The sequence below is a fragment of the Streptomyces sp. NPDC048734 genome, from assembly GCF_043198675.1.
Classification (GTDB): domain Bacteria; phylum Actinomycetota; class Actinomycetes; order Streptomycetales; family Streptomycetaceae; genus Streptomyces.
In genome coordinates, this window is the sequence record NZ_JBICUZ010000003.1 from 341,139 (window position 1) to 397,708 (window position 56,570).

Consider the following 56,570-nt stretch of genomic DNA (forward strand, 5'->3'; position numbering starts at 1 on the left):
CGGCCGGCCCGCCCCGACAGCGCCCCGCCCCGCCCCCGGTGGCGCGGCACGGACCGCCACGCCCTCGCCCTCCTCCCCGACCCGGACCGGCGGGTCCGGTGACCGGTCCGCGCCCGTCGCCGGGCAGGCCACCGGTGCCGGTCCCACGCCTGCGTCCGGTCCCACGCCTGCGTCGGGCACCGGGCTCGCGTCGGACGCCGGGACCACGAGTGGCGCGCAGAGCCCCGTCGTCGCACAACGCGTCACCGGCGGGCCCGCCCCGACAGCGCCCCGCCCCCTCCCCGGTGACGCCACGAGGGCGGCCGCCCCCTCGCCCTCCTCGCCGGGCCCGGTCGGCACGCCCGCCGCCGAACCGGCCCCCGGCGCCGCCTCCGCTGCCACGCCCGCCCCCGTCGTCAGGCCCGTGTCCGGGGCCCGCGCCGCGAGCGGCGGGGACGGCGGCGGCAAGGACGTGCAGCGCTCCGCCCTCGACGTGCCGTCGCCGCCCGCTCTCCTCGCCCCGGCGGTCAGCCCGCCCGGCCCGTCGCCCGCCGCCCGGACGTCGACCGGTACGCCGGTCGGAGCGGGGTCGGCCCCGGCCGCCGTACCGGCGGCGGGGACCCCGGCACCGTCCGCCGCCACGGGTCCCCCCGCCGTGCAGCGCTTCGCCGTGCAGCGCCCGGCCGTGCCCGGCGGTGCCGCACCGGCGGCGCCGGGCCGCGCTCCCGGCGCCTCCGGTGTTCCGTCTCCCGCGCCCCACAAGGCGGTTGCGGCCGGGCAGCCGACCGATCCGGCCGGTGCCCGGCGGGCGGGTACGGGCAGCCGCACCGCACCGGCGACCCCCTCGTCGCCCGCCCCCAGCGAGCCCCCCGACGCCACCCCGGACGGCCGGCCCGTGCCGACGCACCCGACGGCACCGACGGCCCCCTCCGCCGCCCGGCCGCCGGCGGCACCCCCTGTCCAGCGGAGCACTCGTCGTGCCGGTCTGGGCACCCCCGCGCGCGGGAACCCGGACGGCACCGAACCGGTCCCGACCCCCGTACCGCCGCTGTCGCCGGTGCCGCCGTCGCCCGCCGGCACCGCGTTCGTGCCGCCCACCGGCCCCGCCGTACCGGCGGCGCCTTCCCGGCCGGAACCCCCACGGCCCTCCGTGCAGCGCACGCCGAGGGCTGCCGTCCCCGTCGGCCGCCCTCGTCCCGCCCTCGGCGCCCCGCTCACCGGCCGCCCCTCGGACGCGGTGTCCCTCGACGCGCCCAAAACCCCGCCCGTCGTGCAGCGCGCCACCGCGCCACGCGCCTCCGTCGGCCGTCCGGCGACGCCGCCCACCCCGCTCCCCGGCATGTCCCTGCCCGGCGCCCCCGCGTCCCCGGGGCCCGCACCGGCCCCGGCCCCGGTGCCGAACCCGTCGGCCCCGCCGACCCCGTCGACGACCGGCGCGGCCACCTCTGCCACCCCTACCACCCCGGCAGCACCGGCAGCCCCGGCCCGCCCGGTGCCCGGCCGCCAGGCCGACCGGCACCCGGCCGGCCCCGCCGTCCCGCTCGTGCGGCCCGCCGTACAGCGCACGACACCGCACGCGACACCGCACGCGAGCGGATCCACGACCGTCCCCGCCCGGACAAGGCCCATGAAGACCACACCCCCCGCCGGCCCGGCTCCCGTCGCGGTACCGCTGCGCCGTACCGCACCCGGTGCCGGCCCCCGGCCCGTCGTCCAGCCCCGCCGGACGTCGCCCCCGGCGGAGCGCCCCGCCCCGGCCGCGGCACCGGCAGCCGACCGGACGCCGCCGCCCCCTCTCCCGCCCGTCACGGTGACCCCCGCGACGCCGCCCGCCCCGTCGGTCCAGCGCACCCCGTCGGTCCAGCGCACCCCGCCCGCCCACACGCCGTCCCCCGCCGCGCACACCGGCGCCCCGCCCCCGTACTCCGACGGCCCACCGCCGTACACGGACGATCCGCCCCCCTACGACCAGGGCGACCCGCCGCCCGGCTACTCGGAGGTCCCGGAGGGCGGCTTCGACCCCCGCGCGCTCACCGACTTCCAGCTGGACGAGCTCACCCACCGCCTGACGGGCCGCATCACCCGTCTCCTGCGCACCGAACTCCGCATGGACCGCGAACGCGTCGGCCGTCTCCGCGACCCCCGTCACTGACCGCCTCCGCCCCCGACCCCTCTTCCCGTTCTTCCTGCTGAACCAGAAAGGCCCTCTCGATGTCCCGCGATCTCGACCCGGGCTCCACCATCTTCTTCACCCTGACCATCGACGGGGAGAGCCTCGGTTACTTCAACGGGTGCGAGGGCCTGTCCTCCAAGGTGGAGATCGAGCACCGGCAGGAGGGCGGCAACAACGGGTTCGTCTGGCAGCTCCCGTCCCGCGTCACCTTCTCCACGATCCGGCTGACCCGGCCCCTCACCCCGGACACCACCAAGGTCGCCAAGTGGATCTCGTCGGTCACCACCGGCGTGACCCGGCCGACGGCCCAGATCGCGGCGCTGCGCGCGGACGGCTCCGAGGTGGCTCGGTGGGGCCTGATCGACGTACTGCCGGTCAGCTGGCAGGGCCCGTCGCTGGACCCGGCGAACCCGGGCGTCGCGACGGAGGTCCTGGAGATCACCCACCACGGCTTCACCGACTGAGCCGACCGAACCGGCAGAGCCGACAGAGCCGACCCGACCGGCAGGAACCACAGAGCCGGCAGAAACCACCAGAACCACAGAGACGACAGAGCCGACCGAGGCGGCAGAGAGGAGCAACACCATGGCCAGGGGAAGCAAGGGCGGCGCGGGCAAGAGCCTCGTGCGGGCCACGCTCGCCATCCACGAGCCGCCCGTCGGCTCCAGCACCACACCGGGCGGGCTCATCAGGTCGTTCGGGTTCGACTTCAACCCGTCGCAGCTCCAGCTGGGCCGCCGCGCCCAGTGGAAGGTGACGCCGACGGCAGCCGTCCGCGACGGCTCCGTACCGGAGTTCATGGGCCCGGAGCCGCGCGAGATGACGGTCGAGGTCTTCCTGGACTCGTCCGACAAGCCGGGCAGCAACACGGTCCTGAAGAAGGTCGAGTCGCTCCTGGAGTGCTGCGAGGTGACCACCAAGAGCATCGCCGCCAAGCAGCCGTCGCCGCCGTGGGTGGTGTTCCAGTGGGGTTCGTTCTCGACGGCCCGCTTCACGGCGTACGTCAGCAGCGTCGAGGTGAGCTACTCGCTGTTCGGGACGACGGGCGTGCCCGTCCGGGCGACCTGTCAGGTGCGGCTGCACGAGATCCCCAGCAAGACCAAGGGCCAGAACCCGACCTCGGGTGCGCTGACCGCGCAGCGCGTGCACCGGGTCGTCGCGGGCGACTCCCTGCAGTCGCTGGCCTGGCGGGAGTACGGCGACACGGCGGCCTGGCGGGCCATCGCCGAGGCGAACGGCATCGACGACCCGAACCGGCTGGCCACCGGCACCCAACTGGTGCTGCCCGCCGCCGAGGAGGTGCGTTCCTGATGGTGCAGTCGGCGTACTCGAGCGTCATCCAGGTCACCCTCGGCGGCAGCCCGCTGCCCCCCGACTTCGCGCCGCTCCTCGTCGAGGGCTGGGTGGACCAGGGCCTCGGCGTGCCGGCGGCGTTCCGGCTCACCTTCCGCGACCCGTACCACCAGGTGCTGGGCAAACTGGGCGTGAAGTTCGGCACGCCGGTCGTCCTGGCACCCGTCGCCGACGGCCAGGGCGCCGCGAACCCGCTGTTCACCGGGGAGGTGTGCGGACTGGAGGCCGACTACGACGGCACCGGCTCCTTCACCGTCGTGCGCGGCTACGACCACGGCCACCGGCTGATGCGGCAGCGCCGCGTCGCCGCCTACCGCAACCAGAGCGCCTCGGACATCGCCCGCAAGCTGGCCGCGCAGGACGGCGTGCCGATCGGGCGGATCGAGTCCACCAAGACGGTCTACGAGTTCATCAGCCAGGCCAACACCACCGACTGGGACTTCCTCGCCCGGCTCGCCGACGAGAACGAGATGGTCATGTCGGTCGACGCGAAGGGCACGTTCCAGTTCGTGCGCCCGGACCCCGCCTCCGGGGCTCCGCCCACCTCCACCCCCGGCGAGAAGAGCCCGTTCGTCCTGGAGGCCGGCACGGACATCCTGCGGCTGCGGGCCGCGGTGACCTCCGCCGAGCAGGTCGCCACGGTCGAGGCGCGCGGCTGGGACGTCACGACGAAGAAGAAGCTCACCGCGACCGCCCCGGCCACGAGCAACCCCGGCATCAGCATCGGCACGACGCCCGGCGAGGCGGCCGCCAAGTTCAAGGCGGCGAAACTGGTCGACGCGCAGGCGCCGTACGACCGGCAGTCCGAGGTGAAGTTCGCCGCCGAGGCCCTCGCCGACGAGGTGACCGGCTCGTTCGCCGAACTGGAGGTCGTCGCGCGCGGTACGCCGAAGCTGCGCCCCGGCCTGCCCGTCACGCTCGCCGACGTCGGCGCCCCCTTCGAGGGCAAGTACACGGCCACGTCCGTGCGGCACGTCTTCGGCGACGGCCGGCACTACGAGGCGTGGGTCACCGTCAGCGGCCGGCAGTGGCGGTCCCTGTACGGGCTCGCGTCCGGCGGCGGCTCCCCGCAGGGCAACGGCCTGCGTCTGCCCGGCACCGCGAACGCCCTGGTCACGGACGTCCGGGACCCGCTGAACCAGGGGCGCGTCAAGCTCCAGTTCCCCTGGCTCGACGACGCCTACGTCAGCGACTGGACGCGCGTGGTGCAGTGGGGCGGCAAGCGCGGCGGCTCGATCTTCCCCCTCGACGTCGGCGACGAGGTGCTGGTCGCCTTCGACCGGGGCGCCCTCGACCACCCGTACGTCATCGGCGGCCTCTACAACGGCAAGGACAAGCCGACGCCCGTCAAGGACGTCCCCCTGCACGACGGGGCCCGCCAGCGCGCCTCCCGGCACACCCTGTCCGACCGCGAGGGCAACCGCGTGGACCTGCTCAGCCAGCGCGTCGGCGGCAAGCAGGGCGTGCGGGTGGCCAGCGGCGACGACAAGCTCGTCATCAACCTCGACCGGACGCAGACCGAGATCACCGTGGACAGCAAGGGCGCCGTCAGCATCACGGGCAGCCGCTCGGTGTCCGTCAAGGCGGGCACCGACCTCACCCTCACCGCGGGCCGCAACATCGCCATCAGGAGCGGCGGCTCCCTCACCCTCCGGGGCAGCCTGGTCAACATCAGGTCCATGACGGGCATGGTGTCGATGGACGCGGCGGGCCTGCTGAACCTCAAGGCGGGCGCCGCCGCCACCTTGAGCGCGGGGGCCGCCGTCCAGATCAACTCCACCGCCAACGTGGGCATCCGGGCCGCGACCCTCGTGCTCCAGGGCATGGTCATGGTCAATGCCAAGCCGTACCCGCTGCCGTGACGCGCGGACCGTACGCCGTGAGAACCAGGAAAAGGCAGGTGGCCCTCTGATGGCCGAGCAATTCGTCGGATCGGGCTGGGCGTTCCCGCTCCGCATCGGCCCCACCGGGGGCATCGCCCTGGTCAGCGGTGAACGCGAGATCGAGGAGGCGATCCGGCTGGTCCTGGCGACCGCGCCGGGCGAGCGCCCGATGCGGCCGGAGTTCGGCTGCGCCATCCACGACCTCGTGTTCGCCCCGGTCAACGAGGCCACCGCGGGCCGCATCCAGCACGAGGTGTACGCCAGCCTCGACCGCTGGGAGCCGCGCATCGAGGTCACCGACGTCGAGGTCACCGCGGGCGCCGAGCAGGGCGTGCTGTTCATCGACGTCCGCTACGCGATCCGCGGCACCAACAACCCGCGCAGCCTCGTCTTCCCCTTCTACGTCATTCCGTCCCACGACGAGCCGGACGCCCCGGCCTCCTCGGGTACGGCTCCCGAAAGCGACCGCTGATGGCACTGCCCTCCCCCAACCTGGACGACCGCCGCTTCCAGCAGTTCGTCGACGACGCCAAGCGCTACATCCAGCAGCGTGCCCCGGAGTGGACCGACCACAACGTCTCCGACCCCGGCGTCACCCTCGTCGAGACGGTCGCGCACATGGCCGACCAGATCGTCTACCGCCTCAACCGGGTCCCGGAGAAGAACCACCTCGCCTTCCTGGACCTGGTCGGCATCCACCTGTTCCCGCCGTCCGCGGCCCGCGCCGACGTCACCTTCTGGCTGTCGGCTCCGCAGGAGGAGACCGTGCTGCTGCCGGTGGGCACCGAGGTGGCGACCGTGCGCACGGAGAGCGAGGAGGCGGTGGTCTTCGCGACGGAACGCGAACTGTCCCTCATCCCCTGCGAGTTGCGTCACCTCGTGGTCCAGCACCAGGGCGAGCCGGTGACCGACCGGACCACCGACCTCGTCGAGGGCAAGGACCTGCTGTGCTTCTCGGAGGCCCCGCAGCCCGGCGACTGCGTGCTGCTCGGCCTGAGCGCGGCCGTCCCGCACTGCGCGGTCGCCCTCGAACTCGACAGCCGCGTGGACGGCGTCGGCGTCGACCCGCGCCAGCCCCCGCTGGTGTGGGAGGCGTGGACGGAGGACGGCTGGCAGTCCTGCGAGGTCGACCGCGACGGCACCGGCGGCCTCAACCGGCCCGGCGAGGTCGTCCTGCACGTCCCCGCCGGCCACGTCCTGTCCCGCTCGGGCGGCCAGGAGGCCGGCTGGCTGCGCTGCCGCGTCACCGAGCCGCTGCCCGGCCAGCCCTTCTACACCACCTCGCCCACCGTGCGCTCCGCCGAGGCCTTCACGGTCGGCGGCACCGCCCCCACGGTCCACGCCGAGACGGTGTACGACGAGGCGCTCGGCGAGTCGAGCGGCCTGCCCGGCCAGCGGCTGCGCCTGGCCCGCGCCCCGGTCGTCGGCGACGACCCGCCGCTGCTGCTCCAGACCGCCGAGCACGAGGGCTGGACCGACTGGCGGGTCGTCCCGCACTTCGCCGCGTCCGGCCCCGGCGACCGCCACGTCACGCTCGACGCGACGACCGGCGAGATCGCCTTCGGCCCGTCCGTGCGCGAACCCGACGGCACGCTCCGCCAGTACGGGGCCGTCGCCCCCAAGGGCTCGGTCATCCGGGCCCGCCGCTACCGCACCGGCGGCGGCCGGGCGGGCAACGTGGCCCGCGGCACCGTACGGGTGCTGCGCACCTCCGTGCCGTACGTCTCCGAGGTCGTCAACCGGGAGGCCGCGCGCGGCGGTGTCGACGGCGAGACGGTCGACGAGGCGAAGGTGCGCGCCCCCATCACCCTGCGCGCCCAGGAGCGTGCCGTGACCCTGCGCGACTACGAGGAACTCGCCCGCCGCGCCGCCCCCGAGACCGCCCGCATCACCTGCCTCGAAGGCGAACCCGACGAGCACGGCGCCTACGCCGTGCGGGTGCTGGTCGTCCCGCAGGCCGTCCCCGACCCGGGCGGACGGCTCCGCTTCGAGCAACTCGTCCCCGGCGACGCCCTGCTGGACCGCATCACCCGGCACCTCGACGAACGGCGCCTGATCGGAACCCGGTTGGCCGTCGGGCCGCCGTACTACCAGGGCGTCACCGTCGTCGCCACGGTGCACGCCTTCCGCGGCGTCGACACCGACCGGGTGCGCCGCCGGGCCCACGACGCCCTCTACCGGCACCTCGACCCGCTGACCGGCGGCACCGACGGCCGCGGCTGGCCCTTCGGGCGGCCCGTCCAGTCCGGCGAGGTCTTCGCCGTCCTGCAACGCGTCCCCGGCGTCGAACTCGTCGACCAGGTCACCCTGCACCCCGCCGACCCGCTCACCGGCAAACGCGGCGAGGCCACCGACCGCATCGACCTGTCCGCGCCCGCCCTGGTCTTCTCCTACGACCACCGCGTCCGGGTGATCGGAGACGGCTCATGAGCCCGGCCCCCGCACGTCCGGCCACCGCACGTCCGGCCCTCGCACGTCCGGCCCTCGCACGTCCGGCCACCGCACGTCCGGCCACCGCACACCCGGCCCCCGCACGTCCGGAAGGGGTGGCCGGATGAGGGGCTCGGTCGACGGGCTCGGCTCGTCCGCGCCGATCGGCGTCATGCTGCCCGCCGTGTTCGCCGACGACGACCTCGCCCAGCGGTTCGTCGCCGGACTCGACGAGGTGATCGCCCCGATCCTCAACGTCCTCGACTGCCTGCCCGCCTACTTCGACCCGGCCCTGGCCCCCGTCGACTTCACCCGCTGGCTGGCCGGCTGGGTCGGCGCCGAGACCGACGGCACGGAACCCGAGGAACGGCTCCGCGCGGCGGTCGCGGCGGCCGCCTACCTGCACCGGGTGCGCGGCACCCGGCGCGGCCTCGAGGAGACGGTCCGGCTGGTCTTCGGCGTGCGGCCGGAGATCTCCGAGAGCGGCGGCGCCTCCTGGAGCGCCCGCCCGCTCGGCCCGGTCCCCGGCCAAGCCCGCCCCCACCTGCACGTCACGCTCCGCCTGCCCGATCCGGGCCCGGCGGACGAACACCGCCTCGACGCCCTCGTGGCGGCCGCCCGCCCCGCCCACATGCCGTACACGGTCAAGGTGACCGTCGCCGAAAGGACCCCGGAGAGATGACCACCCTGAACTGCGCCGAATGCGGCACCCGGGCGGAGCCGGGCCAGTCCTTCTGCGACGCCTGCGGTGCCGTCCTGAGCTGGACGGACCGCTCCCCCGCCCGCGCGACGGCACCCGCCGGCACGGCGCGGAGCGGGCCGCGGGCCACCGGTTCCCCCGCCACGGCCGGCTCCACGACCGGCTCCACGGCTTCGGAGAGGGCCGGTGCCGGTGCGGCAGCCGCCGCTCCGGCTCCCGGCTCCGCGGCCCCGGCGGCCGGCTCCTCCCCGGCGGCCGGTTCCGACAGCGAGGACACGGCGGAGAACGCCCTCCCGCCCGTGCCCGCGTCCGCGTCCGACGACACGGCGGCCACCGAGCCCGTACCGACCGCCACCGCCGCCACGGTGCCGACCCCCGCGGCCACGCCCACCGGCGCCCCCGCCCGTTCCGACGCCGACGCCGACGCCGACGCGCTGAACGCCCGGGCCCGTTCCCTCCTGGTCCCCGTCACCGACCCCGAGGCCCGTCCCACGCCGCCCCCGTCGGTCGTGCCGGTGCTGCCGGGACGGCCGGTGGCGGACCGGCCCCAGGTGCGGGCGCCGGGTCCGCAGCAGGGCGACGAGAACGGGGTGGCGTGCCCCTGGTGCTCGACCCCGAACCGTCCCGACCGGCACTACTGCACGCGCTGCGCGATGCCGATGACCAGGGAGGACCACTCGGTCCAACACCGCCCGTGGTGGCGCCGGGTGCTGGACTTCCGCAACCGCGAGACCCCGTGGGCGGGCGACCGGCCCCGGCTGCGGCGCACCTTCGACCGCATCCTGACCTGGGTGGTGGCCGCCGCCGTCCTCAGCCTGCTGATCTGGGTCGGGGTGAGCCTGCCGGGCTGGATCCAGGCCACCCGCGACCACTTCGCCAAGCGGGCCCAGGTCGTCCCCGACCAGATCGTGGCGTCCCGCTCCTACCCGGGGCACAAGCCCGACCTGCTCCTCGACAAGGTGAACAACACCTGGTGGGGGCCGGGTGTCTCGCAGTCGGGCGAGGGCGAGTGGGTCGAGGCCCGGTTCGCCGAGCCGACCCGGCTGCTCGACCTGATCATCACGCCGGGCACCTCGGCCCGCCCCGACCAGCTGTCCCAGTCCGCCCTGCCCCACCGCGTCAAGGCGACGATCACGACGAAGGACGGGAAGACGACGACCCGGGACCTCGTCCTCGACCAGGGCGCGGGCGGCCAGCGACGGTCGTTCCGCGTCGGTGAGGTGACGAAGGTCCGCTTCACCCTGGAGTCGGCGTACGGCGCCTCGGCGGCCAAGCAGGTCGCCATCGCGGAGATCGAGTTCTTCGGCCGGTCCAGCGCGAACACGTCCTGACGGCGACGGGGGCGGCCACCGCACCGGGCGGCCGCCCCCGCACCCACCGCACGACGTCGGAAAGCCGGCGGAACAGGACCGGGGAAGGTCGGCGGAACAGAAAGAGTCCCACCCCGTTCGACACGGGATGGGACTCTTTCACCGGAGCGCCGGGCAGGCCTTGCACCTGCATCTCCCCACAGGAAGTGGGGCGTCTTTCCTTGGACCACCAACGCAGAACCGATTCGCCGCTGTTGTGGCGACCAGCTCATGATCAATGTTACACGGCTCCCCGCGCCTCGCCAACCCGGGCCGCGCAGGGCTCCGTCAGGTCATCTCACCGAGGTCCAGGTCCGGCCCGACGACCAGCGTGACGACCCCCGCCTGCGCGTCCGCCGCCGCGGCCGACCGCGCCTTCGGCAGCCGCGAGGACAGCACCGCGGCCTGCTTCTCCAGCCCGGCCGGGAAGCTGACGGACGTACGGTCCACCGACTCGGGGGCGTTGCCCGTGCCGCTCACGGTGAAGCCCATCGCGCGGAGCTTCTCGGCGACGGCCGCGGCGCGCCCGGACCGTCCGGTGCCGTTGAGGACCCGGACGCTGACCTGGGAGGCGTACACGAGGTCCTTCGCCGCGGCCTGCAACCGGGCCTTGGTCATCTCCTTGTCCCTGGCCAGGGAGGTGAACAGGTCGGCCGCCTGCGGGTACTGCCAGACGACGTTGGCCCTGTCCGTCGGGACGTCCGCCTCACGGGGGTAGTTGGGCACGGTGAGAAAGGCCAGCCGGTCGCTGGGGATGCCCTTGAGTTCGTCGGCCAGCCCGTAGATCTGCTTGATGCCGGCCAGGTCCGGGTCCGTGGTCAGCGACTTGGTGGCGGACTGGAGGAAGCCGTAGAGGGCGTCGGGGCTGGTCAGCTTCGACTGGGCCTTCTCCGCGAGGGCGTTCATGAACTCCTGCTGGCGGCCGATGCGGCCGATGTCGGAGCCGTCGCCGACGCCGTAGCGGACCCGGACGTAGCCGAGGGCCTTCTCGCCGTCGACCGTCTGGCAGCCGGCGTCCATCTCCAGCCTGGCCTTGTCGGACTTGATGGGCTCCTTCGGGCAGACCTCGATGCCGTCGAGCGCGTCGACCATGCCCTTGAAGCCGGAGAAGTCGACCGACATGAAGTGGTCGATGCGCAGGCCGGTGTGGGCCTCGACGGTCTTGATGCTGCACGCGGCGGCCTCGGCGACCTCGCCGCTGCTGCCGCCGATCGCGAACGCCTCGTTGATCTTGGCCTTGTGCGGGGTGGAGGTCTTGCCGTTCCCCATCTCGCAGGAGGGTATGTCCACCCAGGAGTCGCGCGGGAAGGACACCACCGCGGCCCATTCCCGGTTCGCCGGGATGTGCAGCACCATGAGCGTGTCCGACTGCATGGTGCTCAGGTCCTTGCCGTACTTGGCGTTCGCGCCGTCCCGGCTGTCGGAGCCGACGACCATGATGTTCTTGGAGCCTGGACTGAGGTTCTCGGGACGGTCGCCGCCCAGTTTGTCGTCCACGGCGGCGGAGTCGATGTTGTTGTTGAGGTCGTTGTAGGCCCACGCGCCGACGCCACCGACACCGAGGACGACGACGGCGGTCACCCCGGCGCCCCAGGCCACGAGCCGCCCGCGCCGGGTCAGCCGCGTCCCGCCGGGTCCGCCCCGGTCACCGCCCCGCCTCGTCCTGCTGCCGTGGCCGGCCGCCTCCGCCCGGATGTGTCCACGCCTTCTCGTCCCGCTCACCGGCACTCGCCTCCGCCTCGGCCGTTCTTCACCCCGTACACCGTGCTCGGATCGTCCGGTGCTGGATCTTCGTGGACGACGAAACCCTACATGCGGGTATACATACGTCCCCGATACCCCTGACGTCTCACCAGACTCCCGCGACGGCACGATGGTTGCCTCCTCCCGTCAGGCCGGGCAGGCGTGCCCGTCCCCCGGCAGGCCCAGCGAGTGCAGCCGCGGGCGGCCGTCCCCGGGCACGACGGACCCGGGCACGACGAAGACGAACAGGGCGGAGGTCGCGGGCACCCGCAGACCGCGCTGGTCGCCGAAGGTGTGCGCGAGGTCGGCCTCCCAGGGACAGCCGGCCCGGTCCAGCGCGGCGATCACCTCCGCCTCGGTGGGCTCGCCGGGGAACGTGTCGGCGCAGGTGGGCAGTTCGACGGTCCCGCCCCCCGCCCGCACGGTCACGAGCAGCACCCGCCCGCACCGGCAGACGAGGACCTCCAGGTCGCCGTAGCCGTACAGCCGGGGCCACCGCCTGTTCCGGAGCACCTCGCGGGGCTCGCCGAGCAGTGCCGTGACGTCCGCCCAGGACGCCCCGACGCGGACCGGCCCCAGCCGGGCGGTGAGCGCCGTACGGGCGAGGAGGTCGGGAAGGGTCAGCGGCACGCGGGGAGCGTGGCAGCGGCCCGGGGGCCCTGTCCAGCGGGTTCCGCCGGATCCGCCCGGTCCCTGGGCCCGCCCCGCGTGCCGCGTGCCGCCTACGGGGTGTTGATCAGCTCGTACGGCGGGACCGAGACCGTGCGGGCGCCCGGGGTACCGCCGAGGACGACCTCGCGCAGGGAGACGTTGTTCTTCAGGTTCGTCTCCTGGAGGCGGTTGGCCGGGTTGGCGAGGACCTCGATGTGGTACGTGCCGTTCGGCAGGTCGGTGATGTCGAAGGACTGGCCGGGACGGTACTGGGTGTACGTGTCACCGGAGCCGACGTCGAGCACCTCCCGCACGGAGATGGAGTTCTGCTGGCCGCACGCGGTCGACAGATCGGTGTTGTAGGGGTGCCAGTTGGCGTTCTTCACCGTGTAGTCGACGGCGTCGGTGTTGGCGAGGCAGAACGCCTCCTTGCCGCTGCGGACCTCCTTGGACTTGTCCTCGCTGAGCAGCCGGTAGCTGGCGAAGTCGGTGAAGTGCCAGTGCTCGTGGCCGATGCGCGGGTCCCACTCCATGGTGCCGGTGGGGGTGTAGCCGACCTGCTTGCCGCTCGCGTCGTAGAAGTACTGGTAGGCGTCCATGAGGTCCTCGCCGGGGCTGCGGAAACCGTCGACGACGAGCGGGGCGGGGCCGGCGTTCCACACGTTCGCGCTGAAGGCGAGGTAGTCCTTGCCCGGTACGTCACCGTCCTCGCCGTCGGTGACGGCGATGTCCCAGGCCGGCAGGGACCGCAGGTCGGGCTTGGGCACGTTCGCCGGGACGCCCGCGCGGCCGGTGGGCGCCTTGGCCGCGGCCTTCAGCCCGGGTGCGACACGGGAGCCGTCGGTGTGCCCGGGGCCGTCGCCGAGGTGGTGGGCGAGGCCACGGTCCGCCAGGGCGTGGGAGAGGGCGGGCGGGGTGGGGGCGTCGGCGCCGCGGGGCCCGTAGTGGTGCCCGCCGGAGGCGTGCGCCGCGTGCTCCCCGTGCTCTCCGTGTGCGGAGGAGGACCGCAGCCCCGCGCCGCCCCGCTCCCCCTCGGACTGCTGCCGGACCGTCACCTTGACGGTCGGCCGCTCGTCGGCCATGCCGAACAGGTCGCGGTACTTCTTCGCCACCCCGACGCTGGCGGTGTACTCGCCCGCCGGGAGGTCGACGGGCTGGTCGTAGTCGACGGTGCTGGAGTTGGCCGCCCAGCCCTTCTCGACGCCCCACACCGAGCCCAGGGTGAAGGGGTTGGTGGGGCAGCTCTCCGGGTAGTGCGAGGTGGCCGGGGCGTCCGGGCGGATGCGGCCGGAGGCGTTGTTGGGGCAGAAGTCGCCCTTGGTGGAGACCACCTCCTTCCCCTCGGCGTCCGTGACGGACACCTCCAGGAAGCCGGGCAGCCCGCTGAAGTCCTGCACGAGCCCGGCGGGCAGCGTCTTCTTCTTCACCTTCGTCCCGTCGCGCAGGACCTGCTGGGCGACGACGGGGGTCTTGTACGACTTGCGCGTCACCTGGAACTCCAGCGGCGCGTTCTCGACCTGGACGTAGGTGCCCAGGTCCAGGAAGACCCCGGCGGGCTCCCCGTCCCAGTCCCACCGGTCGAGCGTCACGGACTTCGACGCGGCGATCAGCTTGAGCTGCGGCACCCCGGGCTCGGCCTGCGGTGCCGCGCCGGCGCCGGGAGCGGCCCCGGCGACGGCGACGACGGCGAGCGCGGCCCCCGCGGCGAACGCCGCACGCTTGAGGTTCTTACGGTCTGGCTGACTGGTCATCGGTTCCTCGTCTGCGAGTGCCGTGGTCAGCGGCATCGGACTGGACAGCCCTCGGCCCACCCACCGTACGAACGCGCCCCACGCGTCCCGGGAGAGCCTGTGAGCACCCTGTGAGAGGGGTAAATCCCTTGCACGGGTTGCCTGTTGACCCCGACTTCCTCCGAACGGCGACCGTGCCGGAGCGGGCGGGCGCCGTCGGCGTGCTCCTGGTGCGGGAACCGGTCGTGGTCCGGGGGTGACGCCCGAACTGCTCTGCGGGTCCGACTCCGTCCGGGTGCCGCGGGGCCGGTCGCGCCTGCCGGTGCGCGGGCGGCCGTCATCCTGAACCGGTGCCCCAGCTCCTTCGTGTCGTCGTCGGGGCGGTCCTCGCCGCCGTCGCCCTGGTCGCCTGGCCCGCCTGCGTGCCGCCCGGGGGCGGGCCGCCGGTGCCCGCGGGGGCGTTCGGGGCGTACGTCGGGTACGACGGCGCCGGGGTGCGGCGGATCGCGGGACTGGACGGGTGGGTGGGGGCCGCGACACCCCGGGTCGGGCGGGCGTACCTGCCCGGGGACCGGTGGAGCAACATCGAGGGGGCACCCGGCTACCTGGAGCACTGGGCGCGGTGGCGGACGGCCCGCGCGGACCGGATGTTCGTGCTGAACGTGCCGATGCTGGAGCGCACCGAGGAGCAACTGCCCGACACCGTCGTCCGGGCGGAGCTGCGGGCGGGGGCGCGCGGTGCGTACGACGGTCACTTCCGCGCCCTCGCCCGGCGGCTGGTCGGACTCGGGGTGCCGGACAGCGTGCTCGTCGTCGGCTGGGAGATGAACGGGATCACCTACACCCACCGCTGCGGGCCGGATCCCGTCGCCTGGAAGGCGTACTGGGCGCGGATCGTGGCGGCGATGCGGTCGGTGCCGGGGCAGCGGTTCCGGTTCGAGTTCACGCCGAGCCGGGGGCGGGACGCCGTCCCGTGGACGGACTGCTACCCCGGCGACGCCCACGTCGACGTCGTCGGCATGGACGCCTACGACCAGCCCGCGGGCATGTCCTTCGCGGAGCAGGTCGCCGAGCCGTACGGGCTGGCGGCGCACGTGCGGTTCGCGGCGGAGCACGGCAAGCCGGTGTCGTACCCGGAGTGGGGGCTGTTCCGGAACGGGGACAACGCCGCCTATGTGCGGGGCATGCTCGGCTGGTTCGCGCGGCAGCGGCCGCTGTACCAGACCGTCACCGACTACTGCCCGCACGGGGTGTGGCGGTGCCGGGACAATCCGCGGGCGTCGGCCGCCTACCGGGCGGGTGTCCCGGGCACGCGCTGACGGCGGGTCCGTTCGGCTGAACGCCGGGCGTGCCGTCCCGCCCGCCACGACCACCGGTCCGATGATCCCAGGATGCGACGAGAACACCACGCGCGCCTTCCGCGGACGTGCCTCGCCCCCGCGCGCAAGCACCTGGCCGCCCGCCCGTCCACCCTGGCGGCCGTGCTGGTCGCGGGTGTGCTGGTGGCGCTCACCGCGGTGCCCGCCGGGGCGGCGAACCACGCGGTCCCTGCCGCCGCACCGCCCGCAGCACCGCCCGCCGGGGCGGCAAGCCGTGCGGTCCCCTCCGGGGCGGGGAGCACGGCGGTCCGCGGGGGGACCGTCCGGGCGGCCGTACGGGCCCACGAGAAGGCCCGCGCCCGCGTCGACCGGCTGCGCGCGCAGGACGCCGGTGCCACGGAGGTCCGGGCCGCCGAACGCCGCCGCAAGGCCATCCGGGCCGGGCTGTGGGACGCGCTGTGGTCGGTGGCCCGCGCCACGGGGGACCCCGTCGCCGTCGACCCCTCCGGACGTGCGGGCCGCTGCCCGGCCGCCCGCGCCCGCAACCGCAGCCGGGCGCCCGAGGGCCGGGACGGGGACTGGACGGCGCCGACCCGCCGTTACCGGCTCTCCGCCGCTTACGCCGCCCGCGGCTCCCGCTGGGCCCACCGGCACACCGGCCAGGACTTCGCCGTGCCCGGCGGGACCCCCGTGTACGCCGTCGGCCCCGGCACCGTCCGCGCGACGACCTGCGGCGACGGCTTCGGCAACCAGGTCGTCGTCCGCCACCCGGACGGCTACTTCACGCAGTACGCCCACCTGTCGCGCATCGACGTCCGCAAGGGGGAGCGGGTCGCGGCGGGCCGGCGCCTCGGCCTCGCCGGCGCGACCGGCAACGCCACCGGCCCGCACCTGCACTTCGAGGTGCGGATCACGCCGTACATGGGGTCCGCGGTGGCACCGCTGCCCTGGCTGCGGAGGAAGTCGGTGGACGTCGGCGGGTGACGGGCGCGCCGGCCGGCGTCCTCAGCCCGCCCGTCCCGGCGCCGCCGGCCGGTACACCGCGAGGGCCCAGATCACGAACACGTCGATGGCGATCAGGACGATCGACCAGACCGGGGCGTACGGCAGGAACAGGAACTGCAGGACCAGGCTGACGGAGGCGAGGACGATGCCGGTGACGCGGGCCCAGGCCGCGCCCTTGAGGATGCCCCAGCCGGCCACCGCGGCCACCACGCCGACGATCAGCAGGATCCAGCCCCAGCCGGTGAGGTTGATCTTGTAGACGTAGTCGCCGATCCGGCCGTACACGTCGTCCTCGGCGATCGCGGCGATGCCCTGGAAGACGGCGAGGACTCCGTTGACCAGCATCAGCACGCCCGCGAAGACGGCTCCGCCGGCGGCCAGGCCGCTCTCGGCGGGCGGCCTCGACGACCAGCCGCCCGTGCCGGTGGGACCGGTGCCCTGGTGGGAGGGATCCCAGACGGGAGAGCCCTGGCGACTTCCGGGCTGTGACGCTTCGGCCATGGCCGTGCCCACCTCTCTGTCTCGCTGTCTCCCCGCCGGGTGTTCCGCTCCCTCGACCATCCGTCCAGGCGACGGCCGCCACCACGGGAACTGCGCCGTGCGGGTGAGCCGGCATGCGCGGCGGGACGGGCGGACCTTCACTGGGTGGAGGACCCGCCGACCCCCGACCGCCCCCACCCCCGACGCCGGAGGCACCATGCCCGCCCACCGCACCCGCCCGGCCAGGCCGGCCGCGCTCACCGCGACCTGCGCCGCCGCGCTGCTCGGCCTCACCGCTCTCACGGGCTGCTCGGACGAGAACAACCCCTCGGGGGTGGCCAGCCGGGCCGCGTCCGCGGCGGAGTCGGCCCGTGACGAGGCGACCGCCGCCGCGTCCTCGCTCGCCTCCCGGGCCACGGAGGGCTTCGCGTCGGCGACCGCGGAGGCGGGCCGCAAGCTGGACGGGATCACGGGCGGGACGGAGGTGAAGGGCGACGTGAAGGCCGGCCCTCCGAAGACGGACGGCGACCGCACCACGGCCGAGGTGACCGCCGCCAACACCGACGACACGGCGAGGTCCTTCTCCGTCCAGGTCGACTTCACCGACCAGGACGGCACATGGCGCGACACGGTCGTCGTCACCGTCTCCGACGTCCCGGCCGGAAAGTCCGGCACGGCGACGGCCCGCAGCAACCGTCAGCTCTCGGGCGAGGTGAAGGCGGAGGTGGCGCGGGCGGTGCGGTACTGAGCGCCGTACCGAGGGCTTGGCGGGTGCGGGGCGGTGCCGCACCGAGGGCATGGCGGCCGCGGACGGCGCCGCGCCGTACGGGTGGCGGGTGGGGGCGGTGCCGCGCCGAAGGCGTGGCGGCCGTGGACGGTGCCGCACCGTACGGGTGGCGGCCGTGGGCCACCGTGGACCTACCGCGAGCGGGAGGCCTCCCGCTCGCTCACGTCGAGCGTCAGGTGCGCCGGCAGGGCGCGCAGGAAGTCGGGGGCGTCGAAGAGGGCGCCGGCGGAGGCGACGCCGGTCGTCCGGGTGCGGCCGGTCAGGATGCGGTGCACCGCCTCGACGACGAGGGGCGCGGTGACGGCGTAGATGTCCCGGCCGCGTGCCACGGCCCGCCGCTCGGTGGCGCCGGAGCGGACGACGACGTCGACGAGGAAGGTCTGCGCGGACCGGCCGCGCTCGTCGACGGCGGTCGGCGCCGGGGTGTCCGGGGAGGCCAGGTCCCTGGCCGCCTCCAGGGCCATCGCGGTGCGCACCTCGGGGACGGACAGGTGGCTGGGGAGGGTGACGACGTCGGCCATGGTGAACTCGTCGACGACGGTCCGCCGGCCCAGCGGGGCCGGGAACTCCCACTCCAGCAGCGGCTGTTCGTCGTGGTGGTACTCCAGCCGGCCGCCCGTGTAGCGGACGTGGCGGCCGTCGCGGCGCTCGCGGGAGACCCGGCCCGCGGTGCGTGTCCCGGCGGTGGGGTGCCAGCCGCTGAGGCCGTAGGCGACGCGCGCCTCGTCCGCCGCCGTCCAGTCGCCCATGGCCGTGGTGGCGAGCAGGTCGCCGAGGCCGCCGAAGAACGCCATCGCGGGCAGGACCACCGCTCCCTCGGCGCGGGCCCGGTCCCCGTACCGCGCGAAGGTGTCGACGTTGGCCTCGATCTCCGCGGCCACGTCGACATAGGGGATCCCGGCGCGCAGGGCCGCCTCGACGACGGGCCCGGCGGTCGTGGCGAAGGGCCCGGCGCAGTTGACGACGGCCGCCGCACCGGCCAGCGCGCGGTCGAGCGAGGCGGGGTCCTCGGCGGTGGCCGGCCGCACGTCGAGTCCGGCGGGCCCGCGCGCCGCCAGGTCCCGCAGTCCGCCGGCGTCCCGTCCGGACAGCACGGGGACGAAGCCCCGGTCCAGCAGTTCCGCCACGACGAACCGCCCGGTGTGCCCGTACGCGCCGAACACCGTCACCGTCTGACCCGATCGCATGCTTCTCCCCGTCCGCCACGTGCTCCACGTCGTCCTGACCCCCGCATCCTCGCCCGCGGGGCGGTCCGCCCACGAGTGTCCGGAACGACATGCCCCGTACACTTCCGGACATGGACACCGGGGGAGCCGGGCGGACCGGCGGCACCGTCGCGCTGGCCGTCACCGACGGCATGCTGCACTTCGAACTCTCCATCGCCCAGGAGGTGTTCGGATCCGCACCCGCCGATGTGACCGTCCCCTGGTACGACCTCTCGGTGTGCGGGACGGACGCGGTGCGGGTCGGCCGGTTCCGGCTGGAGCCCGACCGGGGCCTCGACCGGCTGCCGTACGCCGACCTCGTGATCGTCCCCGGCTGGGCGGACGTCGACGTGGCCCCGCCCGCCGGCCTGGTCGACGCGGTGCGGGCCGCCCACGAGGCCGGTGCGCGCGTGGCCTCCCTGTGCACAGGCGCGTTCGTGCTGGCCGCCGCCGGACTCCTGGACGGCAGGCGGGCCACCACCCACTGGGCCCACACCGACGTCCTCGCCGCCCGCCACCCGGAGGTCGAGGTCGACCCCGACGTCCTCTACGTCGACGGCGGCACCGTCCTCACCTCCGCCGGCAAGGCCGCCGCACTCGACCTGTGCCTGCACCTGGTCCGCCTCGACCACGGCTCCTCGGTCGCCAACTCCGTCGCCCGCCGTCTCGTCGTACCACCCCACCGGGCGGGCGGACAGGCCCAGTTCGTCGCCGCGCCCGTCCCGGACCGGGACGACCACCCCCTCGCCGCGCTGCTCCCCTGGATCATCGACCGCCTCGACCGGCCGCTCACCGTGGAGGACCTGGCCCGCCAGGCGCGGATGAGCTCCCGCCACCTCGGCCGCCACTTCCGTACGGCGACCGGCACCAGCCCCCTCCAGTGGCTCCTCACCCAACGCATCCGCCGCGCACAGGAGTTGCTGGAGACCACGGACCACAGCGTCGAGGCCGTCGCCGCCGCCACCGGCATGGGCACGGCGGCGACCCTGCGGCGCCACTTCAACCGCACGCTCGGCGTCCCGCCGGACACGTACCGGCGGACCTTCCGCGCCGGGTGACGCAGGTCACTCCGCCCCGGTGTCAGGACGGCGGGCGCTGTCCGGTCAGGGAGGTGCAGGCACACACACCGCACCACCCACCACGACACAGGAGCCCAGCATGGAAGCCCGGTTGAACATCATGGCCAGCCCCGTCGCGGCCAAGGCCATGAAGCACATCGTCGCCGCCGCCATGACCCTCGGCGAGTCGACGCTGCCCGCCTCGACCCGCGAACTGGTCATGCTGCGCGCCAGTCAGATCAACGGCTGCGCGGGCTGCGTCGACATGCACACCAAGGACGCCACGGCCGCCGGGGAGACCGCGCAGCGCCTCCACCTGGTCGCGGCCTGGCGCGAGGCCAAGGTCTTCACCGACGCCGAACGCGCCGCCCTCGAACTGGCGGAGGAGGGCACCCGCATCGCCGACGCGGCCGGCGGCGTCCCCGACGAGGTGTGGGCCAACGCCGCCAAGCACTACGACGAGGAGCAGCTCGCCGACCTGGTCGTCCAGATCGCCCTCATCAACGCCTTCAACCGCGGCAACGTGATCACCCAGCAGCCCGCCGGGGACTACGTGGTGGGCCAGTACCACTGACGGGACCGGACGACGGCCGTCCCCCCGGGCGACGGATGTCCGGGGGGACGGGCCGTCTGCCTGTGACCCGGCACGGGATCAGCCGGCGGCGAAGAGGTCGGCGGCGATGGTGGCGTGCACGGCGCGCTGGGACCAGGTGGTCAGCTGGTCGAGGTCGGTGCAGGCCTGGACCCGTGCGCGGATGTCATCGGGTACGTCGATGCCGCGCCAGCGCAGGATGTTCAGGGTCGTCTCCGCGAGTGCCTCGAGCCGCCCTTCTTCCCGGCCTTCTTCCCGGCCTTCTTCCCGGCCTTCTTCGCGCACTTCCTCGGCGAGCGGGTGCCGCCAGAAGTACTGGATCGTCGTCATCATGTCCCTCCACATCTGCCGGGCCCGGCTGTCCGCCAGGCACGAGTCGACGAACTGCACGAAGACCGCGGCGCTGTCGCGGTCGATGGTCCGCAGGGCGGCTGCCAGCGATTCCAGTATGGCGGGAGCCTCCCGGTCCCGGCCGTGCGTCATGGCCGACAGCACCGCGAGGGGTACGTCCCGCTCGGCCTCCCGCTCGTCCGCGATCACCGGCACGTTGTCCGGGCCGAGCACGAACGGCCGCACCGTCAGCGACGGGAACCCCCGCACCCCGAGGTGGATCGGCTCGGCCGCCCACCGGGCCGTGGCACTGTTCTGCGTGACCACGATCAACACCGGCTCGCACCGGTACTTCTCGTACAGATAGCTCAGGTAGTACGGCCAACTGCCCCGCTTCCTGTCGTCCGGCTTGCCCTGCGACTCCACCACCAGCAGGTACGCCCCCTCATCCGTCTCCGCCCGCAGCAGCGTGTCCACACGCCGCTCGACGGGCTCGATCTCGGTGAGGTCGACGTTCATCCCCGCGAAGTCGTACGGCTCGGGGAAGGGAACGCCCAACACCTGTTGCAGGGCACGCGTGAGCAGCGCGGGATCCTTCTGGAAGATCCGGTGCATGGCTTCATGCGACGAGCCGACCATCGGCTCTCCTCTCTGTGCGATCAGATCAACGAGCTATGCCACCGGCACGTCACACCACACGAACTTCCCCCGGTGCCCGAAGCGGGACAGCGGGTGCCAGCCCCACACCTCCGACAACGCCCGCACCAGCGCCGTGCCCCGGCCGTTCTCGGCGTCCGCCAGGTCCGCCACCTCGCGCGGCGGGTCGGGCGGCTCCGGGTCGGCGTCCCACACACCCACCCGCAGCACGCCGCCCGCCCAGCGGATACGCAGCGCCGCCGGGCCCTTCGTGTGCAGGACGGCGTTGGAGACCAGCTCCGAGGCGATCAGCTCCGCGGTGTCCACCAGGCCGATCAGGCCGTGCACGGTCAGGATCAGACGCAGCGTGCGGCGGGAGATGGGGACGGCCCTGACGTCGTTGGGGATGTACAGGGAGTACTCCCACGTGTCGGGGGTGCTTTCGGGCATGCGTCAACTCCGTCTGAGGCAGGGGTGGGTGAGGGCGCGGTGGCAGTGCCGCGGCCGTCACGGCAGGACGGGGCGGTGCGCTTCCACAGAGTGTTCACTACGTCACCGACGGTAGATCTAAATCTAGAGATGAAGCAAGCGGATCGCGTAATCTGACGCCGAACGAGTCGCGCGTGCACGCGCGTTGAACAGGAGAGCGGGCGATAGCTTGTGAGGCGCGAACCAACGGCACGGCAGATGCGTCTGGCCACCGAGTTGCGCAGACTTCGCGAGGCTGCGGGCCTCTCCTCCCGGGAGGCAGCAGCCCTGCTCGGGGTGAGCCCCGCCCAGATCACTCACATCGAGACCGGGCTCGCGGGAGTGAGCGAGAAGCGGCTCCGACGACTCGCGTCCCACTACGCCTGCACGGACGGCGAGTTCATCGACGCTCTGGTGGTCATGGCCACCGACCGGACACACGGCTGGTGGGAGGAGTACCGGGGCCTCCTGCCCACGTCGTTCCTGGACCTGTCGGAGCTGGACCATCACGCCACGTTCCGGCGTGACGTGGCCATCCTCTATGTACCCGGCCTGTTGCAGACGGAGGCGTACGCCCGTGCCGTCTTCGCCGCACGGGTGCCGGAACTCACTCCTGAGGAAATGGAGTTGCGGGTCCGCCACCGAATGGCGCGCCAGGACATCCGCATCCCGTACGAGGTGGTGATCCACGAAGCAGCACTACGCATCCGGGTCAGCAACCGGGCAGCCTCACGCAATCAGTTGCTGCGGCTGCTCGAGGTTTCCGAGACGGAGCACATCACCGTCCGTGTCATCCCGTTCGACCTGGACGACTTCGGAAGAGCCGCCAGCACGATGACCTACGTCGGCGGCCCCGTACCCAAGCTCGACACGGTCGTCCGGGATGTTCCCCATGGCTCGGCTTTCATCGACTCCGAGGCACAACTCAGCGCCTTTCGTACACGCTTCCGTAAAGTGGAGGCGGTGTCGCTCGACCCCGAAAGGTCGCGTGACTTCATTCACCGGATGGCGACGGACTTGTGAGGCACATGGCATGACCAGTCCCGAGAACTGGCAGAAGTCGTCCTACTCCGGCCCCGACGACGGCAACGACTGCCTCGAACTAGCCGCCACCCCCGCCACCCTCCACCTCCGCGAGAGCGACACCCCCACCACCGTCCTCACCACCACCCCCGCCCCCCTCGCCCACCTCCTCGACGCCATACGCGCCGAAGCCGTCTGAGACGGTGAGCACGAGGGGCACCAACGAGGAACCCGTCATGACCACCCCCGACAACTGGCAGAAGTCGTCCTACTCCGGTGGCGGAGACGGCTCCAACTGCCTCGAACTCGCCACCACCCCCACCACCCTCCACCTCCGCGAGAGCGACACCCCCACCACCGTCCTCACCACCACCCCCGCCCCCCTCGCCCACCTCCTCGACGCCATACGCGCCCGGGCCCTTTAACCCTCCGCGGCGTCCAGGACCTGCACCGCGTCCCCCACCGTCACCTTCCCCTCCCGCACCACCCTGAAGTACGCCCCGAAGACGGTGCCGCCGCCGTCCTGCGCGCGGCGGTGGTCCGCCAGGGTGCGCAGGGGTTCCGGGCCGGCCCTGCGGCCCGTCTCCTGGTCGACCATCGTGATCGCGCAGCGGACCGTCAGCTCGGTGAAGGCCAGTTCGGTGTCGCCGACCAGGAGGCGGGCGGCGGTGTCCTCGGTGTGCGGGGTGTCCCAGCCGTCCACGACGAGGTTGGGGCGGAAGCGGTTCATGGGGAGCGGGGCGACGCCGCGCTCGGCCAGGTGCCGGTTCAGCAGGTCCAGGCTCGCGCGTGAGACCACGTGCAGGCGGCTGTCGTTGGCCGCGGTGCCGCCGGGGGCCTGCCGTACGCGCAGCAGCCGGCTCGGGCGGCCGAGGACCCCGCTCACCCACGCGGCCGCCTCCTCGCCCTGGTCGACGGCGCCGTACGGCTGCCCCGGCACCTTCGTGACCTCCTCGCCCTCCCCGGTCACCCGCAGTTCGCCGCGGCCCGGCGCGTGCAGGACCACCCCGGCGCCGTCCTCCACGAGGCGGGGAGTGATCAGCGCCATCCGGGGGTCGCCCCCCTGCCAGCGCGGCCCGCCCGCCTCGTCGGTGATCACGTACGCCCGGTCGTGCCGTAGTCCGTCGGGCGTGATCAGCGCCTCGGACACCCTGATCCCGGCGCAGCTCTTCACCGGGTAGTACGTCAACTCCGTGACCCTCGCCCGTCCTGACACCACGGCTTCCTTTCCCCGGTCGGCTGATACGACAAGTTTTGCCGGAAGCGGTGAGTTCCGGCGGCCGTTCGTCCGTACTCCTGTGTGTTGGACCCCGCCGGCACGGACGAGCACGGGCGGTGTTCCCGATCAGGCAGGAGGAACGGTGCGCTTTTCGCGGAACGCGATGGGAACTGTCTTCGTGGGCGGCGCCCTGAGCTTGACCCTCGCGGCTCTGGCCTATCCGTCGATGCTGGGGCTGGACACGGTGTCCACCTCCAATGACCGGATCATCGCCAACACCCAGTGGGGGCCCCTGACCGAGGGCGACCGGGACTTCGTGGTCAAGGTGCGGGCGGCCGGGCTCTGGGAGTACCCCCTCGGGGTGATCGGACTGCAGAAGGGGCAGAGTCCGGCGGTCAAGACGGCCAGCGAGCACCTGATCGACGGTCACGCCTCCCTGGACACGACCTGCCGCAAGATGGCGCCCATGCTGAACATCACCCTGCCCAACGTGGCCAGTCCGCAGCAGGTGGCGTTCGTCAACCAGATCAACGCGAAGACGGGCAAGGACTTCGACGTCGAGTTCGCCAACATCCTCCGCATGACCCACGGTTCGATCTTCAACACCATCGCGAAGGTCCGCTCCACCACCAAGAACACCCTCATCCGGGCCCTGGCCGACCAGGCCAACGACACCGTCCTGGACCACATCACGGTGATGGAGCAGACCGGTCTGGTCGACTTCGAGCAGACCCTCTTCCAGCAGACCACCCCGCCGAAGCTCCCCTCGTCGGACCTGACCCCGCCGCCGCCGCCCGCGGGCCAGCCGATGGTCGTCCTCACCCCGCCGCCCACCGCCACGTCCACCCCCGTGGACATCGACGCCGCGGCGGCGGGAGCCGGGGTCGCTCCGGCGCCCGCCCCCACGCCGACGGGGTGAGGCCGTCGGCCTCAGGCGTCCGCTACGCCAGCCAGACCGTGGTGTCCGGGCCGATGCGGCCGTCCGCGGCCGGCGGGGCGCTGCTCAGCAGCACCTCGCCCGGCGGGCACGGCACCGGCGTGTCCGACAGGTTGGTGACGCACCGCCAGCCGTCCGAGCGGGTGAAGGCCAGCACGCCGGGCGGGGTGTCCTCCGCCCAGGTGAGGTCCTCGCCGTCCAGCAGTTTGCGGCGCAGGCGCAGGGCGGTGCGGTACAGCTCCAGGGTCGAGCCGTCCGTGCCGTCCTGGGCCTGGACGGCGTACCGCGCGAAGGACTCCGGCTGCGGGAGCCACGCGCCGCCCGTGCCGAAGCCGTACGACGGTCCCGTGGTCGTCCACGGCAACGGCACCCGGCAGCCGTCGCGGCCCTTGCGGACCCGGCCCGTCTGCTCCCACAGCGGGTCCTGGAGCACCTCCACGGGCAGGTCGGCGACCTCGGGCAGGCCGAGTTCCTCCCCCTGGTAGACGTACGACGATCCCGGCAGCGCCAGCATCAGCAGCGTGGCCGCGCGGGCGCGGCGCAGGCCGGCCTCCTCGTCGACGCGCGGGGCGCGGCCGCCGGACAGCAGCCAGGCGTTCTCGTCCGTGCCGGGCGGGAGCATCAGGCGCGAGGCGTGGCGGACGACGTCGTGGTTGGAGAGCACCCAGGTCGCGGAGGCGCCGACCGCGCGGGCCGTGGCGAGCGAGGACGTGATGACCTCGCGGACCGCCTCCGCGTCCCAGGGTGCTTGCAGGTACTCGAAGTTGAAGGCCTGGTTCAGTTCGTCGGGGCGGGCGTACAGCGCGCGGCGGGTGCCCGGCACCCAGGCCTCGGCGACCGCCGTGCGGGGCGGGGAGTAGGAGTCCAGGACGCGGCGCCAGTCGCGGTAGATGTCGTGGACCTCGTCGCGGTCGTAGAAGGGGTGGCTGCCGGGGGTGAGGGTGGCGAGCACGTCCTCGGCCCCCGCTCCCGCGGCGCCGAGGTCGCGCAGCGGCTCGGTCAGGTCCTTGGCCAGGGCGTGGGCCACGTCCACGCGGAAGCCGTCGACGCCCCGGTCCGACCAGAAGCGCAGGGTGGTGCGGAAGTCCTCGCGGATCTCGTCGTGGTCCCAGTTGAGGTCGGGCTGCTCGCGGGCGAAGAGGTGCAGGTACCACTGGCCGTCCGGGGCGCGCTCCCAGGCGCTGCCGCCGAACACCGACTGCCAGTCGGTGGGCGGGAGTTCGCCGTGCGCGCCGCGCCCGTCGCGGAAGACGTAGCGGTCGCGGGCCGGGGAGCCGGGTCCGGCGGCCAGCGCCTCCCGGAACCAGACGTGCCGGTGCGAGGTGTGGTTGGGGACGATGTCGACGATCACCTTCAGCCCGAGACGGTGGGCCTCGGCGACCAGCGCGTCGAAGTCGGCCAGGGAGCCCAGGCGCGGGTCGACGTCCCGGGGGTCGATGACGTCGTAGCCGCCGTCGGCCAGCTCGGACGGGTAGAACGGGCTGAGCCAGAGCGCGTCGACGCCGAGCGCGCCGAGGTGCGGGAGGCGTCCGGTGATCCCCCTCAGGTCGCCGAGGCCGTCGCCGTCGGCGTCGGCGAAGCTGCGCGGATAGACCTGGTAGACGACGGCCTGGCGCCACCAGTGGGGGTCGCGGGCGGAGAAGTCGGGGGCGGGTGGCTGGTCTGTCCCGGTTGCGGGCGCGGAGTCGGTCACGCACACAAGCCTGTCCACTTTGCCGGGAAGGCGAACGTCCGCACCTTGCGGAGTGGATCATTCCGTACGTGGGGGAGATGTGACGGAATCTCGAACTGCCCTGTGTTTGCCGCAGTTTGACAGGCCTCCGCCCCGCGACCCACGATGAGCGCACACCGTGGCGCATGTGACCGATGGGCCCGGTGTTTCTTCCGAACCCCGAGCTGCGCCGTCACCCGGGCATCGCCGTGCCGCGAGGCCGCCGTGACGGGCACTCGCACTCGCCAAGATGGGAATCGCATGTCCATAGCGAGACGTGTTTCCGTGCGCCGCCTGCTGGGGACGGGCGCCGCGTCACTCGCCCTGTGCACCGCGTCCGTCGCCGCCGCCTCCGGGGCCTGGGCCGGCACCGGGACGCCCGGCGGCGACGGCTGGAAGTCCGGCGGCCAGTACCAGCCGGGCACCGGGGCGGGCACGGAGACGGGGACCGACCGCTGCCAGTTCTCCCTCGACGGCACGAACTTCCACGACTCCGTCAAGGTCGACGACCAGAACCTGAAGCCGACCGGCGACGGCAAGGTCCACCTCACCGTGCGGGCCGCCGACAAGGCCGCCACCTGCACCGCCTCGCTCGCCTCCTACCTGGCCCACGGTCCGGACTTCCGGACCTCCGGCGAGCAGGTCTTCGTCGACTTCGACACCGTGACGGTCAAGCCCGGCACCACCGGCACCCTCGACATCGCCGTGCCCGACGCGGGCTGCTACGCGCAGATCGACCTCTACCGGGGCGCCGTGAAGTTCGACGGCAGGCTCGACGCCGAGGACGGCTTCGAACACGGCGACCTGCCCAAGGGCCCGGACCGCCCGGTCATCAAGGACAAGCTGATCGCGGCCTGGAACGGCGGCACGAAGTTCTGCGCCCCGTCCGAGGAGCCACCCGCCGAGGAGCCGCCGGCCGAGGAGCCCCCCGTCGAGCAGCCGCCCGCCGAGGAGCAACCCCCGGCCTCCCCGTCCACGGAGGCGCCGCCGTCCCCCGAGGCGCCTTCGGAGACCACTCCCGCGGCGACCCCGTCGACCTCCGCCCCGGCCGCGGCTCCCACCCCGAACGGCGGTGGCGGCGACCTCGCCGAGACCGGCGCCGACGGCAACACGCCCGTCATCGCGGGCGGCGCGGCGGCCCTGCTCCTGGGCGGCGCGGCGATCGTCGTGGCGACCCGGCGTCGCAAGGGCAGCCAGGCCTGAGCCCTGCCGCGAGCAGCGACGAGTGATCAGCGATCGCGCGAGCCGACCGTCCCGACGCCCCTGCGGCGCGGGGCGGTCGGCTTTCTCTCCCGTTGCCCGTCGACCGGCGCGGGTCTCGCACGAGGCTTCCTGAGCTTCGCCCCGCCCATCAGGGCAGCATGACCGTCGGCGTCGCACGACCGTAGAGTTCGTCGAGCCCGATCAGCAGGGCATGCCCTCGCTCCGCTTCGGCCCTCAGCGCGTCGCTGAATCCCGCGGCGCTGAAACAGGCCAGCCCACATCGCGTGGTGTCCATGCCTCGTCCCGTCAGGAGTTCCTTCGCCCGGCGGAGCCGCTCCAGGTGGTTCAGACCCATGACGGTCCCCCACTTCGCCTCGCCGAGCAGGGTGACGGCGGCCCTGGTCCCCCCGGATCCCGGTTCGACCGCGGCCACGTCGACCTGGATCTGCCGGCGTTCCCTCGGGTCGGTCACCACCCCGTGGCCGACCTCCCCCAGTGACGTGCCGAGCAGAGAACGACCCGGCCCGAGCACGTACTCCCGGCACACCGCCTCGAAGTGCGGACCGGCCACCTGGGCCGCGAAGCGCTCGGACGACTGCGCCCACACCTCTGCGGCCTGTCCGCTCTCAAGGCGTGCCCAGGCCGGGCGCATGACGGCCTCATAGAAGTTGATCAGCGGCTCGGTGATGCGGTACTGGGATTTCCCGGCCCGGAAGACGTCCGTCTCCCGCACCAACAGGTGGCTGTCCTCCAGGACATTGAGCGGATGAGAGATGTCCACGGACTTGCGCCCTATGTAACCGGCGATGCCACCTCGCGCCGTGTTGCCCTGCGCCACAGCGGCGAGGACCGAGTGGTAGAGCGCGGTGTCACGGATGTCCGCCTCCTCGGCAAGCAGATACCGCGCTTCCCGGAACAGCGGACTGAACGGCGCGAGGACGGTGCGGCAGACCCAGTCGTCGAAGTCGCCCATGCTCACCGGCACGTCGTCCGCCAGGAACTGACGACGGTATGCGGGAGTACCTCCGAGGACGGCGTGCAGCCGTGCGGCGAGCGCCGGGTCGTCGCCGACGCTCCAGAAGTCCGCGGCGGCCCGGTACCCGAAGGGCCGTACGACCAGTTCCAGCTGCGCCCGGCCACGCAGAGGAGCGGTACTGGCCGGCAGCCCGCCCATGACGGACATGGCCGAACCGCACAGGAGCAACCGCATACGGCTCTCCTCCACCTGGTGCCGGTCGATCTCACGCTGGATGAGTGAGGGCAGTTCCGGAGCCACCTTCACCAGGTACGGGAACTCGTCGATGACCACGAGGGGGTGTGACCGAGATACGGGTCAAAGGGGCAACGGGATGATCTTGAAGCCCTGAGCGCCGTCGGCCGTCACCCATTCGGCTCAGTGTCGTTGGTGGTGATGTTGAGCGTCGTCTGGGGCCTGGGGTGGGTTGTGACATCGATCGAACGGACCGCGTATCCACGGTTCAAGCGGCTGATCACCGCGCATGAGCTGCCTCTGTTCTTCTCGCCGACTCGCGATGAGCTTCAGTGGGCGGCTGATGCCACAGACTGCGATGAGCATCTGCTGGCCCTGTTGGTGATGTTGAAGTCGTACCGGCGCATGGGGTGTTTCCCGGCGCTGGAGGACGTCCCGGTGATGGTGGTGGACTTCGTGCGGCGGGCGGTGGAGCTGCCGGAGGGCACGCTGCCGGTGTACCGGGCGGAGAGGACGGCGAAGCATCACCGTGGCCTGGTCCGTAAGCGGGTCGGCGTGACGTACGACCAGGCCAGGGCCCGGGGGATCGTCGAGCAGTCGATCCGCAAGGAGGCCGCGGCGAAGAACCGCCCGGCGGATCTGATCAACATCGCGCTGGAGAAGGTAGTGGAGGCAGGGCTGGAGCTGCCCGGGTTCTCCACCTTCGACAAGATGGCCTCGAAGATCCGCACCGAGGTGAACGTCTCGATCCGCACGGGCATCCACGACCGCATGAGCACCGCTCAGCGGGCAGGGCTCATGCGGCTGCTGGAGGAGCGCGACAGCGACGGGACGACGCTGTTCAACCGGCTGAAGAAGCCCGCCAAGGGCCCGACCTGGTCGCACTTCAAGATTCGGCCCGCCGTCGGGCAACGAGCCCAAGCTCACCGACCCCTTGGGCCGCTACGTGATCGTCACGTTCGTCAAGGGCACCAACATGGGCCCGTACGAGGCCGCCCGGCACATCCCGGGCGTGAGCGGGCACGAGCTGTCGTACGTCGCCAACAAGCACTTCTCGATCGTGCTGCTGAACGAGGCGATCGCCGACCTGGTGAACGCGCATGCCCGCCTGGACATCTCGCAGGCGTGGGGCGACGGCACCACGGTGGCGGCGGACGGCACCCACATGGACACCTATCTCGACAACCTGCTCTCCGAGACGAGCGTCCGGTACGGCAAGCCGGGCGGCATCGCCTACCACCACGTCTCGGACACCTACATCGCGCTGTTCACGCACTTCATCCCGTGCGGGGTGTGGGAGGCCGTCTACATCATCGAGGGCCTGCTGAAGAACACCAGCGAGGTGCAGCCGACCACCGTGCACGCGGATACCCAAGGCCAGAGCTTCCCTGTCTTCGCGCTCGCCCACCTGCTGGGCTTCGATCTGATGCCCAGGATCAGAAACTGGAAGGAACTGACCTTCTACCGGCCGAGCAAGCAGACGGAGTACGTGCACATCGACGCCCTGTTCGGGGAGCCGGGCAAGCACGTCATCGACTTCGACCTGATCGAGTCCCAGTTCCGCCACCTGATGCGCGTGGCCGTCTCCGTACGCGAGGGCACCATCTCCTCCTCCACACTGCTCAAGCGCCTGCGCTCCGGGTCGAGGAAGAACGCCACCTACGCCGCGTTCCGCGAGGTCGGCCGCGTGATCCGCACCGTCCAGCTCCTGCGCTACCTCTCCGACGCACCGCTGCGTCGGCGGGTGACCGCGGCGACCAACAAGGTCGAGTCGTTCAACGGCTTCTCCCAGTGGATCGGCTTCGGCAACCGCGGCGTCATCGCCGACAACGACCCGATCGAGCAGGAGAAGGCGATGAAGTTCAACGCCTTGCTCACGAACGCGGTGATCTTCCACAACGCCCTGGACATCGCGGAGATCGTGCGGCAGCTGCTGGAGGAGGGATGGGCGATCGACCCGGAGGACCTGGCGCACATCTCGCCGTACCTGACCGAGCACATCAACCGGTTCGGCGAGTACAGCACGCACGAGCTCGGCATCCAGCCCGACGCGTACGACCCGAAGCTCGACGTCGACTTCACCCCGCTGCGCGAGCAGGACCTGACCACCGCCGGCCTCGGCCAAGCCGCGTGAGTCTCGCGATTCAGTAGAGCCGCACGCGCGATGTCGCCGAGGTCAGTGGTGTGGTCGGCGCAGCCCTGCGACGAGGAGTTCGACCATGCGGCGTGCGTCGTAGCGGGGATCGCTGTCCGCGCCGATGCAGAGGTTACCGACGCCGCGCATGAGCTGGTACGCATCGATGTCGGGGCGGATCTCGCCAGTGACGGCTGCGGCTTCGAGCAGCTCTGTGCAGACGGGTACGAGGCGGTCGAGGAAGTAGGCATGCAACGCCTCGAAGCCGGCGTTGTCGGCCTGCAGCACTGCGGCGAGTCCGTGTTTGGTGACCAGGAAATCAGCGAAGAGGTTGATCCACCGCCCTAGTGCGGAGTGCGGAGAAGGGCTAGTCGCCAGCAGGGCCGGACCGGCCTCGGCGCAGGCGTCGACCTGGTGCCGGTAGACGGCGATGATGAGGTCCGCTCGCGTCGGGAAGTGGCGGTAGATCGTGCCCACCCCGACGCCGGCCCTGGCCGCGATCTCGCGTACCGGCGCTTCCACGCCCGACGTGACGAAGACCGCGGCGGCCGCATCGAGTAGGGCCTTCTGGTTGCGCCGGACGTCCTTCCGCCTGGCCGGGGCCGCCTGCCCTGCACCCTCGTCGCTGTCGTTCACCGCGCCGCTCCTTCCACTCACCGCTTGCAAAAGCGGAACAAGGTTCCGTATTGTTCCGGAACATGGTTCCGTTTTGCTCATGATGTCAGAGCAAGGGCCCGGCAACCAAGCCATGCAATGCATCACGCTTCACCCACAATGAGGAGACACGGCCATGCAGTACCGCACCTTGGGCCGCACCGGTGTGCAAGTCAGCACCCTCGCGCTCGGAGCGATGAACTTCGGAAAGATCGGGCGCACCACCCAAGAGGAGGTCACCGCCATCGTCGACGCCGCCCTGGAGGCGGGGATCAACCTGATCGACACTGCCGACGTGTACAGCGGCGGCGAGTCGGAAGAAATGGTCGGCAAGGCCATCGCGGGCCGCCGCGACGACATCGTGCTGGCCACGAAGGCGACCATGCCGATGGGCGACGAGCGCAATCGCCAGGGCAGCTCGCGCCGCTGGCTGGTCACCGCGCTGGAGGACAGCCTGCGTCGGCTCGGCGTCGACCACGTCGACCTCTACCAAATCCACCGGTGGGACCCGAACACCAGCGACGAAGAAACTCTGTCGGCGTTGACCGACCTGCAGCGCGTGGGAAAGATCCGCTACTTCGGCTCCTCGACCTTTCCGGCCTACCGCATTGTGCAAGCCCAGTGGGCCGCCCGCGAGCACCACTTGAGCCGTTACGTCGCCGAACAGCCCAGCTACTCGATCCTGCAGCGCGGCATTGAGGCCCATGTGCTGCCCGTGACCGAGCAGTACGGGCTCGGTGTGCTGGCATGGAGCCCGCTGGCCTCGGGCTGGCTGTCGGGCGCGATCCGCGAGGGCAGTGAGATCACCACCAGCCGCTCAACGTTCATGCCGCAGCGCTTCGACACCGCCATTCCCTCCAACCGGGCCAGGCTCGACGCCGTCGAGCAACTGGCCAAGGTCGCCGACGAGGCGGGCCTGACGATGATCCAGCTCGCGCTCAGCTTCGTGACCACGCACCCCGGCGTGACCAGCGCGCTCGTCGGCCCCCGCACACTGGACCACCTGCACTCGCAGCTTGCCGCCGCGGACATCACGCTCTCCGCCGACGTACTCGACGCGATCGACGCCATCGTCACCCCCGGCACCGACCTCGCCGCACACGAGAAGAACGACACGCCGCCCGCGCTGCTCGACCCGTCCCTGCGGCGCCGCCGATCGTCCCAGTAACAGCCTCCACGTGCGCGACATCCCGAAGCTGCTGCGAAGTGACAAGTAGCTCAGCATGAGGCTCCAGCCTTGGGCCATGGATGAGAACCAACGGGCAATGGATGGCGGTAGCAGTAATTCCGCTTCATGGTCGGCTTACGGAACTTTCATCACCCGGCGGTCCATCAGTAATCTGCCGCAGTAAATGCCGGATTTACTGCGGCGGACCTTCTACCGTGATCGTCGCGACCTGCGGCGGACGATTCCGGCCGCCGGGGTGAGGTGTACGCATTTACTGCGGCAGTGCCGGAAGGGCGGGACGGGCGTGACGATCGAACCGGTGACCGAACTCGGAGGCGGGGGCGCGGTGCGGCTGCCGCGCGCCCGAGTCGTGCCCCTGTCCGCCCCGCCTGCGTCGTACACCGCGGCGGTAGAGCGCTACCTCACCGGCGCGGGCATCGCGAAGTCCTCCGCGCGGATCTACCGGATCTCGCTGACAACGTGGGGGTGGATGCTCGCCGGCGAACCGGCGCCGACCGGCCCGGCTCGCCGGGGCGCGAAGCCACCCGTCTTCCCCGTCGCCGCGATCGACGACCCGGCAGTGCCGGAAGTGCTGGCCGAGCTGGCGGCGGCTCGGGCGGACGAGATGGACGCCGACACCGTCAACCGCGAACTGTCCATCGCGCGCAAGGCGATCGGCTGGTGGCAGCGCCAGGGCTGGATCGACGGGGACCCGACGATCGGCATCGAGCGGCGGCCGGCACCGCCCGACCGCACCAAGGCCCTGGCCGAGAACCAGATCGCCGCCCTGTGGCGCCTGGACGTCGGGATTCGGGAGAAGACGCAGTGGAAGATGCTCTACGAGTCGGCGGCGCGGGCCGACGAGGTGCTGTGCCTGAACGTGGAAGACCTGTACCCGCAGGACAAGCGCGGGAAGATCACCGCCAAGGGCGGGGCGACCGAGTGGATTCACTGGCAGTCCGGCACCGCCCAACTGCTGCCCCGCTTGATCGCCCGCCGCACCCGCGGCCCGCTGTTCCTCACCGACCGCAAGGCACCCGCCGGGACACCGACGCTCGACGTGTGCCCGGAGACCGGCCGGGCCCGGCTCTCCTACCGCCGGGCTGAGGAGGTCTTCGAGGAGAACACCCGGCTGCTGGCCAACCCGCTCGCCTCACCCGAAGACATCGAGGACCTGGACGGTTGGACCCTTCACCGGCTCCGCCACAGCGCCCTCACACACGACGCCGAAGACGGCACGTCCACGCCGATGCTGCTGGCCCGCTCCCGCCACGCGTCCGTCCGCTCCCTGGAGCGGTACGCCCGCCCCGGCGTCGACGCGGTCGCCCGACACGTCGCCGAGCGAGACCCCGCCGCTCGCCGTCGCAAGTGAGTCCGAGCGCTCAGGGCTTCAAGATCATCCCGTTGCCCCTTTGACCCGAATCTCGGTCACGCCCCACGAGCAGCGGGGCGTCCGTCGTCGCCCCACCGGCTGCCCGGCGTTCGGGGGCGGCGACCCCGAAGAGATAGGAGACCGCGTCGTCCCAGGTGGTGAAGGAGAAGGACACGGGAGAGCCGGTGAACTCGGCCAGCGCGGAGCTGAACTGCCGCAGGGACTCGGCCTCCGTCGCCGCCGTGGCACCGAAGTAGAAACCGCCGTACCGCTCGACAAGGGCCCGTAGCAGATACGTCTTGCCCATGCGCCGCCGACCGCTGACGATCCCGAGCATGGCGTGCGGGACCGGACGTCCCGCGAAGGCGGCCAGCGCGTCCCACTCGGTACCGCGGTCGAACACACGCGACGGCTTGTCCCGCCGATGCTGAAAAGGCAAGAGGAATCCTTAGGACTACACCCCTAAGGAGTGCATTCCTAAGGAGTCCTCCATGTCTGTCCGTCTGTCCGTCTGTCCGTCCGCCCCCCTTCTCGGCACGCGACGGTCAGCACACCTCTAAGCGCCCTCGACGACCGTCAGCCACAGCTTCACGTACCGCTCCGCGTCCACTCCCAACCCCACGTCCACCAGGGCCTGTTCGCGGGGGCCGTGGTGGATCTCGGCCTCGCCGTGGTGGGGGCGGCGGTCGACGACGGTCTGGCCCCGGGTGGGGCCCGGGGCCAGGCTCACCTCGACCGGGAGCGGTTCGGTGGTCAGGCCGCCGGGGTCGACGACCGCGCAGACCGCGCCCGCGTCGCCGAGGCCGCCCGTGGGGGTGGGGTCGCCCGAGGTCGCCGGGTCGCGGTGGGCGAGGAGTTCGCCCGCCAGGCGCAGGCGGGGCTCCGCGCTCGCCCGCAGCCGCTGGACGTCGGCGGCCGGCACCAGGACCCTCTTGAAGACGTCCAGGCCGTACATCGTGATCGGGACCCCGGCCGTGAGCAGGATCGCGGCCGCCTCCGGGTCGTGCCACACGTTGAACTCCGCGACCGCCGTCGCGTTGCCGGCCGCCACCGCGCCGCCCATGAACACGATCCGCTCGATGTTGCCCACCACCTCGGGGTGCGTGCGCAGCAGCAGGGCGATGTTCGTCAGGGGCGCGAGGGGGACGAGGGTCACCGGCCTCGGCGAGGCGAGGATCTCGCGGCGCAGCAGCGTCACCGCGTCCACGTCGACCGGGCGGCGGGTGGGCGCGGGCAGCCCGAGGTCGCCCATCCCGTCCGCCCCGTGCACGTGCCGTGCGGTGCGCACCGGCTCGATCAGCGGGCGCTCGGCGCCCCGCGCCACCGGGACGTCCCCGGCCCCGGCCTGCTCCAGCACGGTCAGGGTGTTGCGGACGACGCCGTCCACGTCGGTGTTCCCGGCCACACAGGTGACCGCCCGCACGTCCAGCCCCGGGTGCCGTACGGCGAACAGCAGGGCCAGGGCGTCGTCGACCCCGGTGTCGCAGTCGATGATCACCGGAATGGGCTGACCGGTCACGGTGGTGCTCCTCTGTGTGCGGCGGGCGGGACGGCTGCACCGGTGACCCTACGCAGCGGGCCGCGGTTCGGCCCCGCGGCCCGCGACGCGGGCGGCGGGCCGGTGGTTAACCCGGACGGACCGTCGCGCTGGTCGGCCGGCGTTGGCGGTGGTGGCGTGGGAGGGAGCACCCCCCGCGGTGCCGGGACGGACGCCCTCGGGATCCCGTGCGCCCGCCTCGCGGAACCCCATCCGGTGCGTACCGGCCACTCCAGGAGGCACCCCCCGATGATCCGCCGCACCCTCCTCGCCTCCGCCCTCGCCGTCACCGCTCTGGTCACCGTCGCCTCCTGCGCCACCCTCGGACTGGAGCACCCGCCGACCGCCCGGCCCGCCGTGCCCACCGTCGAGAAGTCCGACCCGGCCCGGCCCAGCGCGCCGGTCGCCTCCCCCGTCCTCACCGACGCGCAGGCGCACTCGGCGCTCATCACGGGCACCGACCTCGGCGAGCCCTGGACCCCGACGCGCGGCGCCGCCACCTGGCGGGACGGCATGCTCAAGGCCACCACCCCCACCGCCGACTGCCAGAAACTCCTCGACGCCCTCTACAGCGACGAACTGCTCGGCGCCCCGCCCCGCGCGGTCGTCGCCCTCGACGACGCCGACACCGGCGCCCAGCTCCGCTACCAGGTCACCGACCGCCCGCCCGCCGACGTGGACCGCACCCTCGCCTGGCTGAAGAGCCTGCCGCAGAAGTGCGCCCGCTTCACCGCCAAGGCACCGGACGGCACGGTCCTCGACGCCACCGTCACCGAGCAGCCGCTGCCCGAGGTGGGCGACGTCCGCCAGGGCCTGCGCGTCACCCTCACCGACTGGGGCACCGACGGCGACCCCGTCGCGCTCGCCCTCGACGTCGCCGCCGTCCGCGCCGGCCGGGACACCTTCGCCCTCACCAACGGCGGCCTCACCGACGTCCCCAACGAGGCGACCCAGGCCGCCGTCCAGCTGGGCGTGCAACGCCTCACGGAGGTGCGGAAGCAGGGGCGGGTGCAGGTGTGAGGCACGGGACCGGGACCGGCGGGCCCCGCCTCAGTCCGGGTCGAAGCGGGCCGTGCCGGCCACGACCTCCCGGGCCACGTCCATGACCATGCGGCCCTGCGCGAAGGCGTGGGCCCGCAGGAGGGCGAGGGCCTCGTCGGGGCGGACCCCCCGCTGGGCCATGACCATGCCGACCGCCTGGTGCACGCCGTCGTGGCCGGTGGCCAGGGGGCTCAGCCAGACGCCGTCGCCGTACCGGCCGGCGTCCTCGTCGTGGGGCAGGGCCATGAGGGCCACCGTCAGCACGTCCGCGACCAGCCGCGCCGTACGGACCTCGTCGGCGGCCAGCTCACCGGGGACGTCCCGGTAGAGGTCCAGGGTGCCCACGCACACCGCCGGGTCGCCCAGGGGCAGCGCGTACACCGCCCGGACCCCGGCGGCCGCCGCCTGCTGCGCGAAGACCGGCCAGCGCGAGGCGTCCCGGCCCGCCGTGAGGTCGGAGGCGAACACCGGCGCGCCGGTCTCCGCCGCCCGCAGGCAGGGGCCGTCGCCCAGCGTGGCCTGCACCTCCATCAGGTGCGCGGCCCGCTCACCGCTCGCGCTCACGGGTACGGGCATCCCCTCGCCGCGCAGCGACACGCTCGCGCCGATCACCGGCAGCAGCCGTACCGCCGCGGCGCACAGCCGCTCCGGCACGTCCCGGGGTTCGGCGCCGCCCACCTCCTGGGCGATCACCTCCGCGGCCCGTTCCCGGTTCCGGTCGGGCACGGTGATCACCTCCGCCCGCGCGTACGGCCCAGGACTCCTCGTAGCCCGCCGGGTACCGCCCTCACCGGCGCCGGAAACCGGTCCGGCTCAGGCCTTCTCGTACGGGTCCGCGGGCTGCCGCACCCACGTGACCGTCACCGCGTCGAGGACCGGCGGCCAGGCCTCCTCCGAGCCGAGGGCGCCCTCGGGACGCCAGACGCCGGTGACGGCGACCCACGTGTCGGCGGGCAGCGCGTCCGCGCCGCGGACCTCGACCTTTCCGGTGGTGGCGTCGGCCGCGCAGCAGGCGACGGCGAGCCGGGTGACGTACCAGGTGCCGCCGTCGCCGCGGGTGACGAAGCCGGTCAGCCGGACCGTGCGGCCCGTCAGCGACCGGCCGCTGTCGTAGATCGCGCGGGAACCGAACTCCCCCACGGTCAGCGTCACCGGGTCCCCGGCGGGCAGTGCCGGGAAGGTCCCCACGCCCTGCGCGGCCCGCTGGGCGGCCTCCCGGCCGGCGCTGTAGGAGCCGAGCGCGGGGGGCGGGAAGAGGAGGAGGGCCAGGGCGGGGAGGGCGAGGAGCCAGGCGACGCGCGGGCCGCGGCCGTGGCCGTGGTCATGGCCACGACCACGGCCGTGGTCATGGCCGTGACGGTGCGTCTCCTGGCCGGGCCGGCCGCCGCTCGGCACCGCCTCCACGTCGGGCCGGCCGCCGCTCAGCACCGCCGACACCAGGCCCAGCAGGACCAGCGCCGCCCCGGAGACGATCAGGTACGGCCGCAGCCCCGCCTGCACGTACCGCAGGTACAGCTCGCCGAGGACGGTGATGCGCAGGACCGCCCCGCCGGTGAGCAGGAGCAGGACCGCCGGCCCGTACCGCCTCACAGCAGCCACCACCCGGTGAGCACGCCCGCCCCGACGGCCACCACCCACGTCACGGACGCGAAGCGGACGGCGAAGGCACGGCCGAAGGTGCCCGCCTGCAACGCGAACAGCTTCAGGTCCACCATCGGTCCGACGACCATGAAGACCAGCCGTGCGGTCGCGGGGAAGGCGCTCAGCGAGGCGGCGACGAAGGCGTCCGCCTCGCTGCACACGCACAGGACGACCGCGAGCAGCGCCAGCAGCAGCACCGACAGCCAGGGCGAACCCGTGAACAGGTCGAGCAGCGCGCGCGGGACGGCGATGTTGAAGGTCGCCGCGGCCGCCGCGCCCAGCACCAGGAAGCCCCCGGCGTGCAGGAAGTCGTGCTGGAGGCCGGCGAGGAAGGCGCGGGCGCTGGTCGCGGGGTGCGGTCCGCCGGCCCGGCGGGGCGGGGTGAGCCACTTCTCCTTCCCGAAGCGCGCCCACAGCCAGCCCATGACGACTGCGGTGCCGAGGGAGGCGAGCAACCGGGCGAGGACCATCTCGGGCCGGCCGGGGAAGGCGAGGGAGGTGGCGACCAGCACGACGGGATTGATGGCGGGCGCCGACAGCAGGAAGGCGAGGGCGGCGGCCGGGGCGACCCCGCGCCGCATCAGGCTCCCCGCCACCGGCACGGACGCGCACTCGCAGCCGGGCAGCACGGCCCCGGCCAGACCCGCCACGGGCACGGCCAGGACCGGGCTGCGGGGCAGCAGGCGCCGCAGCACCCGTTCCGGCACGAACGCGCCGATCGCCGCCGAGACGACCGTACCGAGCAGCAGGAACGGCACGGCCTGCACGACGACGGCCGTGAAGACCGTCCACCAGGCGGCCACGGGCGGGGTGACGAGGTCCAGGGCGAGGGTGGGGCCGAGCACGGACGCGACGGTGGCGACGGCGAGCAGCGCGGTGCCGCCGAACACGGCGTGCACGAGCGCCCGTACGACGGTCCGCAGGCCGTCGGCCACCGTCCGCCGTTCCCGCACGCCGTCGGCCACCGTCCCTTGTTCCCGCACGCCCGCCGCCGTCCGCCGTACTCCGTACTCCGTCGCGGGCACGCTAGCGGCGCCGCCTGTGCGGGACCCCGGCTTCGGCGGGGAGCGGCCTGTGAGGGCCGGGGGCCAGCGAGGGGCCGGTGAAGGCCGGAGCGGAAAAGACCGGAGACCGGTGAAGGGCCGGAGACCGGTGAAGGGCCGGAGACCGGCGAAAGGCCCGCCGCGGGGCCCGCTACAGCGGCGGCTGGGCCGGTGCCGGCCCCAGGGTCGTCGTGCCGGGGGCCGTACGGTGGCCGAGGCCCGTGCGGTAGGCGTCCAGGGCGGCCTCCACCCGGCCGGTACGGCGCAGCAGGTCGCCGAGGAGACGGCACAGGTCGGCGAGGTCGCCGGCGGCGCCCGCGCGTTCCAGCAGGCTCAGGGCGCGGACGTAGTGCTCCTCGGCGGCGTCGGTGTCGCGGGCGTCCTCGGCGATGATGCCGAGCAGGCGGTGCGCACCGGCCGCGTGCACGGCGCCGCGCTCCGAGGACAGGTCGTCGAGCACCCCGTGCAGCAGGGCGGCGGCCTCCTCGGACTTCCCGCGGCGGTGCAGCACGTCGGCCAGCTCGACGGCGACCTGGCTGATGTAGAGGGCGGCGCGCTGGGCCGAGAGCATGGCCTGAGCCTGCTTCAACTCGTCCTCGGCCCGCTCCAGTTGGTTGTTCTGGGCGTAGACGTAGCCGCGCATCCAGTGGCAGTTGGCGAGTTCGGTGCGCAGCTGGAGCTGGCGGTACAGCTCGGCGGCCTTGGCCAGGGAGGCGTCGGCCTCGGCGAGGCGGCCCTCGGCAAGGAGGGTGCGGGCCACCGAGCGGTGCATCCGGGCGACGAGGGCGGGATCGCCGGCCTGCGGCGCGAGCGCCAGGGCGAACTCGGCGGCCTGGGCGGCGCGGGCCTGGGCGCCCATGTCCATGTAGGGGCCGATGACGGAGGCGTAGAGCAGCAGCAGCGCGTCGGGGTCGTGCAGACCGCCGCGGTTCAGCTCGTCGAGGGTGGACTCCAGCAGGTAGACGGCGTACCGGAGCTCACCCGCCAGGTAGTGGGCGACGGCCCGGCCGCGCAGCGCGGGGACGCGGGCCGGGAGCGGCGCGTGCGCCAGGCACCGCTCCGCCCGCTCGAAGTGTCCGCGGGCCGCCTCCAGCTCGCCGGTGTCGATGCCGCACTCCCCGAGTCCCAGCAGGGCGGTGGCCTGCTCCTCGACGAGGCCGTACTGCTCGGCCTCCGCGAGCAGCTCCGCGAACTGCCGTGCCGCCTGCTCCGCCTCCCCGGTGGCCAGGGCGCGCTGGGCCTCGGTGAGCCGCAGCCGCAGACCGGTGACGAGCCGGGCGGAGCGGCCGGTGGCCAGTTCCTCGAAGTCGACGCCGAGCCGCTCCGCGATGTGCCTGAGCGCCTCGTCGGAGGGCCGCACCCGGCCGGCCTCCAGCGTCGAGACGTAGGCGGGGGTGTAGGTCGGCTCAGCCAACTGGCGCTGAGTGAGCCCCCGTTCGACCCGCAGCCGCTGCACCCGGCGTCCGATGACCTCCGGTTCGTCCCGCTCACCCACGGCCCGAATCACCCTCAACTACCCCTGACCCTCTTGCCGTTCGGCTCGCGCAGCCCCTAGGTTAAACGGCGTGTTAAGCATGCTTAATACACGGTTGACGTGACGGCCGCTGCCGTTCCCGCTTTTTGCCCACCGTCCTGTCCACCGTCGCTTCTCTCCCTCAGCCGCCGACGACGTTGCGAGGTTGCCGTGCAGGAACGCACATCCGCACCCTACGGGCGCCCCTCATGGCGATACGCCAGAGCCGTCGCGGCGGCCGTCATAGCCGTGGCGGCCCTCGTCACCGCCGCCAACGCGGTCCCGGCCCGCACCGCGGACACCCCCCGGCTGTCGACCGGCGCGGAGAGCGCCGGCAAGTGAGGGAGGCGGGCGCGGACGGACGGACCCGGCATCCGGAGGTGTGCGGGGCCTGACGTCCGAAGGCGGGGCGGAGAGGACCGGGACTGGGACCGGGACCGGGACCGGGACCGGGACTGTCCGGCGGATCGTGCCGAGGACGCGGGATCCTCCGGGGCCCTCAGCCGCGTCGTCGTCGGTTGCCGGCTCCCCGGCGCCCGGCTGCGCTCACGCGAGGGCGAGGGCGAGGGCGAGGGCGAGGGCGAGGGCGAGGGCAGGGGCGGAGGCGGGACCCCCGTCGCGCCGACGCCCTCCCGCGACCTCGAGCCGCCGGACCGGCCCTACCCCTGCGTCTGGAGCTGGCGGAGCTGCTCGCGGACGTGGTCCAGGGCGCCCTGCCGACGGCCCGGTACCCGGCCGCGCAGCTCCGCGAGCGCCGGGCCGAGGTCGCGGGCCCGGTTCCGGTCCGTGACGCGCCCCCACTGGTGGTGGGCCCGGTCCACGGCCGCCTCGACCGGCGCCGCGTCGGCGGGCTGCCCCGCGGCCAGCCGCGCCGTCGCGACCGCCATCCAGGTACGGCAGCTGCGCTCGGCGTCCCCCGCGAACATCGCCAGGTCCGCCCGTACCTCGGACCAGTGCAACGCCTCCTCCGCCCCGGCCCCGTGCGCGACGAGCGCGGCCTGCTCCAGGCGGGCGGCGAGAGCGTCGGCGGCGGAATGGTCACCGGCCTGGACGGCCGCCGTGATAGCGGCGTGGGGGTCACCCACCAGCCCGTCCGGCGTTCGAGGACGAGGCCCGTCCGGGGCCGGCAGCGGGGGTCCGGAGGCGCCGCCCCCGGGGAGGGGGAGGGAAGGGGCGGCGGGGGCGGACCCACCTGGGACACCCACCCCCGCACCCGGCACGGCAGCCGCACCCGGCACGGGAGCCGCACCCGGCCCCGGGGCCACACCCGCACCCCACAGCACCAGGTCCCCCACCTCTCCCTCTCCGGCGATCCTCGCCAGCGCCGTCTGGTGCAGCTGCTCCGGCCCCGGCCGCCCCCCGCTCCGCAGCACGGTGGCGATCGCCTTCATGTACGTGGGCGCGGCCACCCTCCGCCGCCCCGCCGGAGGCGCGACCCTCCCGTACACGGCGACCCCCGCCCCGCACTCCAGCCCCCGCCCCCGCAGCCATCCCCAGGTCTCGGCGTCCGCGTGCAGGTCGAGCAGCAGCGTCGTCGTCCCGGCCGCCCGCAACCGCAGCTCCTCGCGGAACCAGTGCCAGGGGAAACCGGTGTAGCGCACGGTCGACGGCGTCGTACGGGCCAGCGCCAGATGCGGCAGCCGCTGCTTGCGGTCGAGCTGGAGCTGCCCGGTGACGAACACGGTCAGCGGTCCGGGCGCCGCCGCGGCGGCCCGCAGCCGGGTCAGCACGGCCTGCGGCTCCAGCGGATCGGCGAGTTCGACGACGTTCGCCGTGTCGGTGCCGGCCAGGACGGCGGGCGGCACGGCCGCGAGCACGGGAAGCACGGACGCCGCGTCCACCAGGCACCCCTTGCCCACGGGTGAGGCCGCGAGCAGCAGCACGGTTCCGGGCATGGTCCCTCCCCCTGTCGATCACGTACGTCAGCACCGTAACCGCTGCTGCTGCAAACGGGGGCCTCAGGTCTGCAAACGTCCCCCTACGGGGCCTTCGTCTGCGTCCGTGCCCCGCGCGTACCACCCGTCCGGCCCGCCCTCCGTGCCCCGCGCGTACCACGCGCCCCGCTCGCCCGGCCCACCCTCCGGGCCCGGCCCGCCCTCCGTGCCCCGCGCGTACCACCCGTCCGGCCCGCCCTCCGTGCCCCCCGCGCCCCGCGGCCGTACCGCGAAGACCGTCGTGTCGTCGCCGAGACGGCCGCCGCAGTGCCGCAGCGTGCGGTCGCGGACGTAGGCGACCAGGCGGCCGGGGGCGGCGGTGCGCGGATCGCGGGCGAGGCCGTCGGCGACGTCGTCGGCGAGCGGGTAGAAGGCGCCGGCGCGGTCCCGCGCCTCGGTGACGCCGTCGGTGACGAGCAGCAGGGTCTCCCCGGGGGCGACGGCGGCGCGCAGCACCGGCGGAGGGCCGCCGCGGGCGAGTTCGGCGAGGCCGAGGGGGAGTCCGCCGCCGTGCGGCAGCGGCCGCACCCCGCCGCGACCGACGGCGAGCGGCGCCTCGTGACCGAACACGACGACGTCGACGACCCCGTGCTCCCCCTCGGGGAAGCCCAGCAGGACGGCCGTGGCGAACCGGTCCCCGTCGGCGCGGCCGAGGGCGGCGGTGTGGACGCGGTGGCGCCGCATCCGCGTCTCCAGCCGGTCGGCGACCGTCGCCAGGTCCGCCTCGTGGTAGGCGGCCTCCCGGAAGGTGCCGAGGAGGGCCGCCGCCGCCTCCACCGCGCCCAGCCCCTTGCCCTGGACGTCACCGAGGAGGACGCGGGTGCCGTGCGGTCCGGGCTGGATGTCGTAGAAGTCGCCGCCCACGCGCGCGTCGGCGTCGGCGGCGAGGTAGACCGCGGCGTGGTCGAGGCCGCCCCAGCCGGGCGGCAGCGGCCGCAGCACCGTACGGCGGGTGGTCTCGGCGATGTGCCGCATGTGCAGCATCCGCCGCTCGCCGCGCACCCGGAGCACGGCGGCCAGGACGGAGAGGCACCCGCCGACCAGGACGAGGACGAAGTCGCCCGCACCCTCCCGGTACTCGGCGGGCCAGGCGGAGTCCGCGCCGACGTAGGTGACGAGCGCCAGTACGGCGAAGAGGGCCGTCGTCCACACCCCGCACAGGACGGCGGCCAGCGCGGCGACGAACACGCACCAGGAGACGACGCGGAACTCCCCGCCGGTGGTCAGGTCGACGACGGCGATGACGACCAGCGTCAGCAGCGGCACCAGCCAGGTGACGCTGTGGCCGCGGAACTGCAGCAGCTTCTGCCGCTCCAGCACGTCCCGGCGCCCGGCGCGCGGGTGGCGGGCGAGCAGCCCCTGGCCCCCTCGGTCGCTCACCGCCTCAGCGAAACACGCCCGCGCGGGCGCCGCACCCCGGCCCGCACCGCACGGCAGGCGCCTCCCACCGACTTGCCACCGCCCCCGCCCAGGTGTGCCCTGGAAACGGGGGACCAGCAGAGAGGAGTGCTCCCATGGCTCATGCGGCACCCACACCGGGTATGCGCACGCCGGGCACGCGCACGCCGGCCCTGACCGGGCCCCGGGCGGGCGGGCTGCCCGACGTCTTCGGTGAACGGACCCACGCGGTCATGAAGTGGGCGGTGCCCGTCGCGCTCGGGCTGGTCTACGGCTACTGGGCCGCGGCGAACCGGCGCAGCGGCGGGCCCATCACCGGCTGGAACGTCCTGTTCGGCCTCGTGGCCGCGCTCGCGTTCATCGCGCTGTACGTCGCCGTCCGCGCCGTGGCCCCGAAGCTGCGGCGCGAAGTGCACGCCCTTCTGTGGGCGGCGTTCGCCGGCTGCGCGACCGGATTCCTCGTCAACCAGAGCGGATCGAGCACGCTGTACTCCGCGGGCGTCTCGCTCGCGGTCGCGGCGGGCTTCTTCGCGGTGATGTTCTACCGCTACTACACGCACGAGGACGCGGAGGGGCACCGCATCGGATAGCCACCCGTCCCCTGCCGCACGTGGGCCCCGGCGGTTCTCGCCGGGGCCCACGTCTTCCCTCATCCCTCCACTCACCGAACGAGCGGGACCCACACCCACTCCTCCGGCGAGGTTCCGGTGGTACCCCCGGTGGCGCTTCCCGTGGCGCTCGTGGTGGCGCTGAAGCTCCACGAACCCGAGAAGCTGAAGCTGACGGAGCCGGATCCGGTGACGCTCCACGGTTCGTCGTCCCAGGCGTCGTTCCAGTTGGCCCAGTCGTCGTCCTTCCAGCGCGGGCAGGGGTCGGCGCAGTCGGGCACCCGCTCGCCGCCGGTGGACACGAAGGCGGCGCTCGCCCAGGCCCGCGCGCCGACCAGCCAGTACCAGTGCGCGTCGCCGTTGACGCTCTGCCCCAGCACCCGGCACTCCACCAGGTCCCGGCTGCCCGGCGCGAGCGTGCCGGCAAGGGGCGCGTGCGTGGTGGGCGCCTGCCGCAGGGTCAGGTCGGTGCGGGAGGTGACGATGCCCCAGGCGGCACCGTCACCGCTGCCTTGTGCCGCCTGTGCCGCCTGTGCCGCCGCGCCTTCGGTCGAGGTCGGCGGGGCCGCCGACGCCGTGGTGCCGAGCGCCGCCACGGCGAAGGTGCCACCGGTGAGCAGGGCCGCGGCCAGAGTCCGCAGGGCTGGTGTCCGCAGGGCTGGTGTCCGCAAGGCGGATGTCCGCAAGGCCGGAGTGATGCGCATGATCGCCTCCTTCTCCCCAGGTCCATGAGACACCCGTTCGGGTGATCGCTCCACCGGAGGGCGGAATCCCCAGGTCCGGCCGAGGGCCATCCGGGCGGCCGTACCCGTCCCGCTGAGGTTCACCCGGGCGGCCGTACCCGTCCCGCCGCGGCCCACCCGAGTGGCCGACCCCCGCTCGCGCGTCCGGCGCGCACGGCCTTGCCTGGAGGCGTGTCCCGACGTCCGCGGACCGCCGTGTCGGCCGTCCTCATCGCCCTGTCCTGCCTCCTGACGCCCTTCGGCGCGCTGGCGGCCTGGGCGGCGTACGGCCTCACGGACACCGGCCGGTACGTCACCGCCATGGCGCCGCTCGCCGCCGACCCGGCCGTACGGGACGTCGTGGTCGACACGGTCGGCGACGGCATCCTGCGCAGGGCGGCCGCCGAACGCGGCCCGCTGCGCCCCGAGACGACCCCCTTCGTGCACGACGCTCTGCGCTCCTTCACCCGCACCCGCGCCTACCGCACCGCGTGGGACGCGGGCAACGAGGCCGCCCACAGCGCCGTGATGTCGGCCCTGCACGACAACCGCGACCGTGACGTCACCGTCGACCTGGCCCCGGTTGCCACCCGCGTCCGCGACCGACCGGCCGCCGACCGCGTGGCGTTCGCCGACCGGGTCCCGCTCGCGCACACCCGCGTCGTGCTGCTCCCGGCCGATGAGCTGGCCACCCTCCGGAAGGGCTACCGCGTGCTCGACCTCGCCGGTTTCTGGCTGCCCCTCGCCGCCGTCGCGCTCGCCGTGACCGGCATCGCCGTCGCGGCCTGCCGCCGCCGCGCCCTCACCGCGGCGGCGCTGGGCACGGCGCTGGGCGGCGCGTTCCTCGGCCTCGCGATCGCCGTCGCCCGCCACCTCACCCTCACGGGCCTGGCCGACGGGGCCGGCCGTCCCGCCGCGGCCGCCGTCTACGACGCCCTCACCGCCACCCTGCGCACCGCGTCCTGGTTCCTGCTGGGCGTGGGTCTGACGGTGGCGGCGGGGGTGTGGCTCACGCGGTACGTGCGGGTGGGACGCCCGGCCCGCCGACGCCGGGTGACGGCACCGGCGCCCCCGCCGCGATCCGGGCCAGTCGCCGCAGCGCCCGCTCCAACTCCCCCTCCGCCGCGGACGCCAGGCCGAGTCTGACCGCGTCCGGGGTGCGGTGCGGGTCGACGGTGAAGGCGGTGCCGGGGGTGACGGCGATGCCGTGCGCGGCGGCGGCGGCCGTGAAGGTGTCCGCCCGCCACGGCGCGGGCAGCTCCCACCAGGCGAAGTAGGCGTGCGGATCGGTCCGTACGGCGAACGCCCCCAGGTGGGCCGCGAGGATCCGCTGGCGCCGGGCGGCGTCCGCCCGCTTCGCCGCCACCAGACGCTCCACCGTCCCGTCCCCGGCCCACCGCACGGCGGCCTCCAGCGCGAACCGCCCCGCGCTCCACCCCCCGGACCGCACGACGGCGGCCACCGCGTCCGCCCGGTCCGGCGGTACGACGAGGAAACCGGCCGTCAGCCCCGGCGCGACCCGCTTGGACAGCCCGTCGACGACGTGGGTCAGACCGGGCGCGTGGGCGGCGATCGGGACGGCGTCCGGCCGGAGGAAGGACCAGACGCGGTCCTCGACGACGGGCAGCGCCAACTCCATTGCGGTAAGCGCGAGTTCGCGCCTGCGGCGCTCGCTCGTGGTCAGTGAGGTCGGGTTGTGCAGGGCCGGCTGGACGTACAGGGCGGCGAGGGGAGCGGCCCGGTGCGCGGCGCGCAGGGCGTCCGGCCGCAGCCCCTCGCCGTCACCGCCGATCGGCACGAGCACGATCCCCAGCCGGGCGGCGATCTCCTTGACCAGCGGATACGTCAGCTCCTCCACGCCGACCCGGCCGCCCGGCCGGACCAGGGAGGCGAGCGCGGCGGCGATGGCCTGGCGGGCGTTGCCCGTGAACAGGAGCTGTGCGGGCTCGGGGCGCCAGCCGGGGACGGTGAGCAGCCGGGCCACCGCGGCACGGGCGGCGGCCGTGCCGTCGGCCGCGGCGGTGCGCATCGCCTCGGTCAGCACGTCGGCCCGCAGCAGCGGCGCGAGACCGGGCGCGAGCAGCTCGGACTGGCCCGGTGCGGTGGGGTAGTTGAGTTCCAGGTTGACCGGCGCGGCCGTGGCCGGTTCGACCAGGGCGCGCCCCTGGGGGGCGGGCGGCGCGGCCCGCACGAAGGTGCCCCGGCCGACCTCGCCCACCACCAGCCCGCGCCGGACGAGTTCGCCGTAGACCCGCCCGGCCGTCGAGGGGGCGATCCGGTGCGTGCGCGCGAACCGCCGCTGCGGCGGCAGCCGTTGGCCCGGCACCAGCCGTCCGCGCGCGATGTCGTCGGCGATGCGGTCGGCGATCGCCCGGTAGTCGCTCACGGCGCCTCCCCACCCTCCGGCCTCAGTCCTCGGTATTGCACCGAGAGCAAAGATCCTATTGCACCGAGGAGTTGGGCGACCCTAGGGTCGACGCATGGCACCCTTCCTCGCATACGAGGACAAAGGCACGGATACCGCCGGACGTATCCCCCTGGTCCTCGTCCACGGCCACCCCTTCGACCGCACGATGTGGGCCCCGCAACTGGAGGCCTTCGCCCCCGCCCGCCGCGTCATCGTCCCCGACCTGCGCGGTTACGGCGCCTCCCCGGTCACCCCCGGCCGCACGCTCCTCTCCCGCTTCGCCGAGGACATCGAGGACCTCCTCGACGACCTGGAGGTGGGCGCCTTCGTCCTCGCCGGTCTGTCGATGGGCGGCCAGATCGCGATGGAGTGCCTGGCCCGCCTCGGCGACCGGGTCCGGGGCCTGGTCCTCGCCGACACCTTCGCCGAACCCGAGACCCCCGCCGGCCGGACCGCCCGCAACGCCCTCGCCGACCGCCTCCTCACCGAGGGCATGCGCGGCTACGCCGACGAGGTCCTGCTGAAGATGGTCGCCCCGCACGCCCCGCCCCCCGTCAAGGCCCACGTCCACCGCATGATGACGTCCGCGCCCCCCGAGGGTGCCGCGGCGGCCCTGCGCGGCCGGGCCGAACGGCCCGACTACCGCCCGCTGCTCCGTCGCGTCACCGTCCCCGCCCTCGTCGTCGTCGGCGCGGACGACGAGTTCACCCCCGTCCGCGACGCGGAGACCCTGCACGCCCTCCTCCCCGACTCGACCCTGCGGGTGATCGACGGCTGCGGCCACCTGCCGAACCTGGAGCGCCCGGCCGAGTTCGACGCGGCGCTGGCGGAGTTCCTGGCGCGGGTGGACGGGGACCGGCACGGCGACCGGCCCGGCGGGTGACACGGCGACCGGCCCGGCGGGTGACACGGCGACCGGCCCGGCGGGTGACACGCCCGACGGGACCGCAAACCCTTGGCCCGCCGCCCTCCCCCGCCTCTACCGTCACTTCATGAGCAGTACGACGACAACGACCCTCTGGCGGCCCACCGGCCCGGAGGAACTGGCCCTGGTCGAGGCCTCCGGGTGGCGGGGGTGGCCGCCGCGCCTGCCCGAACAGCCGATCTTCTACCCCGTGCTGAACGAGGACTACGCGATCCGCATCGCCCGCGACTGGAACGTCCCCGCCTCCGGGGTCGGTTACGTGACACGGTTCGAGGTGGAGAGCGACTTCCTCGCCCGGTATCCGGTGCGGCGGGCCGGCGGAGCGACCATCCTCGAACTCTGGGTACCCGCGGAGGAGCTGGACGATTTCAACGCGCACATCGTCGGGACCATCGACGTCGTACGGGAGTTCCGCTGACGTGCGGCCACGGAACGGGCGGGTCTTTTGGGCGTGGTGCGCCGGGCTGCTGCTGGCCGGGGTGAGCGCCGTCGTCGCGTGCCGCGCGGCCGACACCGACCTGCGCACGCCGGTTCCCCAGCTGCTCGCCTTCCTGCCCTGGCTGCTCGTCCCCACCGGGGCCGCCCTGCTGCTGTCGCTGCTCGCCCGCTGGTGGACGGGGCTGGTGTGGGGCGTCGTCGTGCTCGGGCTGCTCGCCTGGTTCATCGAGCCGTACGGCAACGCCGACGAACCCGAGGGGCCCGCCGTCGCACGGCTGCGGGTGCTCACCTCCAACGTGGAGTTCGGCCGGGCGACGGGCGCCCTCGTCACCGCCGTACGCCGGGAGGAACCGGACGTGGTGTTCGTCGCGGAGTGCGAGTACGGCTGTCAGGCCACCGTGCGCCGGGAACTCGGCACGGCGTTCCCGTACCGGCAGGCCGTCGAGGGGGACACCTCCGTCGGGTCCGTCGTCCTCAGCCGGTTCCCGCTGACGCCCGCCCCCGCCGTGCCCGGCCGGATGGGCATGCCCGGTGCCGTCGCCGACGTCGACGGAGAGCCCGTACGGCTCCAGCTCGCGCACCCCAAGCCGCCGCTGCCCCGGCAGGTCGGTCTGTGGAAGCGCGAGCTGGGGCGGCTGCGGGACTTCGCCGACGACCACCGCGACGACGGGCCGCTGATCCTCGCCGGGGACTTCAACGCCACCCAGGACCACGCCGCGTTCCGCCGGATCCTCGACACCGGACTGCGTGACGCCGCCCGGCTCGCGGGCAGCCCCCGGGAACCGACCTGGCCCAGCCGCACCACCCCCGTCCTCGGCGCCCAGATCGACCACGTCCTCGTCTCCGGCGAGTTCTCCGCGACCCGCGCCCGCTTCCTCGACCTCCCCGACACCGACCACCGCTCCCTGCTCGTCGACGTCACCCTCCACCGGCCGGGATGAGCCGGGGCGGGGACCGTGAACGCGACGGCGGCGGCCCGGGTCCGCGTCGAGCACGGAGCCGGGCCGCCGTCCGGGGCGGAGATCCCCCACGGAGGGGGGCGGAGCTGGCAGAGGTGGCGGCGGCGAGGCGACCGCCTCACCGCGCCGGCCGCGGTCCTCCACCGCGGGCCTCCGCCGCGGGCGTCTCAGACGCCGATGTCCTCACCGTCCTTGCGCCACACCGACACGACCGCCGGGCGGACGATCCTGCCGGGCCCGTCGGGCCAGGTGCTCTTCGGGTTCTCGACGGAGGCGCCGTCCAGCTCGCCCGGGTGCTGCACGGCGACCAGCACACGCCGCTCCTGGATGACCGGACCACAGGTCTCGGCGCCCGTCGGCACGGTCAGGAACTGCTTCAGCTCACCGCGCCGCGAGCCGCGGGTGGCGACCCCGAACAGACCGTCGTGCGAGCCGAGCTGCGCGCCGTCCGTGGAGATCCACAGGTTGCCGTAGGAGTCGAAGGCCACGTTGTCCGGGCAGGAGATCGGGCTGACGGCGTCCTTCGGGAAGCCCGCGAAGTACGTCGCCGGGTCCGCCGGGTCACCGGCCACCAGGAACAGCGACCAGGCGAACCGCGTCGACTCCGGACGGTTCCAGCGCTCGGTCAGCTCCAGGACGTGCCCGTGCTTGTTGGCGTTGCGCGGGTTGGCCTCGTCCGCCTTGGCGTTCGAGTCGACCCCGCGCTTGGTGTTGTTGGTGAGGGCCACGTACACCTTGCCGGTGACCGGGTTCGGCTCGACGTCCTCGGGGCGGTCCATCTTCGTGGCGCCGACCTTGTCACCGGCGAGGCGGGTGAAGACGAACACCTCCTCGGCGGTCATGCCCTCGACGTGCGAGACCGCGCCCTTCGCGGTGGCGGTCGCCAGCGGGATCCACTCGCCGGAGCCGTCGAACTCGCCGTCGGCGGGGAGCTTGCCCGTGCCGTCGATCTCGATCGCGGGGGAGTCGCCGGTGAGCCTGGCGACGTACAGCGTGCCCTCGTCCAGCAGGGAGAGGTTGTGCTCGCGCACGGACCGGCCGCTGCCGTGCCGCATCCGCTTGCTGCCGACGAACTTGTAGAAGTAGTCGAAGCGCTCGTCGTCACCGGAGTAGACGACCGGACGGCCGTCGTGCGTGAGCCGGACGGTCGCGCCCTCGTGCTTGAACCGCCCCAGGGCGGTGTGCTTGCGCGGCGTGGACGACGGGTCGTACGGGTCGAGCTCGACGACGTAGCCGAAGCGGTGCACCTCGTTCGGCTCCTGTGCGACGTCGAAGCGCTTGTCGAACCGCTCCCACTTGCGCTCGGTGGCACCGGTCCCGATCCCGTAGCGCTTGTCCGTCGCCCGGCCGCCGTTGGCGAAGTACTGGTTGAAGTTCTCCTCGCCGTGCAGGGTCGTGCCCCACGGGGTGGTGCCGCCCGCGCAGTTGTTGAGCGTGCCGTACACCTTGGTGCCGGTCGGGTCGGCGGAGGTCTTCAGCAGGTCGGACCCGGCGGCGGGCCCGGTCAGCCGGAACTCGGTGGTGGCGGTGACCCGCCGGTTCAGGTGGTGACGGGGAACGGCGACGAGCTTGCCGGTCCTGCGGTCCCCCTCGACCACGACGGCGGACAGGCCGTGCGCGGCCCAGGCGATCTCGACCTGCTGCCGGGTGGGGTTGGCGGCGTCGTAGCCGCGGAACATGAGCACCTCGTCGGTGTACTCGTGGTTCGCGACCAGCAGCTGCCGGTTCCGCTCGCCCGGCAGCGGCAGCAGCGCCAGGAAGTCGTTGTTGTACCCGAACTGCCCCGCCTGGGCGGCCGCCGTCTGGTTCTCCGGGTCGAAGGCCGGCGCCCCGCGCAGGATGGGCTCACCCCAGCGGACGACGACGTTCTGGGTGTACCCGTCCGGTACGACGACGGCGTCGACGGTGTTCGGCGCGACGCTGTTGTAGCGCAGCCCGCGCGCGCCGGACGGCTTCGACGGTTTCGAGGGCTTCGACGGCTTCCCGTGGCCGGGAGTGGCCGCGGTGGCCGGACGCGCCCCGGCGACACCGGCCGCCCCGGCGGCACCCGCCACCGTGACGACGGCGGCGGCGCGCATCATCGAGCGGCGGCTGAGGGCGCCCGCGATGACGTCACCGACGTACTCGTTGTCGCTGGTGTTGGGCACCTCGTGGAAGCAGGCGTCACCACACCGGAAACGACAGGTCATGGCGGAACGTCCGCCCGGATGCGACGGGGACGGCGTTCCGATGAGCGGCAGCAGCTTGCGCACCTTTGATCTCCCTTGCGTGCCCTTGGTATGGGCGTGACGGTAGGGGCACGTATGTGCGGAGGCGCTGACGCCGAGTGAACGACGGGTGAATCCCCGACTGCCACCAGGGTGTCGACGGAGCCGGGAGGCGGTGTTGACACACCTGCCGGACGCCCACTCACCCCTGCCGAAGATCACCCCCGGAGGCCGCTAACCTTACGTGTCCGTCCTGGCCAGGGATTGACGGGAACAACTCACGCGAAGGGTTGCGCACATGGGCATTCTCACTCTCCTGCGGAACGCATTCGGCCGTTCACGCAAGGGGCGCACCGCCGAGGCGGAGGGTGCGGCACGGATTCCTTCGCAGCCGGAACCCACGAACCACCCCGAGCCGCAGCCGGCCGAAGCCACCACCACGGCCGAACCGACGCCCCCCACCCCGGTCGTCCCCACCCCCGCACCCGAGCCCGAGCCGGCGGCCCAGGTCCCCGAGCCCCGCACGGCAGCGGAAGAGCACGAACTGGTCGCGGCGGCCTTCGACAACGTCACGGTCCCGAACCCGACACCCCCGCCGAAGACGACCCCCGAAGCCCCCCTGACCTCGGAAAAGCCCGAGCCCCCGGAGGAGCAGCCCACCCCGGAGGAACCCGCGGCAAAGGCCGAGGCCCCGGAGGAGCAGGCCACCCCGGAGGAGCCCGCGGCTACGGAGCAGCGGCCTGCCCCGGAAGAGCCCGCCGCCACGGAGGAGCAGGAGCCGGAGGCGCCGACCGAGCCGGTCGTCGAACCGGTGGCGGAGGCGGCTGAGCCGGTCACCGAGCCGGACACGGACACGGCCCCCGAACCGGTGGCGGAGCCGGAGGTGCCGACGGCCGAACCGGTCGCCGAGACGGTGAGCGAGAAGGACGAGCCGGCTGTCGCGGAGCCGGTCGCGGAAACGACTGCACCTGCGGTCGAGGAGCCCGCCACCGAGGAACCGGCCGAGGACGTGGCCGAGCCGGCCACCGAGGACCAGGCTCCGGAGAAGACGGAGCCCGCGGAGGCCGCGGAGGCCGCTCAGGAGCCCGAGGCCAAGGCCGAGACGGAGACCGCCCCCGAGGCGGAGGCCGAGGTCACCCCCGAGGCCGAGCCCGAGGCAGTGTCCGAGACGAAGGCAGAGGTCGCACCGGAGGCGGAGCCCGAGGCCGAGACGAAGCCCGAGCCCGAGCCCGAGCCCGAGCCTGAAGCGCAGCCCGAAGCTGAGGCAGAGCCCGAACCCAAGGCTGAAGCGAAGCCCGAGCCTGAGGCGAAGCCCGAGCCTGAGGCGAAGCCCGAGCCTGAGGCGAAGCCCGAGGCCGAGACGAAGGCCGAGCCTGAGGCTGAGACAGAGCCCGAGGCGGAGTCGGAGGCCGAGCCTGAGGCTGAGACAGAGCCCGAGGCGGAGTCGGAGGCCGAGACCGACACGGCGGAAACCCCCGAACCGGCGGAACCCACCACCGAGGCCACCCCCAGCCCGGCGGAGCCGCTCGCCGCCGACGGCGAGGACGCCCCACAGGGGCCACCCGCAGACGACACCGAGACCCGCACGGGTGGTGCGGGTGGGAACACCCCCGCCGAAGGCGAAGCCGAGGCGGAAACCCCCGAACCGGCGGAGCCAACCGCCGAGGCGGAAACCCCCGAACCGGCGGAGCCAACCGCCGCCCCCGTCCCGCCCCACCTCACCACCGCCCACCGCGCGGCCGAGGCCACCCTCACCAAGCTGGACCTCACCACCGCCGAGGCGGACGTCTACCTCGTCCTGGACCGCTCCGCGTCCATGCGCCCGTACTACAAGGACGGCTCCGTCCAGGCCCTGGCCGACCAGACCCTGGCCCTCGCCGCCCACCTCACCGGGGACGGGGATCCGGCCCCCACCGTCCACGTCGTCTTCTTCTCGACCGAGCTGGACGGCACAGCCGACCTCACCCTCACCGACCCCGAGAGCAGGATCGACGACCTGCACGCGGAGCTGGGCCGCATGGGCCGTACCAGCTACCACGTCGCCGTGGAGGCCGTCGTGGCGCACCACGACGAGCGTCACGCGAAGCGCGGCGCGGCGTCCTCCCGCCGCCCCGCCCTGGTGGTCTTCCAGACGGACGGCGCCCCGGACGCCAAGACCCCCGCCACCCAGTCCCTCGCGGACGCGGCGGAGAACCACCCCGCCCTCTTCTTCTCCTTCGTCGCCTTCGGTGAGCACGGCAACAAGGCGTTCGACTACCTCCGCAAGCTGAAGACCGGCAACACGGCGTTCTTCCACGCGGGCCCCACCCCCCTGGAGCTCACGGACCAGGAGCTGTACGAGGGCGTACTGGCCACCTGGCGCCCGTAGCCCCACCGGAGGGAGCCCCCTCCCCTCCCGCCCCGACGCCGCCCGCTTCCCACCCCGTAAAACGGGAGGCGGGCGGCGTACCCGTGTCGGCTACGATTTGAAAGTTCCGTACATAGCGACCTGGGAGCAGCCCCCGATGGCTCGACACCTCATCACCAGCGCCCTTCCGTACATCAACGGAATCAAGCACCTGGGCAACATGGTGGGGTCCATGCTCCCGGCGGACGTGTACTCCCGGTACCTCCGCCAGCGCGGCCACGACGTCCTGTACATCTGCGCGACGGACGAGCACGGCACGCCGGCCGAGCTGGCGGCGAAGGAGCAGGGCCTGCCGGTGGCGGAGTTCTGCGCTCAGGCGCACGACGCCCAGAAGGCGGTCTACGACGGCTTCGCGCTGGCCTTCGACCACTTCGGCCGCAGCTCCTCGCAGCAGAACGTCGAGATCACCCAGCACTTCGCCCGCCGCCTGAACGAGAACGGGTTCATCGAGGAGCGGGCGATCCGCCAGGTGTACTCGCCCGCCGACGGCCGTTTCCTCCCGGACCGCTACGTGGAGGGCACCTGCCCCCACTGCGGCTACGACAAGGCCCGCGGCGACCAGTGCGAGAACTGCACCCGCGTCCTGGACCCCACCGACCTGATCGACCCCCGCTCGGCGATCTCCGGCTCCACGGACCTGGAGGTCCGCGAGACCAAGCACCTCTTCCTCCTCCAGTCGAAGCTCCAGCACGAGGTCGAGGAGTGGGTGTCGCGGCACGAGGCGCACTGGCCCCAGCTGGCCTCCTCCATCGCCCGCAAGTGGCTGACGGAGGGCCTGCACGACCGCGCGATCACCCGCGACCTGGACTGGGGCGTCCCGGTCCCGGCCGACACCTGGCCGGACCTGGCCGCCGAGGGCAAGGTCTTCTACGTCTGGTTCGACGCCCCGATCGAGTACATCGCGGCGACGAAGGAATGGGCGGACGCGGCGTCCGGCGGAGAGGTCCGCGACTGGAAGTCGTGGTGGTACGAGGCCGACGCGGGCGAGGACCCCGTCCGCTACACGGAGTTCATGGCGAAGGACAACGTCCCGTTCCACACGGTGATGTTCCCCGCCACCGAGCTGGGCGTGCGCGAGCCGTGGAAGATGGTCGACTACGTCAAGGCCTTCAACTGGCTGACGTACTACGGCGGCAAGTTCTCCACGTCCCAGAAGCGCGGCGTCTTCACCGACCAGGCGCTGGACGTCCTGCCCGCCGACTACTGGCGCTACTTCCTCATCGCCAACGCCCCCGAGTCGGACGACTCGTCCTTCACGTGGGAGCACTTCACGGCCACGGTCAACAAG

The 56,570-nt window shown here is 73.5% G+C and carries 49 protein-coding genes and 2 pseudogenes (1 of these 51 only partly in view); 29 read left to right on the forward strand and 22 right to left on the reverse strand.

Annotated features, from left to right (window positions below; translation table 11 throughout):
• Positions 1-1,606 precede the first annotated feature (1,606 nt).
• From ACGFQC_RS10520 to ACGFQC_RS10555, 8 genes are all read left to right on the forward strand, one after another.
• Positions 1,607-2,131, forward strand: coding sequence for an extensin (locus ACGFQC_RS10520; RefSeq protein ID WP_363087580.1), 525 nt, complete (start codon positions 1,607-1,609; stop codon positions 2,129-2,131).
• Positions 2,132-2,190: 59 nt separating this feature from the next.
• Positions 2,191-2,616: a phage tail protein gene (locus tag ACGFQC_RS10525; RefSeq protein ID WP_363087581.1), complete on the forward strand. Its 426-nt coding sequence runs from the start codon at positions 2,191-2,193 to the stop codon at positions 2,614-2,616.
• Between the two features lie 121 nt (positions 2,617-2,737).
• Positions 2,738-3,463, forward strand: a complete 726-nt coding sequence (locus ACGFQC_RS10530) for a LysM peptidoglycan-binding domain-containing protein (protein ID WP_363087582.1) — start codon at positions 2,738-2,740, stop codon at positions 3,461-3,463.
• On the forward strand, positions 3,463-5,367 hold the full coding sequence (locus ACGFQC_RS10535) for a VgrG-related protein (protein WP_363087583.1): 1,905 nt from the start codon (positions 3,463-3,465) through the stop codon (positions 5,365-5,367). Before ACGFQC_RS10530 ends, ACGFQC_RS10535 begins: the two co-directional genes overlap by 1 nt.
• Positions 5,368-5,416: 49 nt before the next feature.
• Positions 5,417-5,860: a GPW/gp25 family protein gene (locus tag ACGFQC_RS10540; protein WP_363087584.1), complete on the forward strand. Its 444-nt coding sequence runs from the start codon at positions 5,417-5,419 to the stop codon at positions 5,858-5,860.
• A complete protein-coding gene (locus tag ACGFQC_RS10545) occupies positions 5,860-7,818 on the forward strand; it encodes a putative baseplate assembly protein (RefSeq protein ID WP_363087585.1) in 1,959 nt (652 codons plus the stop codon). Before ACGFQC_RS10540 ends, ACGFQC_RS10545 begins: the two co-directional genes overlap by 1 nt.
• A gap of 124 nt (positions 7,819-7,942) precedes the next feature.
• Positions 7,943-8,500 carry a phage tail protein gene (locus tag ACGFQC_RS10550; protein WP_363087586.1) on the forward strand — a complete coding sequence of 186 codons (558 nt, stop codon included), beginning with the start codon at positions 7,943-7,945 and terminating at the stop codon, positions 8,498-8,500.
• Positions 8,497-9,849, forward strand: coding sequence for an NADase-type glycan-binding domain-containing protein (locus ACGFQC_RS10555; RefSeq protein WP_363087587.1), 1,353 nt, complete (start codon positions 8,497-8,499; stop codon positions 9,847-9,849). The genes ACGFQC_RS10550 and ACGFQC_RS10555 overlap by 4 nt, the downstream gene beginning before the upstream one ends.
• A 306-nt stretch (positions 9,850-10,155) precedes the next feature.
• On the opposite strand, the gene ACGFQC_RS10560 is transcribed toward ACGFQC_RS10555, so the two are convergent.
• From ACGFQC_RS10560 to ACGFQC_RS10570, 3 genes are all read right to left on the reverse strand, one after another.
• Positions 10,156-11,466: an LCP family protein gene (locus tag ACGFQC_RS10560; protein ID WP_363087714.1), complete on the reverse strand. Its 1,311-nt coding sequence runs from the start codon at positions 11,464-11,466 to the stop codon at positions 10,156-10,158.
• A 291-nt stretch (positions 11,467-11,757) separates the two neighbouring features.
• Positions 11,758-12,240, reverse strand: a complete 483-nt coding sequence (locus tag ACGFQC_RS10565) for a hypothetical protein (protein ID WP_363087588.1) — start codon at positions 12,238-12,240, stop codon at positions 11,758-11,760.
• 92 nt (positions 12,241-12,332) lie between these two features.
• Positions 12,333-14,012, reverse strand: a complete 1,680-nt coding sequence (locus tag ACGFQC_RS10570; protein WP_363087589.1) for a lysyl oxidase family protein — start codon at positions 14,010-14,012, stop codon at positions 12,333-12,335.
• A 329-nt stretch (positions 14,013-14,341) separates the two neighbouring features.
• Between ACGFQC_RS10570 and ACGFQC_RS10575 the strand changes: the two genes are divergently transcribed.
• On the forward strand, positions 14,342-15,310 hold the full coding sequence (locus ACGFQC_RS10575) for a glycoside hydrolase family 26 protein (protein WP_393288048.1): 969 nt from the start codon (positions 14,342-14,344) through the stop codon (positions 15,308-15,310).
• Between the two features lie 72 nt (positions 15,311-15,382).
• A complete protein-coding gene (locus ACGFQC_RS10580) occupies positions 15,383-16,294 on the forward strand; it encodes a M23 family metallopeptidase (RefSeq protein ID WP_363087590.1) in 912 nt (303 codons plus the stop codon).
• Positions 16,295-16,315: 21 nt separating this feature from the next.
• Here the strand turns inward: ACGFQC_RS10580 and ACGFQC_RS10585 are convergent, their stop codons facing one another.
• Positions 16,316-16,816, reverse strand: coding sequence for a hypothetical protein (locus tag ACGFQC_RS10585; RefSeq protein WP_363087591.1), 501 nt, complete (start codon positions 16,814-16,816; stop codon positions 16,316-16,318).
• Between the two features lie 196 nt (positions 16,817-17,012).
• Here ACGFQC_RS10585 and ACGFQC_RS10590 point away from each other — a divergent pair, with 196 nt between their 5' ends.
• A complete protein-coding gene (locus tag ACGFQC_RS10590) occupies positions 17,013-17,543 on the forward strand; it encodes a hypothetical protein (protein WP_363087592.1) in 531 nt (176 codons plus the stop codon).
• A 170-nt stretch (positions 17,544-17,713) separates the two neighbouring features.
• On the opposite strand, the gene ACGFQC_RS10595 is transcribed toward ACGFQC_RS10590, so the two are convergent.
• Entirely contained in the window at positions 17,714-18,769 is a 1,056-nt protein-coding gene (locus ACGFQC_RS10595) for a saccharopine dehydrogenase NADP-binding domain-containing protein (RefSeq protein WP_363087593.1), read from the reverse strand.
• 110 nt (positions 18,770-18,879) lie between these two features.
• Between ACGFQC_RS10595 and ACGFQC_RS10600 the strand changes: the two genes are divergently transcribed.
• Positions 18,880-19,845 (forward strand): helix-turn-helix domain-containing protein, encoded by a 966-nt coding sequence (locus ACGFQC_RS10600; protein ID WP_363087594.1) that lies wholly within the window; start codon positions 18,880-18,882, stop codon positions 19,843-19,845.
• A 100-nt stretch (positions 19,846-19,945) separates the two neighbouring features.
• On the forward strand, positions 19,946-20,419 hold the full coding sequence (locus ACGFQC_RS10605) for a carboxymuconolactone decarboxylase family protein (RefSeq protein ID WP_363087595.1): 474 nt from the start codon (positions 19,946-19,948) through the stop codon (positions 20,417-20,419).
• A 78-nt stretch (positions 20,420-20,497) separates the two neighbouring features.
• Here ACGFQC_RS10605 and ACGFQC_RS10610 read toward each other — a convergent pair whose 3' ends face one another.
• Positions 20,498-21,406, reverse strand: a complete 909-nt coding sequence (locus ACGFQC_RS10610; RefSeq protein WP_363087596.1) for a hypothetical protein — start codon at positions 21,404-21,406, stop codon at positions 20,498-20,500.
• 33 nt (positions 21,407-21,439) lie between these two features.
• Positions 21,440-21,853 carry an ATP-binding protein gene (locus ACGFQC_RS10615; RefSeq protein WP_363087597.1) on the reverse strand — a complete coding sequence of 138 codons (414 nt, stop codon included), beginning with the start codon at positions 21,851-21,853 and terminating at the stop codon, positions 21,440-21,442.
• Between the two features lie 237 nt (positions 21,854-22,090).
• Between ACGFQC_RS10615 and ACGFQC_RS10620 the strand changes: the two genes are divergently transcribed.
• From ACGFQC_RS10620 to ACGFQC_RS10630, 3 genes are read left to right on the forward strand one after another with little or no spacing between them, the layout of a single operon-like run.
• The gene (locus ACGFQC_RS10620) at positions 22,091-22,894 is read left to right on the forward strand and encodes a helix-turn-helix transcriptional regulator (protein ID WP_363087598.1); all 804 of its coding nucleotides are present in this window, start codon (positions 22,091-22,093) and stop codon (positions 22,892-22,894) included.
• A 10-nt stretch (positions 22,895-22,904) separates the two neighbouring features.
• Positions 22,905-23,093, forward strand: a complete 189-nt coding sequence (locus tag ACGFQC_RS10625; protein ID WP_363087599.1) for a DUF397 domain-containing protein — start codon at positions 22,905-22,907, stop codon at positions 23,091-23,093.
• Between the two features lie 37 nt (positions 23,094-23,130).
• The gene (locus tag ACGFQC_RS10630; RefSeq protein WP_363087600.1) at positions 23,131-23,319 is read left to right on the forward strand and encodes a DUF397 domain-containing protein; all 189 of its coding nucleotides are present in this window, start codon (positions 23,131-23,133) and stop codon (positions 23,317-23,319) included.
• Here ACGFQC_RS10630 and ACGFQC_RS10635 read toward each other — a convergent pair.
• Positions 23,316-24,110, reverse strand: coding sequence for an MOSC domain-containing protein (locus ACGFQC_RS10635; RefSeq protein ID WP_363087601.1), 795 nt, complete (start codon positions 24,108-24,110; stop codon positions 23,316-23,318). The genes ACGFQC_RS10630 and ACGFQC_RS10635 overlap by 4 nt on opposite strands.
• A gap of 166 nt (positions 24,111-24,276) precedes the next feature.
• On the opposite strand from ACGFQC_RS10635, the gene ACGFQC_RS10640 reads away from it, so the two are divergent.
• On the forward strand, positions 24,277-25,032 hold the full coding sequence (locus ACGFQC_RS10640; RefSeq protein WP_363087602.1) for a DUF4142 domain-containing protein: 756 nt from the start codon (positions 24,277-24,279) through the stop codon (positions 25,030-25,032).
• Between the two features lie 22 nt (positions 25,033-25,054).
• Here the strand turns inward: ACGFQC_RS10640 and ACGFQC_RS10645 are convergent, their stop codons facing one another.
• Positions 25,055-26,743: a glycoside hydrolase family 13 protein gene (locus tag ACGFQC_RS10645; RefSeq protein WP_363087603.1), complete on the reverse strand. Its 1,689-nt coding sequence runs from the start codon at positions 26,741-26,743 to the stop codon at positions 25,055-25,057.
• A 279-nt stretch (positions 26,744-27,022) separates the two neighbouring features.
• On the opposite strand from ACGFQC_RS10645, the gene ACGFQC_RS10650 reads away from it, so the two are divergent.
• Complete coding sequence (locus tag ACGFQC_RS10650) at positions 27,023-27,964, forward strand: LAETG motif-containing sortase-dependent surface protein (RefSeq protein WP_363087604.1); 942 nt, start codon at positions 27,023-27,025, stop codon at positions 27,962-27,964.
• A 148-nt stretch (positions 27,965-28,112) separates the two neighbouring features.
• On the opposite strand, the gene ACGFQC_RS10655 is transcribed toward ACGFQC_RS10650, so the two are convergent.
• A complete protein-coding gene (locus ACGFQC_RS10655) occupies positions 28,113-29,273 on the reverse strand; it encodes an ATP-binding protein (protein ID WP_363087605.1) in 1,161 nt (386 codons plus the stop codon).
• A gap of 102 nt (positions 29,274-29,375) precedes the next feature.
• Here ACGFQC_RS10655 and ACGFQC_RS10660 point away from each other — a divergent pair.
• Both ACGFQC_RS10660 and ACGFQC_RS10665 read left to right on the forward strand, forming a co-directional pair.
• Positions 29,376-29,837, forward strand: a pseudogene (locus ACGFQC_RS10660) (DUF4158 domain-containing protein); the annotation flags it as partial.
• Between the two features lie 226 nt (positions 29,838-30,063).
• Positions 30,064-31,308: pseudogene (locus tag ACGFQC_RS10665) on the forward strand (transposase); the annotation flags it as partial.
• A gap of 42 nt (positions 31,309-31,350) precedes the next feature.
• Here ACGFQC_RS10665 and ACGFQC_RS10670 read toward each other — a convergent pair.
• Positions 31,351-31,944 carry a TetR/AcrR family transcriptional regulator gene (locus ACGFQC_RS10670; protein WP_363087606.1) on the reverse strand — a complete coding sequence of 198 codons (594 nt, stop codon included), beginning with the start codon at positions 31,942-31,944 and terminating at the stop codon, positions 31,351-31,353.
• A gap of 154 nt (positions 31,945-32,098) precedes the next feature.
• Here ACGFQC_RS10670 and ACGFQC_RS10675 point away from each other — a divergent pair, with 154 nt between their 5' ends.
• Both ACGFQC_RS10675 and ACGFQC_RS10680 read left to right on the forward strand, forming a co-directional pair.
• Positions 32,099-33,130, forward strand: coding sequence for an aldo/keto reductase (locus ACGFQC_RS10675; RefSeq protein ID WP_351364913.1), 1,032 nt, complete (start codon positions 32,099-32,101; stop codon positions 33,128-33,130).
• Between the two features lie 319 nt (positions 33,131-33,449).
• The gene (locus ACGFQC_RS10680) at positions 33,450-34,502 is read left to right on the forward strand and encodes a tyrosine-type recombinase/integrase (RefSeq protein ID WP_363087607.1); all 1,053 of its coding nucleotides are present in this window, start codon (positions 33,450-33,452) and stop codon (positions 34,500-34,502) included.
• Between the two features lie 10 nt (positions 34,503-34,512).
• Here the strand turns inward: ACGFQC_RS10680 and ACGFQC_RS10685 are convergent, their stop codons facing one another.
• A complete protein-coding gene (locus ACGFQC_RS10685) occupies positions 34,513-34,941 on the reverse strand; it encodes a hypothetical protein (protein WP_363087608.1) in 429 nt (142 codons plus the stop codon).
• Positions 34,942-35,058: 117 nt separating this feature from the next.
• Positions 35,059-36,021: a nucleoside hydrolase gene (locus ACGFQC_RS10690; RefSeq protein WP_363087609.1), complete on the reverse strand. Its 963-nt coding sequence runs from the start codon at positions 36,019-36,021 to the stop codon at positions 35,059-35,061.
• A 267-nt stretch (positions 36,022-36,288) separates the two neighbouring features.
• Here ACGFQC_RS10690 and ACGFQC_RS10695 point away from each other — a divergent pair, with 267 nt between their 5' ends.
• Positions 36,289-37,059: a hypothetical protein gene (locus tag ACGFQC_RS10695; RefSeq protein ID WP_363087610.1), complete on the forward strand. Its 771-nt coding sequence runs from the start codon at positions 36,289-36,291 to the stop codon at positions 37,057-37,059.
• A gap of 30 nt (positions 37,060-37,089) precedes the next feature.
• Here the strand turns inward: ACGFQC_RS10695 and ACGFQC_RS10700 are convergent, their stop codons facing one another.
• From ACGFQC_RS10700 to ACGFQC_RS10725, 6 genes are all read right to left on the reverse strand, one after another.
• Complete coding sequence (locus ACGFQC_RS10700) at positions 37,090-37,812, reverse strand: GAF and ANTAR domain-containing protein (protein ID WP_363087716.1); 723 nt, start codon at positions 37,810-37,812, stop codon at positions 37,090-37,092.
• A gap of 81 nt (positions 37,813-37,893) precedes the next feature.
• A complete protein-coding gene (locus ACGFQC_RS10705; RefSeq protein WP_363087611.1) occupies positions 37,894-38,670 on the reverse strand; it encodes a TIGR03943 family putative permease subunit in 777 nt (258 codons plus the stop codon).
• Entirely contained in the window at positions 38,667-39,674 is a 1,008-nt protein-coding gene (locus ACGFQC_RS10710) for a permease (RefSeq protein ID WP_393288118.1), read from the reverse strand. The genes ACGFQC_RS10705 and ACGFQC_RS10710 overlap by 4 nt, the downstream gene beginning before the upstream one ends.
• A gap of 241 nt (positions 39,675-39,915) precedes the next feature.
• Positions 39,916-41,259, reverse strand: a complete 1,344-nt coding sequence (locus ACGFQC_RS10715; protein ID WP_363087612.1) for a helix-turn-helix transcriptional regulator — start codon at positions 41,257-41,259, stop codon at positions 39,916-39,918.
• A gap of 677 nt (positions 41,260-41,936) precedes the next feature.
• Positions 41,937-43,172 (reverse strand): hypothetical protein, encoded by a 1,236-nt coding sequence (locus tag ACGFQC_RS10720; protein ID WP_363087613.1) that lies wholly within the window; start codon positions 43,170-43,172, stop codon positions 41,937-41,939.
• 63 nt (positions 43,173-43,235) lie between these two features.
• Entirely contained in the window at positions 43,236-44,591 is a 1,356-nt protein-coding gene (locus ACGFQC_RS10725; RefSeq protein ID WP_363087614.1) for a PP2C family protein-serine/threonine phosphatase, read from the reverse strand.
• 134 nt (positions 44,592-44,725) lie between these two features.
• Between ACGFQC_RS10725 and ACGFQC_RS10730 the strand changes: the two genes are divergently transcribed.
• Positions 44,726-45,199 (forward strand): hypothetical protein, encoded by a 474-nt coding sequence (locus ACGFQC_RS10730; RefSeq protein WP_363087615.1) that lies wholly within the window; start codon positions 44,726-44,728, stop codon positions 45,197-45,199.
• Positions 45,200-45,270: 71 nt separating this feature from the next.
• Here the strand turns inward: ACGFQC_RS10730 and ACGFQC_RS10735 are convergent, their stop codons facing one another.
• Both ACGFQC_RS10735 and ACGFQC_RS10740 read right to left on the reverse strand, forming a co-directional pair.
• Positions 45,271-45,921 (reverse strand): SH3 domain-containing protein, encoded by a 651-nt coding sequence (locus tag ACGFQC_RS10735; protein WP_363087616.1) that lies wholly within the window; start codon positions 45,919-45,921, stop codon positions 45,271-45,273.
• 1,027 nt (positions 45,922-46,948) lie between these two features.
• On the reverse strand, positions 46,949-48,325 hold the full coding sequence (locus ACGFQC_RS10740) for a PLP-dependent aminotransferase family protein (protein WP_363087617.1): 1,377 nt from the start codon (positions 48,323-48,325) through the stop codon (positions 46,949-46,951).
• Between the two features lie 94 nt (positions 48,326-48,419).
• Here ACGFQC_RS10740 and ACGFQC_RS10745 point away from each other — a divergent pair, with 94 nt between their 5' ends.
• From ACGFQC_RS10745 to ACGFQC_RS10755, 3 genes are all read left to right on the forward strand, one after another.
• Complete coding sequence (locus ACGFQC_RS10745) at positions 48,420-49,229, forward strand: alpha/beta hydrolase (protein ID WP_363087618.1); 810 nt, start codon at positions 48,420-48,422, stop codon at positions 49,227-49,229.
• Positions 49,230-49,338: 109 nt separating this feature from the next.
• A complete protein-coding gene (locus ACGFQC_RS10750; protein ID WP_363087619.1) occupies positions 49,339-49,689 on the forward strand; it encodes a hypothetical protein in 351 nt (116 codons plus the stop codon).
• A 1-nt stretch (position 49,690) separates the two neighbouring features.
• Entirely contained in the window at positions 49,691-50,650 is a 960-nt protein-coding gene (locus tag ACGFQC_RS10755) for an endonuclease/exonuclease/phosphatase family protein (RefSeq protein ID WP_363087620.1), read from the forward strand.
• A 185-nt stretch (positions 50,651-50,835) separates the two neighbouring features.
• Here ACGFQC_RS10755 and ACGFQC_RS10760 read toward each other — a convergent pair whose 3' ends face one another.
• Positions 50,836-52,920, reverse strand: coding sequence for a PhoX family protein (locus ACGFQC_RS10760; protein WP_363087621.1), 2,085 nt, complete (start codon positions 52,918-52,920; stop codon positions 50,836-50,838).
• Between the two features lie 253 nt (positions 52,921-53,173).
• Between ACGFQC_RS10760 and ACGFQC_RS10765 the strand changes: the two genes are divergently transcribed.
• Positions 53,174-55,243 (forward strand): VWA domain-containing protein, encoded by a 2,070-nt coding sequence (locus tag ACGFQC_RS10765; RefSeq protein WP_363087622.1) that lies wholly within the window; start codon positions 53,174-53,176, stop codon positions 55,241-55,243.
• A 136-nt stretch (positions 55,244-55,379) separates the two neighbouring features.
• On the forward strand, positions 55,380-56,570 hold the 5' portion of the coding sequence (gene metG / locus ACGFQC_RS10770) for a methionine--tRNA ligase (protein WP_363087623.1). 540 nt of this gene lie beyond the right edge of the window; 1,191 of the gene's 1,731 nt are visible here — the first part of the coding sequence; the start codon lies at positions 55,380-55,382; the stop codon falls past the right edge of the window.

What these genes read in the sequence shown, in the direction of transcription:
- ACGFQC_RS10520 (WP_363087580.1), top strand. Translation starts at nt 1,607, where the DNA reads ATGAAGACCACACCCCCCGCCGGCCCGGCTCCCGTCGCGGTACCGCTG.
- ACGFQC_RS10525 (WP_363087581.1), top strand. Translation starts at nt 2,191, where the DNA reads ATGTCCCGCGATCTCGACCCGGGCTCCACCATCTTCTTCACCCTGACC.
- ACGFQC_RS10530 (WP_363087582.1), top strand. Translation starts at nt 2,738, where the DNA reads ATGGCCAGGGGAAGCAAGGGCGGCGCGGGCAAGAGCCTCGTGCGGGCC.
- ACGFQC_RS10535 (WP_363087583.1), top strand. Translation starts at nt 3,463, where the DNA reads ATGGTGCAGTCGGCGTACTCGAGCGTCATCCAGGTCACCCTCGGCGGC.
- ACGFQC_RS10540 (WP_363087584.1), top strand. Translation starts at nt 5,417, where the DNA reads ATGGCCGAGCAATTCGTCGGATCGGGCTGGGCGTTCCCGCTCCGCATC.
- ACGFQC_RS10545 (WP_363087585.1), top strand. Translation starts at nt 5,860, where the DNA reads ATGGCACTGCCCTCCCCCAACCTGGACGACCGCCGCTTCCAGCAGTTC.
- ACGFQC_RS10550 (WP_363087586.1), top strand. Translation starts at nt 7,943, where the DNA reads ATGAGGGGCTCGGTCGACGGGCTCGGCTCGTCCGCGCCGATCGGCGTC.
- ACGFQC_RS10555 (WP_363087587.1), top strand. Translation starts at nt 8,497, where the DNA reads ATGACCACCCTGAACTGCGCCGAATGCGGCACCCGGGCGGAGCCGGGC.
- ACGFQC_RS10570 (WP_363087589.1), bottom strand. Translation starts at nt 14,012, where the DNA reads ATGACCAGTCAGCCAGACCGTAAGAACCTCAAGCGTGCGGCGTTCGCC.
- ACGFQC_RS10580 (WP_363087590.1), top strand. Translation starts at nt 15,383, where the DNA reads ATGCGACGAGAACACCACGCGCGCCTTCCGCGGACGTGCCTCGCCCCC.
- ACGFQC_RS10585 (WP_363087591.1), bottom strand. Translation starts at nt 16,816, where the DNA reads ATGGCCGAAGCGTCACAGCCCGGAAGTCGCCAGGGCTCTCCCGTCTGG.
- ACGFQC_RS10590 (WP_363087592.1), top strand. Translation starts at nt 17,013, where the DNA reads ATGCCCGCCCACCGCACCCGCCCGGCCAGGCCGGCCGCGCTCACCGCG.
- ACGFQC_RS10595 (WP_363087593.1), bottom strand. Translation starts at nt 18,769, where the DNA reads ATGCGATCGGGTCAGACGGTGACGGTGTTCGGCGCGTACGGGCACACC.
- ACGFQC_RS10600 (WP_363087594.1), top strand. Translation starts at nt 18,880, where the DNA reads ATGGACACCGGGGGAGCCGGGCGGACCGGCGGCACCGTCGCGCTGGCC.
- ACGFQC_RS10605 (WP_363087595.1), top strand. Translation starts at nt 19,946, where the DNA reads ATGGAAGCCCGGTTGAACATCATGGCCAGCCCCGTCGCGGCCAAGGCC.
- ACGFQC_RS10610 (WP_363087596.1), bottom strand. Translation starts at nt 21,406, where the DNA reads ATGGTCGGCTCGTCGCATGAAGCCATGCACCGGATCTTCCAGAAGGAT.
- ACGFQC_RS10615 (WP_363087597.1), bottom strand. Translation starts at nt 21,853, where the DNA reads ATGCCCGAAAGCACCCCCGACACGTGGGAGTACTCCCTGTACATCCCC.
- ACGFQC_RS10620 (WP_363087598.1), top strand. Translation starts at nt 22,091, where the DNA reads ATGCGTCTGGCCACCGAGTTGCGCAGACTTCGCGAGGCTGCGGGCCTC.
- ACGFQC_RS10625 (WP_363087599.1), top strand. Translation starts at nt 22,905, where the DNA reads ATGACCAGTCCCGAGAACTGGCAGAAGTCGTCCTACTCCGGCCCCGAC.
- ACGFQC_RS10630 (WP_363087600.1), top strand. Translation starts at nt 23,131, where the DNA reads ATGACCACCCCCGACAACTGGCAGAAGTCGTCCTACTCCGGTGGCGGA.
- ACGFQC_RS10640 (WP_363087602.1), top strand. Translation starts at nt 24,277, where the DNA reads ATGGGAACTGTCTTCGTGGGCGGCGCCCTGAGCTTGACCCTCGCGGCT.
- ACGFQC_RS10650 (WP_363087604.1), top strand. Translation starts at nt 27,023, where the DNA reads ATGTCCATAGCGAGACGTGTTTCCGTGCGCCGCCTGCTGGGGACGGGC.
- ACGFQC_RS10675 (WP_351364913.1), top strand. Translation starts at nt 32,099, where the DNA reads ATGCAGTACCGCACCTTGGGCCGCACCGGTGTGCAAGTCAGCACCCTC.
- ACGFQC_RS10695 (WP_363087610.1), top strand. Translation starts at nt 36,289, where the DNA reads ATGATCCGCCGCACCCTCCTCGCCTCCGCCCTCGCCGTCACCGCTCTG.
- ACGFQC_RS10720 (WP_363087613.1), bottom strand. Translation starts at nt 43,172, where the DNA reads ATGCCCGGAACCGTGCTGCTGCTCGCGGCCTCACCCGTGGGCAAGGGG.
- ACGFQC_RS10730 (WP_363087615.1), top strand. Translation starts at nt 44,726, where the DNA reads ATGGCTCATGCGGCACCCACACCGGGTATGCGCACGCCGGGCACGCGC.
- ACGFQC_RS10735 (WP_363087616.1), bottom strand. Translation starts at nt 45,921, where the DNA reads ATGCGCATCACTCCGGCCTTGCGGACATCCGCCTTGCGGACACCAGCC.
- ACGFQC_RS10745 (WP_363087618.1), top strand. Translation starts at nt 48,420, where the DNA reads ATGGCACCCTTCCTCGCATACGAGGACAAAGGCACGGATACCGCCGGA.
- ACGFQC_RS10750 (WP_363087619.1), top strand. Translation starts at nt 49,339, where the DNA reads ATGAGCAGTACGACGACAACGACCCTCTGGCGGCCCACCGGCCCGGAG.
- ACGFQC_RS10765 (WP_363087622.1), top strand. Translation starts at nt 53,174, where the DNA reads ATGGGCATTCTCACTCTCCTGCGGAACGCATTCGGCCGTTCACGCAAG.